Source organism: Gordonia shandongensis DSM 45094, assembly GCF_000423025.1.
Classification (GTDB): Bacteria; Actinomycetota; Actinomycetes; order Mycobacteriales; family Mycobacteriaceae; genus Gordonia; species Gordonia shandongensis.
Genome location: NZ_AUHE01000008.1, coordinates 1 through 57,671, shown reverse-complemented (window position 1 = coordinate 57,671; position 57,671 = coordinate 1). Strand labels below are relative to the sequence as shown.

At 69.2% G+C, this 57,671-nt stretch carries 50 protein-coding genes and 2 tRNA genes (1 of these 52 running past the window's edge); 30 read left to right on the top strand and 22 right to left on the bottom strand.

Going from position 1 to position 57,671, the window contains the following annotated elements:
- Nucleotides 1-459, bottom strand: the 5' portion of a protein-coding gene (gene fadD5, locus G528_RS0108680; RefSeq protein ID WP_026918624.1) for a fatty-acid--CoA ligase FadD5. It extends 1,140 nt beyond the left edge of the window; 459 of the gene's 1,599 nt are visible here — the first part of the coding sequence; it begins with the start codon at nucleotides 457-459; the stop codon falls past the left edge of the window.
- Nucleotides 460-544: 85 nt separating this feature from the next.
- Nucleotides 545-1,342, bottom strand: a complete 798-nt coding sequence (locus tag G528_RS0108675) for an enoyl-CoA hydratase-related protein (RefSeq protein ID WP_026918623.1) — start codon at nucleotides 1,340-1,342, stop codon at nucleotides 545-547.
- Between the two features lie 201 nt (nucleotides 1,343-1,543).
- On the opposite strand from G528_RS0108675, the gene G528_RS0108670 reads away from it, so the two are divergent.
- The gene (locus G528_RS0108670) at nucleotides 1,544-2,803 is read left to right on the top strand and encodes a TetR/AcrR family transcriptional regulator (RefSeq protein WP_026918622.1); all 1,260 of its coding nucleotides are present in this window, start codon (nucleotides 1,544-1,546) and stop codon (nucleotides 2,801-2,803) included.
- Here G528_RS0108670 and G528_RS16965 read toward each other — a convergent pair.
- Entirely contained in the window at nucleotides 2,796-3,536 is a 741-nt protein-coding gene (locus G528_RS16965) for a hypothetical protein (protein WP_245569726.1), read from the bottom strand. The genes G528_RS0108670 and G528_RS16965 overlap by 8 nt on opposite strands.
- 112 nt (nucleotides 3,537-3,648) lie before the next feature.
- On the opposite strand from G528_RS16965, the gene G528_RS0108660 reads away from it, so the two are divergent.
- The 3 genes from G528_RS0108660 (at nucleotide 3,649) to G528_RS0108650 (ending at nucleotide 5,606) form a co-directional block, all read left to right on the top strand.
- A complete protein-coding gene (locus tag G528_RS0108660; RefSeq protein WP_026918621.1) occupies nucleotides 3,649-4,788 on the top strand; it encodes an acyl-CoA dehydrogenase family protein in 1,140 nt (379 codons plus the stop codon).
- A complete protein-coding gene (locus tag G528_RS0108655) occupies nucleotides 4,778-5,467 on the top strand; it encodes a GntR family transcriptional regulator (protein ID WP_026918620.1) in 690 nt (229 codons plus the stop codon). The genes G528_RS0108660 and G528_RS0108655 overlap by 11 nt, the downstream gene beginning before the upstream one ends.
- A gap of 67 nt (nucleotides 5,468-5,534) precedes the next feature.
- Nucleotides 5,535-5,606, top strand: a tRNA-Asn gene (locus G528_RS0108650).
- A gap of 80 nt (nucleotides 5,607-5,686) precedes the next feature.
- On the opposite strand, the gene G528_RS0108645 is transcribed toward G528_RS0108650, so the two are convergent.
- The gene (locus tag G528_RS0108645) at nucleotides 5,687-6,310 is read right to left on the bottom strand and encodes an HdeD family acid-resistance protein (protein WP_035719478.1); all 624 of its coding nucleotides are present in this window, start codon (nucleotides 6,308-6,310) and stop codon (nucleotides 5,687-5,689) included.
- Between the two features lie 135 nt (nucleotides 6,311-6,445).
- On the opposite strand from G528_RS0108645, the gene G528_RS0108640 reads away from it, so the two are divergent.
- Nucleotides 6,446-7,228, top strand: coding sequence for a thioesterase family protein (locus tag G528_RS0108640; protein WP_035719524.1), 783 nt, complete (start codon nucleotides 6,446-6,448; stop codon nucleotides 7,226-7,228).
- Here G528_RS0108640 and G528_RS16960 read toward each other — a convergent pair.
- From G528_RS16960 to G528_RS18885, 10 genes are all read right to left on the bottom strand, one after another.
- Nucleotides 7,197-8,336 (bottom strand): NAD(P)-binding domain-containing protein, encoded by a 1,140-nt coding sequence (locus G528_RS16960; RefSeq protein WP_051198573.1) that lies wholly within the window; start codon nucleotides 8,334-8,336, stop codon nucleotides 7,197-7,199. The genes G528_RS0108640 and G528_RS16960 overlap by 32 nt on opposite strands.
- Before the next feature lie 65 nt (nucleotides 8,337-8,401).
- A complete protein-coding gene (locus tag G528_RS0108630) occupies nucleotides 8,402-9,772 on the bottom strand; it encodes an ABC transporter permease (protein ID WP_026918617.1) in 1,371 nt (456 codons plus the stop codon).
- Nucleotides 9,769-10,521 (bottom strand): ABC transporter ATP-binding protein, encoded by a 753-nt coding sequence (locus tag G528_RS0108625; protein WP_156890404.1) that lies wholly within the window; start codon nucleotides 10,519-10,521, stop codon nucleotides 9,769-9,771. Before G528_RS0108625 ends, G528_RS0108630 begins: the two co-directional genes overlap by 4 nt.
- A 135-nt stretch (nucleotides 10,522-10,656) precedes the next feature.
- Nucleotides 10,657-11,298, bottom strand: a complete 642-nt coding sequence (locus G528_RS0108620) for a response regulator transcription factor (RefSeq protein WP_026918615.1) — start codon at nucleotides 11,296-11,298, stop codon at nucleotides 10,657-10,659.
- Complete coding sequence (locus tag G528_RS0108615; RefSeq protein WP_026918614.1) at nucleotides 11,295-12,467, bottom strand: sensor histidine kinase; 1,173 nt, start codon at nucleotides 12,465-12,467, stop codon at nucleotides 11,295-11,297. The genes G528_RS0108620 and G528_RS0108615 overlap by 4 nt, the downstream gene beginning before the upstream one ends.
- Before the next feature lie 142 nt (nucleotides 12,468-12,609).
- Nucleotides 12,610-12,683: transfer RNA gene (locus tag G528_RS0108610), tRNA-Ile, on the bottom strand.
- A 16-nt stretch (nucleotides 12,684-12,699) separates the two neighbouring features.
- On the bottom strand, nucleotides 12,700-14,718 hold the full coding sequence (locus G528_RS16955; RefSeq protein ID WP_035719476.1) for an OPT family oligopeptide transporter: 2,019 nt from the start codon (nucleotides 14,716-14,718) through the stop codon (nucleotides 12,700-12,702).
- An 86-nt stretch (nucleotides 14,719-14,804) separates the two neighbouring features.
- Nucleotides 14,805-16,718: a DNA primase gene (gene dnaG, locus G528_RS0108600; RefSeq protein ID WP_026918613.1), complete on the bottom strand. Its 1,914-nt coding sequence runs from the start codon at nucleotides 16,716-16,718 to the stop codon at nucleotides 14,805-14,807.
- A 39-nt stretch (nucleotides 16,719-16,757) separates the two neighbouring features.
- Nucleotides 16,758-17,054: a glutaminase gene (locus G528_RS18890; RefSeq protein ID WP_281170346.1), complete on the bottom strand. Its 297-nt coding sequence runs from the start codon at nucleotides 17,052-17,054 to the stop codon at nucleotides 16,758-16,760.
- The gene (locus G528_RS18885) at nucleotides 17,018-17,779 is read right to left on the bottom strand and encodes a glutaminase (protein ID WP_281170345.1); all 762 of its coding nucleotides are present in this window, start codon (nucleotides 17,777-17,779) and stop codon (nucleotides 17,018-17,020) included. The genes G528_RS18890 and G528_RS18885 overlap by 37 nt, the downstream gene beginning before the upstream one ends.
- 146 nt (nucleotides 17,780-17,925) lie before the next feature.
- Here G528_RS18885 and G528_RS16945 point away from each other — a divergent pair, with 146 nt between their 5' ends.
- The 4 genes from G528_RS16945 (at nucleotide 17,926) to G528_RS0108575 (ending at nucleotide 22,204) form a co-directional block, all read left to right on the top strand.
- Nucleotides 17,926-19,677, top strand: a complete 1,752-nt coding sequence (locus G528_RS16945; protein ID WP_245569725.1) for a DUF222 domain-containing protein — start codon at nucleotides 17,926-17,928, stop codon at nucleotides 19,675-19,677.
- A 114-nt stretch (nucleotides 19,678-19,791) separates the two neighbouring features.
- Nucleotides 19,792-20,277: a DUF4262 domain-containing protein gene (locus G528_RS0108585; RefSeq protein WP_035719474.1), complete on the top strand. Its 486-nt coding sequence runs from the start codon at nucleotides 19,792-19,794 to the stop codon at nucleotides 20,275-20,277.
- 74 nt (nucleotides 20,278-20,351) lie between these two features.
- Nucleotides 20,352-21,368 carry a daunorubicin resistance protein DrrA family ABC transporter ATP-binding protein gene (locus G528_RS16940; protein ID WP_035719471.1) on the top strand — a complete coding sequence of 339 codons (1,017 nt, stop codon included), beginning with the start codon at nucleotides 20,352-20,354 and terminating at the stop codon, nucleotides 21,366-21,368.
- Nucleotides 21,365-22,204: an ABC transporter permease gene (locus G528_RS0108575; RefSeq protein WP_026918611.1), complete on the top strand. Its 840-nt coding sequence runs from the start codon at nucleotides 21,365-21,367 to the stop codon at nucleotides 22,202-22,204. Before G528_RS16940 ends, G528_RS0108575 begins: the two co-directional genes overlap by 4 nt.
- A 5-nt stretch (nucleotides 22,205-22,209) precedes the next feature.
- Here the strand turns inward: G528_RS0108575 and G528_RS0108570 are convergent, their stop codons facing one another.
- The 3 genes from G528_RS0108570 to G528_RS0108560 form a co-directional block, all read right to left on the bottom strand.
- Nucleotides 22,210-25,518, bottom strand: a complete 3,309-nt coding sequence (locus tag G528_RS0108570; protein WP_026918610.1) for an ATP-binding protein — start codon at nucleotides 25,516-25,518, stop codon at nucleotides 22,210-22,212.
- Between the two features lie 25 nt (nucleotides 25,519-25,543).
- Nucleotides 25,544-28,648: a hypothetical protein gene (locus tag G528_RS0108565; RefSeq protein ID WP_245569724.1), complete on the bottom strand. Its 3,105-nt coding sequence runs from the start codon at nucleotides 28,646-28,648 to the stop codon at nucleotides 25,544-25,546.
- Between the two features lie 200 nt (nucleotides 28,649-28,848).
- Nucleotides 28,849-30,216, bottom strand: coding sequence for an FAD-binding oxidoreductase (locus G528_RS0108560; RefSeq protein ID WP_026918608.1), 1,368 nt, complete (start codon nucleotides 30,214-30,216; stop codon nucleotides 28,849-28,851).
- 141 nt (nucleotides 30,217-30,357) lie between these two features.
- On the opposite strand from G528_RS0108560, the gene G528_RS0108555 reads away from it, so the two are divergent.
- The 11 genes from G528_RS0108555 to G528_RS0108505 all read left to right on the top strand — a co-directional run bounded on the left by G528_RS0108555 (nucleotide 30,358) and on the right by G528_RS0108505 (nucleotide 43,111).
- Nucleotides 30,358-31,191, top strand: coding sequence for an alpha/beta fold hydrolase (locus G528_RS0108555; RefSeq protein WP_026918607.1), 834 nt, complete (start codon nucleotides 30,358-30,360; stop codon nucleotides 31,189-31,191).
- Between the two features lie 177 nt (nucleotides 31,192-31,368).
- On the top strand, nucleotides 31,369-32,070 hold the full coding sequence (locus G528_RS0108550; RefSeq protein ID WP_026918606.1) for a S1 family peptidase: 702 nt from the start codon (nucleotides 31,369-31,371) through the stop codon (nucleotides 32,068-32,070).
- A gap of 228 nt (nucleotides 32,071-32,298) precedes the next feature.
- Entirely contained in the window at nucleotides 32,299-32,994 is a 696-nt protein-coding gene (locus G528_RS0108545) for a chymotrypsin family serine protease (RefSeq protein WP_026918605.1), read from the top strand.
- Nucleotides 32,995-33,012: 18 nt separating this feature from the next.
- Nucleotides 33,013-34,506 carry a DUF3375 domain-containing protein gene (locus G528_RS0108540; RefSeq protein WP_026918604.1) on the top strand — a complete coding sequence of 498 codons (1,494 nt, stop codon included), beginning with the start codon at nucleotides 33,013-33,015 and terminating at the stop codon, nucleotides 34,504-34,506.
- A complete protein-coding gene (locus G528_RS0108535) occupies nucleotides 34,503-35,102 on the top strand; it encodes a DUF4194 domain-containing protein (protein ID WP_026918603.1) in 600 nt (199 codons plus the stop codon). Before G528_RS0108540 ends, G528_RS0108535 begins: the two co-directional genes overlap by 4 nt.
- Nucleotides 35,099-38,512: an ATP-binding protein gene (locus tag G528_RS0108530; protein ID WP_026918602.1), complete on the top strand. Its 3,414-nt coding sequence runs from the start codon at nucleotides 35,099-35,101 to the stop codon at nucleotides 38,510-38,512. The genes G528_RS0108535 and G528_RS0108530 overlap by 4 nt, the downstream gene beginning before the upstream one ends.
- Nucleotides 38,513-38,620: 108 nt before the next feature.
- Entirely contained in the window at nucleotides 38,621-39,592 is a 972-nt protein-coding gene (locus tag G528_RS0108525; RefSeq protein WP_026918601.1) for an ABC transporter substrate-binding protein, read from the top strand.
- On the top strand, nucleotides 39,589-40,611 hold the full coding sequence (locus G528_RS0108520; protein WP_211220616.1) for a FecCD family ABC transporter permease: 1,023 nt from the start codon (nucleotides 39,589-39,591) through the stop codon (nucleotides 40,609-40,611). The genes G528_RS0108525 and G528_RS0108520 overlap by 4 nt, the downstream gene beginning before the upstream one ends.
- Nucleotides 40,611-41,438 (top strand): ABC transporter ATP-binding protein, encoded by an 828-nt coding sequence (locus G528_RS16935; RefSeq protein ID WP_051198559.1) that lies wholly within the window; start codon nucleotides 40,611-40,613, stop codon nucleotides 41,436-41,438. The genes G528_RS0108520 and G528_RS16935 overlap by 1 nt, the downstream gene beginning before the upstream one ends.
- Nucleotides 41,438-41,995, top strand: coding sequence for a HugZ family pyridoxamine 5'-phosphate oxidase (locus G528_RS16930; RefSeq protein ID WP_051198556.1), 558 nt, complete (start codon nucleotides 41,438-41,440; stop codon nucleotides 41,993-41,995). Before G528_RS16935 ends, G528_RS16930 begins: the two co-directional genes overlap by 1 nt.
- Before the next feature lie 105 nt (nucleotides 41,996-42,100).
- Complete coding sequence (locus G528_RS0108505; protein WP_026918599.1) at nucleotides 42,101-43,111, top strand: NYN domain-containing protein; 1,011 nt, start codon at nucleotides 42,101-42,103, stop codon at nucleotides 43,109-43,111.
- A gap of 75 nt (nucleotides 43,112-43,186) precedes the next feature.
- Here the strand turns inward: G528_RS0108505 and G528_RS0108500 are convergent, their stop codons facing one another.
- Nucleotides 43,187-43,828, bottom strand: a complete 642-nt coding sequence (locus tag G528_RS0108500) for an IMPACT family protein (protein ID WP_026918598.1) — start codon at nucleotides 43,826-43,828, stop codon at nucleotides 43,187-43,189.
- A complete protein-coding gene (locus G528_RS0108495; RefSeq protein ID WP_035719469.1) occupies nucleotides 43,825-45,306 on the bottom strand; it encodes an MFS transporter in 1,482 nt (493 codons plus the stop codon). The genes G528_RS0108500 and G528_RS0108495 overlap by 4 nt, the downstream gene beginning before the upstream one ends.
- 120 nt (nucleotides 45,307-45,426) lie before the next feature.
- Between G528_RS0108495 and G528_RS16925 the strand changes: the two genes are divergently transcribed.
- The 3 genes from G528_RS16925 to G528_RS0108480 all read left to right on the top strand — a co-directional run bounded on the left by G528_RS16925 (nucleotide 45,427) and on the right by G528_RS0108480 (nucleotide 48,226).
- Nucleotides 45,427-45,930 (top strand): MarR family winged helix-turn-helix transcriptional regulator, encoded by a 504-nt coding sequence (locus tag G528_RS16925; RefSeq protein ID WP_051198554.1) that lies wholly within the window; start codon nucleotides 45,427-45,429, stop codon nucleotides 45,928-45,930.
- A gap of 32 nt (nucleotides 45,931-45,962) precedes the next feature.
- On the top strand, nucleotides 45,963-47,630 hold the full coding sequence (locus tag G528_RS16920) for an MFS transporter (RefSeq protein WP_051198552.1): 1,668 nt from the start codon (nucleotides 45,963-45,965) through the stop codon (nucleotides 47,628-47,630).
- 98 nt (nucleotides 47,631-47,728) lie between these two features.
- The gene (locus G528_RS0108480; RefSeq protein ID WP_156890403.1) at nucleotides 47,729-48,226 is read left to right on the top strand and encodes a hypothetical protein; all 498 of its coding nucleotides are present in this window, start codon (nucleotides 47,729-47,731) and stop codon (nucleotides 48,224-48,226) included.
- A 146-nt stretch (nucleotides 48,227-48,372) separates the two neighbouring features.
- On the opposite strand, the gene G528_RS0108475 is transcribed toward G528_RS0108480, so the two are convergent.
- Entirely contained in the window at nucleotides 48,373-48,582 is a 210-nt protein-coding gene (locus G528_RS0108475; RefSeq protein WP_026918595.1) for a CsbD family protein, read from the bottom strand.
- A 234-nt stretch (nucleotides 48,583-48,816) separates the two neighbouring features.
- Here G528_RS0108475 and G528_RS0108470 point away from each other — a divergent pair, with 234 nt between their 5' ends.
- Nucleotides 48,817-49,578, top strand: a complete 762-nt coding sequence (locus G528_RS0108470; protein WP_026918594.1) for a DUF2249 domain-containing protein — start codon at nucleotides 48,817-48,819, stop codon at nucleotides 49,576-49,578.
- Between the two features lie 97 nt (nucleotides 49,579-49,675).
- Entirely contained in the window at nucleotides 49,676-50,356 is a 681-nt protein-coding gene (locus G528_RS0108465) for a hypothetical protein (protein WP_026918593.1), read from the top strand.
- A 47-nt stretch (nucleotides 50,357-50,403) separates the two neighbouring features.
- On the opposite strand, the gene G528_RS0108460 is transcribed toward G528_RS0108465, so the two are convergent.
- Nucleotides 50,404-51,903: a GDSL-type esterase/lipase family protein gene (locus G528_RS0108460; RefSeq protein WP_169515248.1), complete on the bottom strand. Its 1,500-nt coding sequence runs from the start codon at nucleotides 51,901-51,903 to the stop codon at nucleotides 50,404-50,406.
- Nucleotides 51,904-51,992: 89 nt separating this feature from the next.
- On the opposite strand from G528_RS0108460, the gene G528_RS0108455 reads away from it, so the two are divergent.
- Both G528_RS0108455 and G528_RS0108450 read left to right on the top strand, forming a co-directional pair.
- On the top strand, nucleotides 51,993-52,364 hold the full coding sequence (locus G528_RS0108455) for a hypothetical protein (RefSeq protein WP_026918591.1): 372 nt from the start codon (nucleotides 51,993-51,995) through the stop codon (nucleotides 52,362-52,364).
- Between the two features lie 34 nt (nucleotides 52,365-52,398).
- Nucleotides 52,399-53,529 (top strand): pyridoxal-phosphate-dependent aminotransferase family protein, encoded by a 1,131-nt coding sequence (locus tag G528_RS0108450; RefSeq protein WP_026918590.1) that lies wholly within the window; start codon nucleotides 52,399-52,401, stop codon nucleotides 53,527-53,529.
- Between the two features lie 387 nt (nucleotides 53,530-53,916).
- Here G528_RS0108450 and G528_RS18880 read toward each other — a convergent pair whose 3' ends face one another.
- Complete coding sequence (locus G528_RS18880) at nucleotides 53,917-54,039, bottom strand: hypothetical protein (protein WP_281170344.1); 123 nt, start codon at nucleotides 54,037-54,039, stop codon at nucleotides 53,917-53,919.
- A gap of 312 nt (nucleotides 54,040-54,351) precedes the next feature.
- On the opposite strand from G528_RS18880, the gene G528_RS18025 reads away from it, so the two are divergent.
- From G528_RS18025 to G528_RS16910, 3 genes are all read left to right on the top strand, one after another.
- Complete coding sequence (locus tag G528_RS18025; protein WP_051198547.1) at nucleotides 54,352-54,798, top strand: NYN domain-containing protein; 447 nt, start codon at nucleotides 54,352-54,354, stop codon at nucleotides 54,796-54,798.
- Nucleotides 54,795-56,894, top strand: a complete 2,100-nt coding sequence (locus G528_RS0108435) for an N-6 DNA methylase (protein WP_026918589.1) — start codon at nucleotides 54,795-54,797, stop codon at nucleotides 56,892-56,894. The genes G528_RS18025 and G528_RS0108435 overlap by 4 nt, the downstream gene beginning before the upstream one ends.
- A gap of 84 nt (nucleotides 56,895-56,978) precedes the next feature.
- Nucleotides 56,979-57,671 (top strand): type I restriction-modification system subunit M N-terminal domain-containing protein (locus G528_RS16910; protein WP_156890401.1); only part of this gene is annotated, 693 nt, incomplete at its 3' end.

The following is a 57,671-nucleotide window of genomic DNA, read 5'->3' as shown; positions in this document are numbered from 1 at the left end:
CGCATCGTTGGCGGACTCGCCGACATTGATGATCGTCTCAATGGTTCCGGTGATCTGCGCAACGGCGTCCGCCAGTGGCGCGAGCATCGTCTCGGTGACGATCATCTTCGCCCCCGAGTCCGACACGAGAAAGCCGATCTCGGCCGGAGCCATGCGGATGTTGACCGGGACCGGTATGGCGCCGATGAGGTTCGCCGCCATGGTCAGTTCCACATACTCGGTCCGGTTGAGCATGAGCAACAGAATCCGGTCGCCGAACTCGACCCCCCGGTCGAGCAGAGCGGCTCCCAACGCGCGCGTCCGGTCGTCCAGCTCCTTCCAGCTCGTCGATTTGCCCATGAAGCGTAGGGCGTCATGGTCCGGACGCATCGCCGCATGACGCTGGACCTGGTTGTTCCAGTGATTCCGCCGCGACCGCAACGGCTCGGCCGTCAGGTCGAGACCCAAGGGGTTGGTCATCTTGTCTCCTCTGTGTGTTCGTGTCCGTGTGTTCGTGCATAGAAGTTCCGTCGGGCTTGAATTCGCCGGCAGTCGGGCGTCTCGCTCACCCTCGACCGAATGCGGCCAAGGCGGCTTGGAAGTGCGGCGATTGGAGCAGTCGGGTCTGGCCGGCGATCTCACGTTGCAGGGCGGCGTCGAGACCGCCGAGCGCGTGCTCGTCGAGCGCGGACTTGGTCAGTGCGAGGGCGTCGGGCGATGCGGCGACGAGGCGCGACACCGCATGCTCCACGGCGGCGTCGAGCGCGTCCGCATCGTCGACGACCGTGTTGATGAGCCCGTGCGCGGCGGCCTCGTCGGCGGGCAGCTTCTCCCCGAGCAGCGCGAGGGCGTTCGCTCGAGCACGTCCCATCGCCGCCGCGAACACGGCCGACGCGCCACCGTCCGGCATGAGGCCGATGTTGACGAAGGCGAGCAGGAAGTACGAGCGGCGCGTGGCGTACAGCAGGTCTGCCGCAACCGCGAGCGACGCCCCGATCCCGACGGCCGGGCCGTCGATCGAGGCCACCACGGGGACGGCGAGTCCGCGCACGGCACGAACCAGGGTCGAACCGTTCTCGATGATCGCGCGGGACGCGGCCTCGTCGAAGCCGCCCGAGGCGGCGGCGTCGGAGGCCATGCCCGCCACGTCGGCGCCCGCGGAGAACGATCCGCCGCGCCCCCGCAGCACCACGACGCGGATGTCATCGCGCCCGGCCCACTGCTCACAGACTCCGATGATCCGGCGGGAGGCGGGCCCGTCGAGTGCGTTCATCCGGTCGGGACGGTCGATCTCCAGGAGCGCGACGCCGCGATCGTCGATGCCGTCCCACACGCCGTCGTCGAATCGCGCTTCGCTGATCATCGCACTCCTCACTCGACGCACTGATGCGTCGACCATCCCTCGCCGGTCCGGACCGAATGGGCACCACCGTAGCAGCAGAAGTGACCTGCGTCATGAGAATTGCGATTAACTTAGTACGATACATTTTTATTCTGACCAGCGTTGATCAGTCGTCTTAGAAATGACTTCGGTGATTATCCCGATTCGCTATCATCGGTCCCCATGACTTCCGGCGGCCCCGCGGCAGCCGCCGACCGACCGCGTCGACGGCCCCCCGATCGCCGCGACGAGATCCTCTCCGTCGCGGCGCAGTCGTTCAGCGCTCGCGGCTATCACGCGACTCGTCTCACCGAGATCGCCGAAGAGGTCGGCATCTCCGCCCCGGCGCTCTACCGCCACTTCAGCGGCAAGTACGACCTGTTCGCGGCAGCCGCCCTCCGACTCTCCGAACAGCTCACGGCGGCGGCCGACGCCGTCGAAGCGTGCCCCGACCCCCGCGTCGAACTCGACCGGCTCCTGCACGCACTGCTGGCGTTTACGTGGGAGAAGCGCGCAGCCGGGAGCCTCTACCGCTGGGAGGCCCGCCTGTTGGCCCCCGAGGATCGCCGCCCCATCGCCGCGGGCGGATCGGCGGTGCACCGGCGGGTCCGCGATCTGGTGCACGCATGCGACCCCGCCGCAGAGGACCGGGCAACAGGGGAACAGGCAACAGGGGAACGGGCAACAGAGGACCGGGCAACAGGTGGCCGCGCCGATGTGCTGGCGACCGCGATCCTGTCGGTGGTCGCCAGCCCCGTCACCCACCGGGTCCGAACGTCGAGGCGCACGGCGATGGACGTCCTCTGCGATGCGGCCGACCGGCTCGCGACCCTGACCCCGCCGATGCCGGCCGACGCGACCGAAGCGGGGCCGGGACTGGCTCCGGCCGGTCGGCGGGAGGCGATCCTCAGCGAGTCGATCTCCCTGTTCGCACGCCGCGGATACGGCGAGGTCACCCTCGAGGAGATCGGAGCGGCCGTCGACCTGCCGGCCTCCGGCGTCTATCGCCACTTCGAGTCGAAGGCGGCCATTCTGACCGCCGCGTTCTGGCGGGCCTCGGCGCGGACGACGGCGGCGATCTCCGCCGGTCTGGCAGAGGCGGCGACCCCCCGCGAGGCGGTGGTCGCCCTCGCCCGGCAGTACAGCGCACTGTGCGTCGCCGACCCGGACATCATGACGGTGTTCCTCAGCGAACGCGGCGCACTCGCGCCCGACGACCTGCGGGCACTGCGCCGCCAGCAGCGGACGAACATCGACGAGTGGTCCACCTGGTTGCAGCGCGCCCGCCCCGACATCAGCGGCTCGGCGGCCCGCCTCCTGGTGCACGCCGCCCTCACCGTCGCCGGCGATCTGCCCGCTCGGGACGCCGGCGTCGGCGCCGAGACGGTCGGCCACCTGTGCGCCGCCGTGATGCTCGGCGCCGATCCCCGCTCGGTCAGATGACCTCGAGATCCGAGAGCTTCCAGTCGTCACCCTCCCGGACCAACGTGATCTCCACGCGCGACTGATAGTCGATCCCGTCGGGCCCCACCGACGGCGCCAGCGGGGTCTTCACATGCTGGTCGACGGCGACGAGCACTTTCGCCGTCGAGTCGTCTTGCGAGATCACACCCGCCGACGACACCTTGGCGGTGCCGCTGGCCTCCACCGCGTCGTTGCCCTTGCGGGCCTCCTGGGACGAGGAGATGTAGCGGTCGGCGAACTCCGGGGTGGAGATGGCGCGGATCCGCGCGTCGAGGTCGCCGTAATCCCCCGATGAATAGGTCAGGACCGTGGTCGCGTACTTCTCGGCGCGCGCTATCACCGTGTCGTGGTCCGCATTCGATGCCGCCGCGGAGTCGTCGGCCGCGACATAGAGGTACGCGAGCACTCCCACCGCGACGGCGAGCAGCGTCGACAGCACGGCGAGGCCGATCACCACTCGCCGCTGCGGCCTCGACGTCTCGGCCGCGGACTCAGCTGAGCCCGACTCCCCCTCCTCACCGTCCGACCCGTCCTTCTCCGCCTCCTCATCGCGGATCCGGGCGCGCCGGGCACGGTTCTCGGCGAGGAGCGCCTCGCGGTCGGTCGGCATGCCCTCTGGGTTACCGGCGTCGGGGTTACCGGAATCCGGGTCGCCGGGGTCTGGGTTACCGGGGTCTGGGTCGCTGGGATCTGGGGCGCTGGGGTCAGCCATGCTCACCAATCTAGCCACAGCAGTCTGTGACCCCGACCACGGGTACAGATATCAAATATATGTGGTAGGAAGAGAGGGAATCGTCGACATCCATCCAGTCAGGAGACCCACCATGGTCGAGTTCACCACCGAGCAGTCCGCCTTCGCCGAGTCGGTCATCGACTTCTGTCGCCGCGAAGTCGGCACCCGCGAGCAGCGCAATGCGCTCACCGACAACGGTCGCGAGGCCCACTCCGACGCCCTGTACCGCAAGATGGCCGGTTTCGGCTGGGCCGGGATCAACGTGCCCGAGGAGTTCGGCGGCGCCGGCGCGGGCAACGTCGAGATGTGCATCTTCCTCGAGGAGTCCACCCGCGCGATGGCCCCGATCGGTGCCATCGGCCCCACCCTCATCACCGCGGCCGCATACGCGAAGTTCGCCGCCCCCGCGCTCCGCGAGAAGGTGCTCGCCGGGGTGGTCGCCGGCGACTCCCTCTCGGTCTCGATGTCCGAACCCGAAGCGGGTTCCGACGTCGGCGCCCTGACCTGCCGCGCGGAGAAGGTCGACGGAGGCTGGAAGATCAACGGTCAGAAGACGTGGTGCTCCAACGCTCACATCTCCACGTCGATCCTGTTGATCGCCCGCACCGACCGGTCCGGCGGCAAACACGAGGGCCTCACCCAGTTCCACGTTCCCGCCGACACTCCCGGACTCACGATCAAGGGAATCGACACGCTCGGCGGCAAAGAGGTGAACGACCTGTACTTCACCGACTGCTTCATCCCCGACGAGTACGTGGTCGGCGAGGTCGACAACGGGTGGAAGCAGCTGATGTCCGGGCTCAACACGGAGCGTCTGATCCTCGGCGCGATGCAGGTCGGCCTGGCGCGCCGCTCCTTCGACGACACCCTCGCGTTCATCACCGAACGCAAGCAGTTCGGTCGACCGGTCGGCAGCTTCCAGGCCCTGCGGCATCGGATGGCCGACCACGCCACCGAGATCGCGTGTGCGCGTGAGCTCGTCTACAGCCTCGCCCGGCAGGCGGACGCGCACCCCGAGAAGATGATGCCGCGGGAGGCCGCGATGGTGAAGTTGAAGGCCACCGAGGTCAGCAAGGCGATGACCATCGACGGCATGCAGATGATGGGCGGATACGGTTACGCCACGGAGTTCGACGCCGAACGCTTGATGCGCACGGCGATCATCTCCACCGTGTACGGCGGAACCAACGAGATCCAGCGCGACATCATCGGAAAGACGTATGGCCTCTGATCCCTCGCCCGTCGGACGGCTGCGGCATCGGCCGCAGCTGTCCGACGAGGTCGCGTCGATCCTGCGACACCGGATCATGACCGCCGAGTATCTGCCCGGCGATCGGATCCGGATCGACGAGACCGCCACGGGGTTGGGCGTCAGCGTCACGCCCGTCCGCGAGGCACTGCTCACGCTGCGCGGAGAGGGCATGGTCCACCTCGCACCCCATCGCGGGTACGAGGTGGCCGATCTGACGCCGACAGACGTCGAGGACCTGTTCTGGTTGCAGGGCGAAGCCGCCGCGCGGATCGCGCGACGGACCGCCGCCGTCATCACCCCCGAGGAGATCGGCGAACTCGAGTGGGCCAACACCCGCCTGCGCAGTGCGGTCGCCGACGCCGACCCGGCGGGCATCGCGCTCGCGGAGTTCGAGTTCCACCGTGCGCACAATCAGGTGAGCGGGAACGCGAAGCTCGCGTGGATCCTCATGAGCACCACCCGGTACACGCCGCACGAACTGTTCGCGTCCGACCCGGAGTGGGGCGCGGCGACGCTGGCACGCCACGACGCCCTCATCGACGCCTACCGGGCAGGCGACCCGGACGCGGCCGCGGCATCCATCCGCGGAGAGTTCACCGACGGCGCCGCCCGTCTCACCGCACACCTGTCGGGTACCGCGATCTGGCGCGAAAAGTAGCACCGTCAGCGGTTTTGCACGTTGCTGAGATGATGCAGTAGAGTCTGATCTCGTTCGCGACGAGCATTCCCCCATAGCTCAACGGCAGAGCACTCGACTGTTAATCGAGCGGTTACTGGTTCGAATCCAGTTGGGGGAGCATACAAAGAACCCGCTGGTGACAGCGGGTTCTTTTGCTTCTTCGGCCGTATTCTCCGGGCGCACTGTCAGTGCGTATTCTCACTGCGCATTCGCGGCGTACCGTGCGATCGTCGGCAGCTGCGACCGCAAGGCGAGTGCGTTGACGATCTCGGACACGCCGACGGCCACGAGCATCACACCGGAGACCACGACGAGCGTGCCGATGGTGTCGATCGGCGAGGTCACGAGAACGCCGCCGGCGATCAGCGTCAGCGCACCGAGGAAGATCGCCCATCCGCGTCCCGGAGTCCCCTTCGGCATGTCGACGGCGACGGCGAGGTTCGCGCACCCGCGGAACACCCAACCGATGCCGATCCAGATCGCCAGCAGCACCACCGAGGCCGCGATGTTCCGGAAGGCGACGAACCCCAGGCCCACCGAGATCACACCCGAGATGAAGGTCAGCAGACGCCACCAGCCGCTGACCGCCTGCACGCCGAACGTGGCGGCGATCTGGAATACGCCCGACACGAGCAGGTAGGCGCCGAACAGGATCGCGGCGACGAGCAGCGTGGGCGCGGGCCACACGAGGACGATCACCCCGAGGAGCACGGAGACGACGCCGATCCCCAGGAGGGACTGCCAGGTCCGGTGCGCGACCTCGGTCAGCGCCGCCCTCGCCGCGCCCAATGGATCGCGAGCAGTGGAGTCTTCGAATGTCATGGGACGCACGACCTCTCGGTCCGTCGGAGCGCACCGTCGTCGGCGCGGCGGGTACGCATCACACACTAGTCGGCTCCACCCGGCAGCGGCGCCGATCACCCGAACGTCGGCTGGCGCACCGCTACAGTGGCCGTCGTGGACGACACGACCCCCGACCCCTACTTCCACCGCCTCGGTGACGGCCGGTATCGGCCGACCACCCACGTTCAGGGGGCATGGTCGCTCGACGAACAGCACATCGCCCCGTCGATCGGCCTGCTGACGCACGCGGCCGTCGCCGACCACCGGTCACGGGGCGGCGAACTCGTGCCCGGACGCCTGTCGGTCGACATCCTGGGTGTACTGCCCGTCGACGACGTCGAGGTGAGCGTCGACGTGCTGCGGCCGGGCCGCACCATCGAGCTGCTCGAAGCGGTCCTGACGCACGAGGGGCGCCCCGCCGCCCGACTGCGCGCCTGGTTCACAGCGCCCGGCGACACCGCCGACGTCGCCGGAACCACGTTCCCGGCGATTCCACCGGTCGATGCGATGGCGCCCTGGGACCCGACGACGGTGTGGGCGGGCGGATTCATCGCCTCGGCAGAGGTTCGACGCGGGCACGCCGAGCCCGGTCGAGCCGCCTACTGGGTGCGCTCCGACCACCCGTTGCTCGACGAGCCGGTGGCGCCGACGGCGCACGCCGCGCGACTGTTCGACATCGCGAACGGGATGGCGACACGCATCTCCCCCGACCTGCTCGCCTACCCGAACATCGACCTCACCGCCCATCTGTTTCGCGAACCCGCCGGCCGCTGGTTGGGCTTCGACACCGTCGTCTCCTTCGGTCCCGGCGGGGTCGGTCTCACCAGCAGCGTCCTGCACGACGTCGACGGCCCGTTCGGGACGCTCAACCAGTCGCTGACACTGCGTCCTCGGTAGCCGCGCGGGTCGCGGCGATCGCGGCGCGGGCCGCCCGTCGTCCGGCGCGAGTGGCACCGAGGGTCGATGCGCTCCGGCCGTACCCCACCAGGAACAGACCGGGTGCCTTGATCACCGAGACGTCGTCGTCGGCCATCATCACGCCGCCGCCCGGCTCACGGATCCGCAGCGGTCGCAGATGCCCGAGAGACGCCCGAAACCCCGTCGCCCAGATGATCGCGTCCAGCGGCTCGCTGCTTCCGTCGACGAATCGGACGCCGGCGGTCAGCAGACGGTCGATCGGCCCCCTGGACTGCAGGAGACCGCTCGCGACGGCCGCCCGGTAGCGGGGGCCGCTCGGCAGTCCGGTGGTCGCGACCACGCTCAACGGTCGCAGCCCCGCACGGGTGCGCGCCGCCACCGACTCCTCCACGGTCCGCCCCCATGCGGCGTCGAACGGTTCGTCGCGCCAGCGGGGCGGACGGCGGGTCGACCAGATCGGCTCGGCGCCCGCCGCGTCGAGCAACATCACGAATTGCACCGCGGAGATCCCGCCGCCGACCACCAGCACTCGCTGCCCCGTGAAGTCCTCGGGTGCGGTGAAGTCCCGGGTGTGCAGCTGCCGTCCGGCGAACCGGCCCGGATAGTGCGGAACATACGGCCGGTCCCACGTGCCGGTGCCGCTGATCACCGCTCCCGCCCGGTATCGCCGCACGCCGGACGGACCGTGCGCCGTGAGGTCGAAGCACTGCGAATCACCCCACGCGGCGGGCCCGTCGAACGCCTCGATCGACGCCACGCGCCACGGTCTCGAGACGTGCAGACCCATCTCGTCCTCGTAGTCGCCGTAGTACCGGGTGATGACGTCGCGGGCCGGTTCCTGCGGGTCGGCCGGCGGTAGAGACGAACCCGGCAGATCGTGCACTCCGTTGACGAGGTCGAAGGTCAGGGCGTCCCAACGGTGGCTCCACGCGCCGCCGGGCGTCGGGTTGGCGTCGAGGACCTCGAAGTCCGTCCCCGCCCGCAGCCCCTGCCGTTGCAGATGGTGGGCCGCCGACAGACCGGCCTGGCCGGCGCCGACCACGACGACCCGCCGGTCGATCGCAGCGGCGCCGGCCGCATCCGTCATGCCGTCCATACTCCCGGCAACCCGATCCCCCAACAGAACATTCCTGCCGGATCATCCCTGCCGGGTCACGCGATCGCCAGCGCGTCGACCGGCGAGACCGACACGGCGCGTCGACTCGGCGGCAGCGCCGACACCAGGACCAGGACGACGGTGCCCGCGACGATCGCGACGAAGGCGCCCAACGGCAGTCCGATCGGGAATCCCGACGTCATCGACCCGATCAGCGATTGGCTGCCGACCGCGCCGAACAGCACCCCCAGACCGAGTCCACCGACCATCGCGGTGCCCGAGAGCGCCATCGACTCCAGGGTGATGGTGCCGCGCACCTGCTTCGCGGTGAACCCCATCGCCCGCAGCACCCCGATCTCCCTGGTGCGGCCGATCACCGTCAGCGACATCGTCGAGACGAAACCGACGGCGGCGATGACGACCGAGATCACGATCATCCCCACCAGCACCCAGGTCGTCATCTGCATCATCTGCCGTGTGTCCTCGACCTGGTCGGCCGGCATCTCCCAGCTGTCGATCGACTTCTGCAGCGACGACATCCCGGCGACCACCGTGGTGACCAGGGTGACGCCGATGAACAGGCCGATCGTCGAACGGGTGGTGCGCGCCGGATCCGCGACCGAGTTCTTCCGTGCCAGCACGGCCGCCGGCCCGCTCCCCAGCAGGCGCCCGACGGCGGCGACCGCCGACGGCACGACGATGCGCGCACCGATCAGCAGGCCCGTCGAGGTGAACGCCGCACCGAAGAACGCCGCGAAGAAGCCCCCCATCACCCCGAACTCGCCGAGCACACACGCCACGATCATCAGGAAGACGCCGAAGCCGACCAACGCGGTGGCGGCCAGGACGCGAAGCCACCGCAACGATCGACGTCGCGCGCCGAGCGAGGCGCCCGCCAGCGTGGACCGTGCACCGACCAGGGTGGCGAGCACCGCCATACCGACCACCAGGGCCGCCGCGATGACCGTGGTCATCGGGAGCACGGTGTAGTGCATCCGCGGCAGCGTGCCGCGCGACACCATGACGATCCGCGCCGCGTCCGCGGCGCCCACCCCCACGGCCAGTCCGATGACCGATCCGATGGCGGCCACCTTCATCACCCCGCGAACCAGGCTCGCTCGCAACTGGTCGGCTCCGGCACCGATGAGCCGCAACAGTTCCAGCTGCCGAGTGCGACCCGCGATCACGGTGTCGACGCCGTTACTGATCACCAGTCCCGAGACGAAGAGAGCGATCAGGATGAACACGCCCGAGACCACGCCGAGGAGCGCTCCCAGCTCCCCGGCCGTCTCGTCGCCCACGCGTTGCAGAAAGTCACTGGCGGTCAAGACCGCTCCGGCATAAGCGGACGCCAGGCCGCAGACCACGCCGACGGTCGACAGCTCACGCAGCGACCCGACGGTCAGCCGGTAGTCGGTGGCCTTCACGCCGCCACCCCCTGGAGGTTGATGAGGAGGTCGGAGATCTGGCGCGGATTCAGGCCGCGGTACTCGCCGACGATCCGTCCGTCGGCCAGCACCAGAATGCGGTCGGCGTACGAGGCCGCCACCGGATCGTGTGTCACCATCGCGATCCCCTGCCCGTACTCGCGCGCCGACGTGGTCAGCAGGGACAGGACTTCGCGGCCCGTCCGGGTGTCGAGCGCACCGGTCGGCTCGTCGGCCAGGATGATCGTCGGACGCCCGGCCAGGGCCCGGACGATGGCGACGCGCTGCTGTTGCCCGCCGGACAGCTCCGCCGGCCGGTGTCCGAGCCGGTCGCGGAGTCCGAGGGACCCGATGAGGTGCGAGATCCACGCCCGCTGCGCCGCGTCGGGGGTGTGCCCGGCCAGGACGAACGGCAGGTGGATGTTCTCCTCGGCGGTGAGCGTCGGGATCAGGTTGAACGACTGGAAGACGAAGCCGACGTGCGTCCGCCGCAGGATCGTCCGCGCCGTGTCGCCGAGACCGACGATCGGCGTCTGGTCCAACCAGATCTGGCCGGAGTCCGCTTCGTCGAGTCCCGCCATCACGTTCATCAGGGTCGACTTCCCCGACCCCGACGGTCCCATGACGGCGGTGAACTCGCGGCTCCGGATGTCGACCGAGACGTCGCGGAGCGCGTGGACGGGGTTGGCGGGGTCGCCGTAGGTTCGCGACACGTGCCGCATGACGACTGCTGCTCTGGGGTTCTCCATGTGGTTCATGCCCTCGAGATTATGAGCGTGACCTGCATGGACACATCGGCCGCCGGGACCAGTTCGATCAGCCTCGGGGATGGTTCGGCGTCATCCTCGAGATGTATGCGCGGCCGGCGACAGCGCTGTCCGGCGTCACACGAGATCGTGTTCGTAGGCGTAGACGACGAGCTGCACCCGATCGCGCAGAGCGAGCTTCGCCAGAATCCGCGAGATGTGGGTCTTCACGGTGGCCTCCGAGAGGAATTCGGCGGCGGCGATCTCGGCGTTCGACAGGCCGCGCGCCGCCCGCACGAGGATCTCGCGCTCCCGCGCGGTCAGCGACTCGTATTCCGGCCCGGGTGCCGCACCGCGCGTCCCGTGCCGTTCGAAGAGCTGCCGGGTGGCCGACGCCGCGACCACCTGGCTGCCGTCGGCGACGGCGCGCACCGACGCCAACAGGAAGTCGGGCTGGGCGTCCTTGAGGACGAAACCGCTCGCTCCGGCCTCGATGGCGCGGGCGGCGGCCTCGTCGACGTCGAACGTCGTGAGCACCAGGATCTTCGGCGCGGCGTCGCCGAGTTCGGCCAGGAGCGTTCCGGTGGCGGTGATGCCGTCGATGCCGGGCATCCGCACGTCCATGAGGATGACGTCGGGCCGGCTCTCGGCGACCATCTGCGCGAGGTTCATCGCCGACGACTCCTGCGCGACCACCTCCACGTCGGGTTGGCTGGTCAGGATCATGGCGATCCCGCCCCGGAACAGGGGTTGATCGTCCACCAGCGCGACGCGGATCATGGGTGTCCTTCCGGGATGTGGAGGTCGACGAGCCAGCCGTCGGCGACGGCGCCGCTGGTCAGGGTACCGCCGGCGAGTTCGGCGCGTTCGCGCATGCCGGTCACTCCGTGACCGGCTCCGCCGGGCGCGAGCGGCTGCGAGGTGAGCGCGTTGCGGACCGTCATCCGGCATCCGGCGGTCCAGTCGATGTCGATGTGCACGGGCCGGGTCAGGTCACCGTATTTCAGCGCGTTCGTCAGCGCCTCGGTGAGGATCGCGAGCGACACCCGCACCAGATTGGGTGTCGCGGCGTCGCCGTCGCCGCTCTCGGACACCTCGACCTTCATCCCCGCCGCCCGCATGCGGTCGTAGAGCTGGTCGCGGTCCGTGCGCGTGGCCTGCGCGGCGGATTCGGTGCTCCGCAGTTCCTCCAGCACGCTGCGGACGTCGGCGAGGGCCTGGCGGGCGGTGTCGGCGATGACGGCGAGGGCGTCCTTGGCCGCTTCCGGACTGGCGTCCAGCGCGAAGCGCGCGCCCTCGGCCTGGGCGACGACGACCGCCAACGAATGCGCCACCACGTCGTGCATGTCACGGGCGAGGCTGGACCGTCGTGACTGTTCGTCGTACAGATCCACGACGCGACGACGTTCCAGTTCGGCGATCTGTTCGGCGACACGAGCCTCCTCGACGCTGCGCCGCTGGAACACCACGAAACCGATCGCCCAGGCACCGACCAGGAGGGCCGCGATCCCCATGAAGTCGAGGATGTGGGTGCTCAACCCCGGTCCGTCGTCGAACGGCTGCTGGAACGACGCGTACGGGTACACGGCGGCCGCTACCCCCGACCCCACGACGGCCACCGCCAGCGCACCGAAGCGGACACCGCGCATCGGATGCCGTCCGGCCGTGTAGAACAGGACCGTGTACAGCACCGACGGGACGTCGGCGATCTCACGGGTCATCACCTGCAGCACCGCCGAGCCGATCGCGAGGACGATCATCAGCGTCGGCGCCGACCGACGGAACATCAGGGCGGCGCCGACCGCGACCGCGACGGCCCGCTGCACCGGCCCCAGGCCGTCCTGCGTCGCCCACATGAGCAGTCCGACGACGAGACCGAGCGTCGCATCACCGACCGCCGAACGGAGCGGCAGCGTGCTCGACGCGAGCGGATCGCGAAGTCTCATCATCCCTCTACGGTGCCACGCTCTTCCCCGTGCCGACGCTTCCCCCGCCCACCGCGCTTCCCGCGTCACCGCGGCACGTCCGCGGCCGTTCAACCGGCCGCGAACGCGATCGAGTGACGCGGGAACCGGCGGCCCGGGCCTGACGTGGGGCGAGCGGGGCTCGAACCCGCGACCAGCTGATTATGAGTCAGCGGCTCTAACCGACTGAGCTATCGCCCCCTGAGTCGAACCGAGATTACCCTCCCGACCCACCGCCGCCGTGGTCAGGACCGGTCGGGGCCGTCGACACCGCCGACGAGCGCAGATAGCGGTACAGCCCACCGATTCCGACGACGAACACCAGTGCGCCGACGAGCTGGGACCAGTCGCCGTACCCGGTGATCACCGCCAACGGCGACTCCTCACCGGAGCCCGCCACGACGGCGGCGTATACGACGCCCCAGATGCTCTCCCCCACGATGAGGCCCGTCGCGAGGAGGACGCCGAGTCGCTTCCGGCGTTCCGCGTCGTCCGCATCGCGCGACGCCCACCGGTTGTAGAACAGGCCGAGGAAGGCGCCGACCGGAATGATGAGGGTCAACGCCATCGGCAGGTACATGCCCATTCCGACCGCCAACGGCGGCAACGAGAATCGGCTCGTCCGTTTGAGCACCTCGTCGACGAGGATCACGCCGGCGCCGATCGCGACACCCACACCGATGAGAGACCAGTTGAGGTCGCCGCCGAGCACGCCCTTGGCCAACGTCTGCAGGAGTTGAGCCTGCGGTGCGGCGAGCGCCTTGTCCGGGTCGGCGCCGGGGACGCCGTCGAACCCGAACGCGGTGTTCATCAGGCCGAGCACCGGCGGGATGACGGCCGAACCGAACAGCACGCCGACGATGAGCGCCACCTGCTGCTTCCACGGTGTGGCACCCACGAGCTGACCGGTCTTGAGGTCCTGCAGATTGTCGTTCGAGATCGTCGCGACACCGAACACGACGGCAGCGGTGAACAGCGTGTACGCGATGAGCGCCTGAGTCTGGTCGGCGTCCTCGGCACCGCCGTGCGCCACCTTGATGAGCAGCGCGGCACACAACACCACCAGCACTCCGACCCCGGAGATGGGGCTGTTCGACGAACCGATGAGGCCGGCCATGTATCCGCAGACCGCGGCGACGACCAACCCGATCACGGCGATGAAGACGATGCTGACGACGAGTATCCCGCCGGCACTGCCGACCAACGCGGTCCCGTCCAGGAAGTCCCACAGCAGCCATCCGATCGGCACCATCGTCACCGCGACGGTGAGAGCGACGTAGTTGATGGGGATGTCGCGCTCGACGGTGTCGACGTGCGTACCCGACCGCCGGGTCCGAGCACTGGCGGCGGCCTCCACGATGCCGCGGACGATGGGGCCGATGATGGTCACCAGCGTCCAGACGGCGGCGACGGCCATCGCACCGGCACCCACCATGCGGACGTCGGAACTGAACAGTCCCTCCACGGAGTCGAGGAGACCGCCCGAGCCGAGGTCTCCCCAGCTCTGGATCGGCAGGACGATGAAGAACGAGATCACCAATCCCACCAGCATCGCGATGCCGACCGTCACACCGACGAGGTGACCGACCCCGATCAGCGCCATCGACAGGCTCGCGCCGACCATGCTGCCGCCCGACCCGATCCGGAACGCGACGGCCACCTCCGTCGCGAACAGCTTCATGGCGCCGACCGCCGTGAACAGCGCCGAGACCACCGAACCGACGATGATCGCCGCCAGACCCCCGCGGTTCGCGGCGGCGGCCGCCTCGACTTCGGCGTCGGTCCCCGACGTGTCCCCGACTTTGAGGACCTCGGCGGCGGCGACCCCCTCCGGGTACGGAAGGTCCGAGCCGGTGACGAGGGCGCGGCGCAGCGGGATGGAGTACATGACGCCCAGGACGCCGCCGAACGCGCACACGGCGGCCGTGACCCAGTACGGGAAGCCCGTCCACCAGCCGATCATGATGAGTCCCGGCAGGACGAAGATGATCGCCGACAGGGTGCCTGCCGCCGAGGCGATGGTCTGGACGATGTTGTTCTCGATGATCGAGTGATCGCGGAAGTACCGGAGCACCGACATCGAGATCACGGCCGCGGGGATCGCCGTCGCGAACGTGAGACCCACTTTGAGACCCAGGTACACGTTGGCGGCGGTGAACACCAGGGTGATAAGACCGCCCAGGATCACACTTCGAACGGTCAGCTCACGGACCGAGGTCCTCACCGGTGTCGACATCGTCTCCCTTCCCGTCCCGGGCACACCGGCCAGGACGAGTGAAACCTTACGACCCCGCGGTGCGGGCCGTTCGGCGGACGGGGTTTCTAGAGGGCGTCGGCGCCGGCGTCGACGGCCTGCTCCAGCAGACTGCGCCGGTACGCCTCGAGTGCGACGAGGTCGCCGAACAGCGCGTTGTAACCGTCGGGGTCGGCGCCCGGCGACATGCGCCGCAGCCGCGATTTGATGTCGGCGATCTGCGAGCCGACCCACACCTCCTGCAGCCGCGCGAGCACGCTGGTGATGTATTGCGGGACCCGATCCTCCTCCACCGGCATCGGTTCCACCGCCAGCTCGGTGACCAGTGGCGAAAGCGTCGGCTCGTCGATCACCCGGTGGTGGACGGCGTCGACCCACGACGCGCCGCCCAGACCGCTCGCCGCACCGCCCGCCTGCGCGACGGCTTCGCGGATGGCGCCGTAACTGCTGTCGGTGAAGCACTCCCCCGGCAGGGAGTCGAAGACCGTGCCCGCGATCGCCGGGTACTGCAGTGCGGCTTTGAGTGCTTCACGCTGCGGCCACAGTCGCGGATCGTTCGGCAGCGGTCGGGCCGTCGGCGGCGCCGACATCGCTTCGGGTCGCATCCGCGAAGCCCCGGGACCGGGGCGTCCCGCGGAACGTCCGCGACCACCGCGTTTGGCTTCCCCGCGGACCCGCGAGAGCACCTGGGCGACGTCGTCCCAGCCGACCCAGCCGGCGAGTTGGCGAGCGTATTCGTCGCGGAGCGCGACGTCGCGGATCCGCGCCACCACCGGGACGGTCTGCCGCAGTGCGCCGACCCGCCCCTCCGCGGTGTCGAGGTCGTGTCCGCCGATGAGCGCCCGGATCGCGAACTCGAACATGGGGATCCGCCGCGCGATCAGGTCGCGGAGCGCCGCGTCTCCGGAGGCTTGACGCAGATCGCACGGATCCATACCGTCCGGGGCCACCGCGACGAACGTCTGCCCGGCCACCGACTGCTCGCCTTCGAAGGCCTTGAGTGCGGCGGCCTGCCCGGCCTCATCACCGTCGAAGGTGTAGATCACCTCACCGCGGAAGTAGGAGTCGTCCATCATGAGCCGGCGGATGAGGGCGAGATGGTCCTCGCCGAACGCGGTCCCGCAGGAGGCGACCGCGGTGGTGACGCCGGCCTCGTGCATCGCCATCACGTCGGTGTAGCCCTCGACGACCACCACCTGGTGGCCGCGCGCGATGTCGCGTTTCGCCAGGTCGAGACCGAACAGCACCTGCGACTTCTTGTAGAGCATCGTCTCGGGCGTGTTCATGTACTTGCCGAGGTTGTCGTCGTCGAAGAGTTTGCGGGCGCCGAACCCGATGACGTCGCCCGCGAGGTTGCGGATGGGCCACAGGAGGCGTCGGTGGAATCGGTCGATGGGCCCCTTGCGTCCCTGCTTCGACAGTCCGGCGGCTTCGAGCTCGGAGAATACGAATCCCTGCTTGAGCAGCGACGTCGTCATCGTGTCCCAGCCTGCGGGCGCGTATCCGCAGCCGAACCGTTGGGCGGCGTGACCGTCGAAACCGCGGTCGGTGAGGAAGTCGCGGGCCTTCTGCGCTTCGGGCGTCCGCAGTTGCTCGGCGTAGAACTGCTGGGCCGCGGCGTTCGCGGCGACGAGCCGCGCACGGGTGCCGCGGTCACGTCGGATCGCGGCACCGCCGCCCTCGTAGGAGATGCCGTAGCCGATCTTGCCCGCCAGCTGTTCGACGGCTTCGACGAAGCTGATGTGCTCCTGCTTCTGCAGGAACGTGTAGACGTCGCCGCCCTCACCGCATCCGAAGCAGTGGAAGTGTCCGTGGTTGGGTCGGACGTGGAACGACGGCGTCTTCTCGTCGTGGAACGGGCACAGCCCCTTCATGCTGTCGGCGCCGGCGCGGCGCAGCGCCACGTACTCGCCGACGATGTCCTCGATACGCGTCTGCTCGCGGATGGCGGCGATGTCGCGATCGGGAATTCGGCCTGGCACGGAACCGAGTCTATGCGCCGAGTCGAGAAGTCGGGGACATCAGCAGTTCACGACCTCTTCGAGGACCTCCGCGTGGACGCTCGAGGCGAAGAGGTTGAGGCCGAGGGCGCGCGACAGGTAGGCGCATGCCCGCTGCCCGCGGACGCTGGTCCCGGCCTTGTCGAGGAGGGGCGAGTACGCGCCGACCGCGCCCTTGCCGGGTGCGATCGACACGATGCCGCCGGAGACGCCCGACTTGGCGGGAAGCCCGATCTCGAACATCCACTCCCCCGAACGCTCGTACATCCCGCACGATGCCATCACCGCGAGGACGTACCTGCACACGTCGGCCGACACGACGCGTTCCCGCGTGATGGGGTTGATGCCGCCGTCGGCGAGGGTCGCCCCCCCATCACCGCGATGTCCGCCGCCGTCACCTGCAGGGAGCACTGCCTCGTGTAGGCGTCGACGATGTAGTTGGGGTCCACGTCGAGGCGGCCGTAGCTGGTCAGCAGGTGGGCGATGGCGCGGTTGCGTTCGTTGTTCGCCATCTCCGACCGGTAGACGTCTTCGTCGACGTCGAGTTCCCGTCCGGCGAAGGCCGAGAGGCCCTCGTGGATGTGCGCCCACTTCTCCCCGATGTCGGTGCCCGGGACGAGTCCGGAGGTGACGATCGCTCCGGGATTCACCATGGGGTTCATCGGGCTGCCGTCGTTCATCTCGACGGCCACCACCGAGTTGAAGCCCATGCCGGTGTTGTTGACCCCCACCCGGTAGCGCGCCTCCTCGTGGCCGATGGCTTCGACGGCGAGTGCGAAGACGAACGCTTTGGAGATCGATTGGATGGAGAACACGGTGTCGGAATCACCCGTGGCGAAGCACTGCCCGGTCACTCCGGCCATGACGAGCCCGAAGGAGTCGGGATCGGCGTCGGCGAGGACCGGGATGTAGTCGGCGACGAACCCTTCGTGCACTTCCGCGTACCGTCGGTGCGCTGATTCCACGAGTCGCTGCACCTGATCCTCGGTCGGCAGCGAACCGGTGTACGCGCGCTGTGCGACGTTCTGAACATCGTCGAACACGAACTCTCCCCTCCGGCGTCCCGGGCGACGCCTCCGTCGAATGTATCGGTCGACCCGTCGACGGGCCGAAAGTGTCGGACCGTCGGAGTATCATCGAACATGAGTTCGATATAGTTCGAGTTCGAGATGGTTTCAGGGGGGACGCTATGACCGCGACGATGATCTTTCCGCCCGGACCGGGCAATCCCGGGCCCGGTCCTGCGTTGCGGGGGCCCGGCGAGTTGGCGGAGCCGTCGGTGACGATCACCGATGAGGAGTTGGTGATCCGACTCCCCCGGCCCGCCGGAGCGGCCGGCCGGGCAGCGGACCCCGCGGGCGGTGCGGACGTCGGGGCCGGTCAGGGTGCCGAGGGCGCCGGGGATGCTGGGCGTGATGATGCGGCGATGATGCTCTTCGCCGCCCGCGCCGACTCCTTCCACGGCCTGGTCTTGTGGCACCGGTATCGGGCCATCTACGACCTCGCGAGCGACCGGATCGCCGAGGCGAATGCTGCCGCCGACGCCAACACCACCGCCGATGCTGCCGGGGGCGGTGATGTGTTCACGCGGCTTTATGATCCGCTGTGTCAGATCGCCGCCTCCTACGCCGTGGCGGCCGGGGTGCGGCAATGCACCGCCGAACGCTTCGTCGATGAGGCCCTCGCCTGCTTCGACCGCATCCCGGCCATCGGCCGCCTCCTGCGCGACGGAGTCCTGACACCGTTCTGGTTCCGCCGCGCCATCGAACAAACCGCCCTCATCGAGGACCCCGACCTCTTGGCGTTCATCGATGCCGAGGCCGCTCACCGTCTCACGGTCATCGGTGGGCTCACCGCACGCCGGGTGGAGAACACCATCGCCCACATCGTGGCCGCACACGACCCCGATGCGGTCACCACCACCCGCGAGGACACCCGCGCCCAGAAGAAGGTCCTCGTCGCGCCGGTGACCGACACGGTCTCCGAACTGCTCATCACCACCTCCACCGAAGACGCAGCCCTGTGCAAGGACACCATCGATGCGGTCATCGCCGGCGTGTGCAGGCACGATCCGCGCACCAAAGGAGAACGACGTGCTGATGCGGCCGTCGCCCGCCTGACCGGCACCCCGTTCGCCTGCGCGTGCGAACGAGCCGATTGTTCCGCTGAGCTCTCCGATCACGATGTGGCGGCCCGGTGTGCGAGCATCGTCCTGCACGTCGTGGTCCGCCAAGAAACCCTCGACGGCACCGCCCACACACCGGCACTCCTGGACGGCTACGGACCCATCTCGGCGGCTCACGTCCGAGACCTGGCGAAACGCCCCGACGCGACGACTCGGGACCTGGACCTCAGTCGGCTCCTGGACCGGACGGCGCAGCGCGGTAATCCGTACCGACCGACCGCCGTCTTAGACACTGCGGTGCGGGGCCTGTTTGGGACGTGCTCGTGGGTCGGGTGTGATCGGCCTGCGTGGCGGTGCGATCTGGATCATGTCACCGAATACAACCACCGAGATCCGGGGTCGGGTGGGCCGACGTGTGCGTGCAACCTCAATCCCAAGTGCCGCTTCCACCACGGCCTGAAAACCCACACCCGCGGCTGGCTCGACGATCAGGTCATCGACGCCCACGGCACCGTGTGGACCGAGCTCACCACCCCGGAAGGCATCACCGTGCGGCGGCAGGCCGCCAACATCTGGCTGCTCCCCGAGCTTGGGCTCCTGCCCTGCGACCACAACACCCCGACAGTCGGCGAGCCCACCAACGCGACACGCCGAACAACCAGACACGCCGAGAATGCACCGAAACGCACACGGACCCGTCTCGAGGCCAAACACCGATACCGGATGCAACAACGCGCGATCAACCGCCGCCACCGCCAAGCAGAACAAGCACTCGCCGCACTCGACTCCACCGACGACGGCCTGCCGCCCTTCTGACGCCGAACACTGCGGCCAGCTCAGGACGACCGTCACCACTGGCGACCGTGACTGTCAGACCGTCGCCGTACGCTACAAACATCGAACATACGATCGAATCATTCAGGAGGGGCTATGTGCGAATTCGATCCCCGGTGCACCGGGCACGACGATCTGATCGACGATGCGGCCGCGCAGATCGCCGCAGGACGGTGGGCCGTGACCGCCGTCCTCGGCGATGCCGCGCATTCACCGGTCGCATATACGACGGGACTCACCGAACACGGCCTGCCCGAGCTGGTCGTCACCGGACTACCGACACGGCTCGCGGCGTGCGTCCTCAGCGAGGCCGCCGAGACGTCGGTGTCGAAGTACTGCCGCGGGACCCCGTACCGCTCTCCGCACGTGTCGGAGAGCCTGAACCGCCGCGTCCGGTTTCAGCTCGTCACCGCGATCGACACCGACGTCCTCCGGTTGACGCGCCTGTTCTACGGCGACCGGTTCCGCGCCGATCAAATGGTCTGGCCCGATCAAAACGGCCTCTATCCGTGGCAGTTCGGGTACTCGGTGCCGTCACACATCCAACCGCTGCTCGGAGTTCCCACCGAGGACGCCGCCTGACCGATCACAGCGACGAGAGGCGCATGTAAGACGACGCAAGGCCGACGACAGACGCCGGGTGCAGGGTCGTCGGCATGACAACAACACTCGCGGCGCACACAGCCGCAACGATTCCACGCACCGATCTCGCGATCGACGCCCGCGGCTTGGTGAAGCACTTCGGAGAGACGAAGGCCGTCAACGGCGTCGACTTGGCCGTTCCCGCCGGAACGGTCTACGGCGTCCTCGGCCCGAACGGCGCAGGCAAGACGACGACGGTCAGCATGCTCGCGACGCTTCTGCGTCCGGACGCCGGCACGGCCGAGATCTTCGGATACGACGTCGTCGACGACGACGTCGCCGTCCGATCCCTGATCGGCGTCACCGGTCAATACGCATCGGTCGACGAGGATCTGTCCGCAGTGCAGAACCTCGTCCTGTTCGGTCGGCTCCTCGGCAAATCCCGGTCCGCCGCCAAAACGCGGGCCGAAGAGCTGCTCGCCGACTTCGCCTTGGAGGAAGCGGCCACGCGGCCGCTGAGTGAGTTCTCCGGCGGCATGCGCCGGCGCCTCGACCTGGCGGCATCGCTCATCGACACCCCGCCCCTGCTGTTCCTCGACGAACCGACGACCGGCTTGGACCCGCGGACTCGATCGCAGATGTGGGAGACCATTCGCACGCTCGTGGCGCAGGGCTCCACCGTTCTGCTGACCACCCAGTACCTGGACGAAGCCGACCAGCTGGCCGACCGTATCGCCGTGATCGACCGCGGCCGGGTGATCGCCGACGGGACCTCCGACCAGCTCAAAGAGTCCATCGGGACGAGCACTCTGGTCCTCACACCGGTGACCAGGGCCGACGCACACGAGACGGCGCGGATCGCGGAGAACGTGCTCGGCGACGCCGCGGCGTTCAGCCCCGAAGCGGGTCGCGTCACCGTCGCCCTGCATCACCCCGACCGCGTCCCCGACGTCCTCATCGCGCTCCGCGACGCCGACATCGCCATCGAGGAGATCACCGTGTCGAAACCGACGCTCGACGAGGTGTTCCTGACCATCACCGGCCAGGACGACCCGAACGAACACCCGTCCGATCAGGAGGTCGACCGATGACCGACATCCTCGCCACCCCGGCCGCCCGCGCGGCCATCGGCATCGAGGGCGCCCGCACCCAGGCCCGCACGTCCATCGGGCTCGCAGACGCAGTCCGACAGTCCTTCTCGCTCGCTCACCGGGGCGTCGTCAAGATGCTGCGCAACCCCGAGCAGTTCTTCGACGTGATCCTGCAGCCGATCATCTTCACGCTGATGTTCACCTACATCTTCGGCGGCGCGATCAGCGGGGACACGGCGAGTTACCTACCGGTGATCGTGCCGGGAATCCTCGTGCAGACCGTCATCGTGACCTCCATCGTCACCGGCACCCAGCTGCGGGAAGACATGAACAAGGGCGTCTTCGACCGATTCCGGTCGCTGCCGATCGCGAGGATCAGCCCGCTGGCCGGTGCACTCCTGGCCGACGTCATCCGCTACCTGCTCGCCACCGGGATCACGTTCGCCGTCGGAATCGCGATGGGGTGGCGTCCCGACCCGCTCGGTGTCATCGGATCCGCCCTGTTGGTACTGGTGTGCAGTTTCGCGGTCAGTTGGATCTTCGCCCTCATGGGCTGCCTGGTGACGAAGGCCTCGGCGGTCCAGGGCGTCTCGATGATGATCATGTTCCCGTTGACGTTCATGTCGAACGCCTTCGTTCCCGTCGAGACGATGCCCGGCTGGCTCCAGGGTTTCGTGAACGCCAATCCGGTGAGCCATCTGGTCTCGGCCGTCCGTGAACTGTGCAACGACGGTCACGTGGGAATGCACGTGGTGTGGAGTCTCATCGGCGCCGCCGTCATCGTCGCGGTCTTCGCACCGCTGGCCGTCCGCGCCTACATCCGCACCGCCAGATAGCCGACTCAGCCGTACAGGATGTGCTCGCCGAGAATCCGCTGGGTCTCGGCGAGCGCACCCTTCCGGTGAAGGCGTCCGTACTCGGCGACCGCGGTCGCCCACGTCGCGTCGTCGGCACCGGACAGTTCGCGACGCCGCACGATCAGCTCGTGCATGGACGGGTAGTCGTGTCGGGCCCGCAGACGTTCGGCCAACACCACCAGCGCCACCCCGTCGGGATCGCCGGGTGTCCGCAGACATCGCGCCACCCCCGCCACCAGGGCCAGGTTCCCGGTCTGCGGGATGTCGATCCAGCCCGACGCGGACGTGGGGCGCGATCGGGTCATCGCGTCGATGAGGTCCTCGGCATCCGACGTCGCACGCAGGCACAGCAGTCCGGCGGCGACGGCGGCGAGGGTCATCACCGCGCCCGGATCCCGAGCCGCCATCGGGTGACCGTCCAGCAACGCCCGACCGGACTGCCGGTACACGGCCGCCAGATCCGAACCCCGTAAATCCGAGTCGTCCAGACCCGAGTCGTCCACATCCATGCCGTCACCCGGGTCGACCGGCCTGCTTCCCCGCCCCGTGGGCGCTGTCTGCGGTGTCGGCGCTGTCTGCGGTGTCGGCGCTGTTTGCGGTGTCGGCGCGGTCCTCAAGTATTCGGCGACCACCAGGATCATCACCGCGACCGTCTCGGGGTTTCCCTGCGGCACCGGGTCTCCGGGACGCCACCCGTGCCGGATCTCGTCGAGTTGAGTGCGTGCGGAAGCACGGTCGCCGAGTTGCAGGCGGTTGGCGACGATGTACCCGCCTACCTGCTGCAGATCGTCCGTCGCCCCGAGGTCGCGGAACCGCTCCAGACTCGCCTCGTAATACGGCAGCGCGGTCCGCCACCGCCCCTGTTGGCTGTACACGCTCGCCGTGGCCATGTCCGCGACCGCCGAGACGAACGAGTCCGGGCGGTAAGGCAGGTCGGCCAGTTCGGCGCTGTCGCGCGTGGCGCCGATCAGGTTGCCGAAGTTCTCCTTGATGTTGAGGCGGACTGCGAGTCCCAGGGCGCGGATCCGCGTCGGGCGTTGCACCGCCGTCGCCTCGACCACCAGGCGGTAGAACGCGAACATCCCGCGGCTGAGCAGCATTGCGCTGAGCAGTTCCACCGGATCGTCGTACACGGCGCCCGGGACCTGCAGCCTACGCAGCAGGAATCGTCCCCTCGCGATCGACCGCAACGTGCCCATCGGGACCATGTGCATCACAGCGATGACGACTGCGGCCTGCCATTCCCTGCGGGCCGCATCGTCGAGGTCGACGGGAGCAGGCAGGGCGTCGATGACCCGGACGCCCCAGGTGTGGACTTCCGGGTGCAGACCGCGGGTGGCCCAGTAGGCGCCGACCACCGGGAACACCGCGACAGTCGTGTCGACGTCGATCTCGCCGTCGTCACCCGGCGTCAAGGCACTGCGCAACGCCCAGATCACGGTGTCGATCTCGCGTTCGACATCCGTGAACAGCTCGCGGTCCGACGCAGCCTCGTACCGAGCGTGGAGACCGCGGGCGAAGTCGGTCGCCCATCGGCGCATGGCGACGATCGTCGACGCCTCGTCGCCGGCGGCCCGCAACCGCTGCTCGCCGTATTCGCGGACGGTCTCCAGCATGCGGAACCGACTCTGTCCGGAGACGTCGTGCACCGCGAGCAACGACTGGTCGGCCAATGCGGTGAGGGCGTCGTCGAGCCGGACCCCGGACAGGCCGCTCACCGCCGCGGCCGCCGCCCGGGAGAATCCGCCCGGAAACAGGCACAGCGCGGTCAGCAGGTCACGCGGCGCCTCATCGAGCAGGTCCCAGCTCCAGTCGATGACCGCGTGCAGGGTCCGATGCCGATCGGGGGCGGTGCGGTCGGCCGAGCGGAGGAGCTCGAAACGTTCGGCGAGGCGCATACTGATCTCCGGCACCGTCATCGTTCGCACCCGCGCCGCGGCGAGCTCGATGGCGAGCGGCAGGCCGTCGAGGTGCGCACACAGGTCGGCGACGGCGCCGCGATCCAGCTCGACGTCCGGGCGTACCGACCGGGCTCGCTGCTCGAAGAGTTCGACCGCCGCCGGACTCTTCCCGGCCACCGTCAGGACCGGGAGCTGGTAGACCTGTTCGGCCGGGATGAGCAGCGGCGATCGGCTGGTGACCAGCACACTCAGTCCGGAGCCGGCCGCGAGTGCAGAGCTCACGAAGTCCGCGCAGGCGTCGATGACCTGCTCGCAGTTGTCGAGGACGAGGAGTGCGGACGACCCGCGCAGCGCATCATTCAGCCGTTGTGCGAGTCCGGCGCTGACCTTTCGCGGGCCGGCGTTGCTCAGTTCCGATTCGCCGACGCCGAGGACTCCCGCGATCGTCGCGAGGAGGTCGTCGCCGTTGCGCACGGCCGCCAACGGGACGCAGTAGACGGTCCGTCCCCGGTCGGCGGTCCGGCGTCCCGACTCGACGGCGACGCGGGTCTTTCCGACGCCCCCGGGGCCCTGCACGGTGACGACACGGTGACGGGCCAGGAGGTCGCCGATCCGGTCGAGGTCAGCGGCCCGTCCGATGAGGTCGCCGTCGGGGGCGGGAAGGCCGACCGCCGGTGTGCGCGGCGGCGCGGTCCACGGCGCCGCGGGGGCGGCGTCGGTGAGGAGTCGGGCGTTCAGGGCCGTCGCCTCCGGCCCCGGATCGGTGCCGAGCCGATCGGCCAGGGTCTGCCGGAGACGTGAGTAGACGGCGAGCGCCTCGTTGCGTCGGCCGGCGTCGCCGAGCGCCGTCATCAGCAGGACGGCGGCCGATTCGTCGATCGTATCGCTGTGCAGTCGATCGCGCGCGATGCCGATGGCCGCGGCGAGATCACCGCGGGCGAGAGAGTCTCGGGCGACGGCGTCATCGACGGCGGACCGCAGCCGCGCGGCCCGGTCTGCGAGTTCGGCGGCGATCGCGCCGTCGCCGACGTCGTCACCGGGAGCTCCCCGCCACAGTCGGGCCGCTCCCGAAGCGTCTCCGGCGGCCAGTCGTTCGGCGGCGAGATCCAGGTCCGTGACCGTCCCGGTGAGCCGGTAGCGCCCGTCGACACCATCGATGCCCGCGGGTGTCAGCAGCGATCGGAGGCGGGAGATCTGCGTGTGCAACGCCGCCGCCGGTGACCGCGGTGGATCCTCCTGCCACACGTCATCGATCAGCCGGGCGGCCGAGACCGGTCGGCCGTCGGCGAGCGCCAGGGCCACCAGGAGCCGTTTGGCCCGAACACCGGGGACGTCGCGACCGTCGAGCGTGATCGGTCCGAGCACGCCGACGACGGCCCTCGGAGTTCCCATCCTGTGCTCGACCACTCACGCCAGCCTACCGACTCCGTACCTTCTCCAGGGCGTCGGCGCGCACGACGACCGCGTTGGCGATCAGGAGGTCCGCAGACACCATCCGCGGACAGTAGTCGGCCAGTCGCGCCCACATGGCGCGGCCGGCGTCGTCGAGCCCCCGTCCCTTCAGTCGGCCGTAGGCCTGCAGCCGTCCGACGGCGGCGAACGCCAACGACTGCATCGACAGGAGCATCCAGGGGTGGCTGATGGTGTCGACCCCGTCGAGGGCCTCGTTGCGCGCGGCGATGAGGTCGTACAGCTCCGGGGAGGCTCGCCGGACGTCGCGGAGCATCCCGTTCACATAGCGCGGGGCCTCGATGCTGACCGGATCGGTCATCCACTCCGCACGACGGTGGAACGCCTCGATGGTCGCGGCCGTCCGCATGTCCAGATCGAGCACCGGTCCCGGAACGATGCGGAATCGCGCGAAGAGGGAGTCGACGAGGTCGTGGCTCATGGCGTCGACGGCGAGGACGTTGCGGTCGAAGACGCCGGTGCGGGGGTCGCTCATCCGTCCCGTCGCGATGAGCCGCAGCAGGTCGTCGCCGCCGCGGGTCGCCAAGTAGGCCTGGACCTCGTCGCGGCCGGCCGCGGCGGGATCGACGATCGCGCCGGTGGCGAGCGTGCATCCGATGTACGGATTGGGGTGCGCCCCGCGGGTGCTGTCGTCGGGAACCCCGAACGGACTTTCGGCGAGACCGGATCGAATCACCAGTCCCGGGATCCGTGCCTGCGCGACGGGACTGTCTCCCAGCGCCAGCAGCGACGCCGTCGGGTCCGCGCCGAGGAGGTCGATCCCGTCCGCGTCAGCCGCATCGGGATCGGTGTGTGCCGCGTCGAGGGCGAGCCAGGCGGCGGTGAGCGGGTCGGCGGCCGTGGGGCCCTCGAGGCGTGGCGCTCCCCCGCGCACCACGACGGCCACGTCGGCCTCGCCTGTCTGCCCGTTTTCACCTGTCTGACCGTCGTCATACTCGATCAACGCGACGAGACTGCCGCCGGACAGCCGGCGGGACGCCTCCGCGACGTGCGCGGTGCCCAGACTGAACTCGGTGCCCGCCACCTCGTCGGGTTCCCACTCGCGGACGATGTCGCCCGCACCGTCGAGCAGGGCGAACGTCACGCCGACGGCCCACGGGACGCGAACGGTGAGACGCCCGGGTCCGGCGTCCGATTCGACGTCGACGGTCGCGGCGGCGATCCGCCACACCGCGGGCGCCCCCGGATGTTCGTGGCGGATCTCTGCGTGCGGCGGCCGGAGCATGAGTTCGAGCGGAGGCCCGTCGTCGTGCACCGAGGGCTGCAGGACGATCGCCCGGTCGGTCGTCGCCGCATCGAAGGCGACGGTGGTAGCGGTGTCGCAGACGCCAGGGGTCACGGTGTCGCAGACGCCAGGAGTCACGGTGTCGCAGACGATCCCTTCGGGGACGGCGATGTCCACCGCCGCGGGGGTGAGACCGTCGGCGTCCGGGAGCCGAAGGCTCGGCGTGTGCACGAACCGAGCGTCTTCGGCGAGAACCACCTCGGCGCGCAGGTCGAGTCCGGGGGCGTCGCCGACCACGATCTCGAAGCGACCGACGAGCGGACCCTCGATGCCGTCGAAGGGGTCGGCCGAGGTCACATAGTCCGCGGAAGCCCACGGGCAGTCGATCAGCCAGTCGTCGCGGCCGGCCCGCCGCACGCGGACCCGCCACAGTGACGGCTCGGAACCGTCGGTCGACTCGGAACCGTCAGGAGGATCGGCGGGCAGATCGACCAACGGACGCTCGGCGTACACCGGTTCGCCGTCGCGGGTCGTGACACCGACGATCGGCTCGGGCAGTTCGATGCTCGGCGATGCGACCGGCGCGACGGCGCGGGTCCGCCCACGCCGCCCGTCGCGCACCACCACCATCTCGCGGTGCCCGGCCGGGTCGACGGTCCGCAACTCCCAGCCGTCCCAGCCGGCGACCTCGACGTGCTCGGCGACGAGCGGACCGGACTCCGTGTGAACCTCCGCGTCGCCGGGGACCAGGAGGGTCACCGGGCGGGCGGGGGTCGGCGCGAACCGCGACACGGGCAGGCCGGCGCCGTCGAACACGATGAGCGGATCGAGGTGATCCATCACCGACACCGAGCGTCGGACGCCGGAGGCCTGGTCGATCAGGATGCAGTCGCCGATCGCCGCCTCGACGGGGACGGCCCGTCCGATCCCGGCGTCCACCGCGATCTCCTCGGGGGCCGCGCCCGCCCACACGCGCCAGACCGTCGGGGTCGACGCCCCCGGGATCATCACCCGCACCTCGCCCGTCGCGGCGTCGAGCCGCAACTGCGGGGCCGGTGACGCGCACAGCTCGCGGGCGAGGTCGGCGCCGTCGAGGAACGGTGATCGACGCAGCCGGTCGGCGACAGCGTCGCGGATCGGCCCGGGCAGATCGGCGGTGTCCGCGACGCCGGCTCCGGTCGCGACGCCCGGCCGGACGGTGGCGGTCAGTGCGTCGAAGATCCGGCAGACCAGCGACCGAGCGACGGGGGTCGCGTACTCGAGCAGGCGGCGCAGATCGGCGGGCAGCCGCGACCGCCGATGGTCGAAGCCGGGTGCGGTGTGCCAGTTCAGCAGCTCGTCGCCGGCGGGGTGGCGCCCGGCGGCGAGGTGCTGTTCGACGAGGTCGATCACGTCGCAGACGGCGTCCACGGACAGCCCCGCGTGCAGGCGCAGCAGCGGGACGATGCTCGATCGGCGCAGTGCCGGCACATCGCGCAGGCCGCAGGCGAGCAGAACGTCGCCGAGCAGTTGCCCCGCCACGTCCTCGAAGGCGCGGTCGGGTTCGCGGTCGATCGCCCGCCAGAACGTCTCCCAATAGTCGGCGGCCGCCGAGCCGCCGCGGTGGAGCGCCGCGTGACCGGTCAATCCGACGATCGTCGTGGCGGGGAAACGGGTCAGCAGCGCGATGTGGGCGCCCGCCGGCACCTCGTCCATGAGGTGTCCGAGCGTGTCGCGCGCCGCCCGGTAGCGGTCGGTGCCGTCGATCGCCTCTACCAGGAGGCCGGCGGTGGTGCTCTGCAGGTCGTGTCGAAGATGATCCTCGAACTCAGTCGTTCGATCGGTCACCGAGGCGGTCATTCGGGCTGTCTCACCACACCTATTCCAGTCGGGTCCGCAGCCTGCGTGTCAGGGCGGAAGGCGGGTGCCGCCGACCCAAGCGGCATCCGGGGACGAGGGAACGGTACCCGGTGCCCGACGGTTTCCCGACACCGGCGCGGACGGGGTGTGGTGATGTTCACGCGCGGCCGGTCGAATCGCCTCGGCCGCTAGAACATGACTCCCGGATTGAGGAGTCCGGTCGGGTCGAGAGCGGACTTCACCGTGCCCATAAGGTCCATGGCGTCGTCGCCGATCTGGTCGCGCAGCCAGCCCTTCTTGAGCCGGCCCACGCCGTGCTCGCCGGTGATGGTTCCGTCGAGGGAGATCGCCAGGTCCATGATCTGACCGAAGGCCCGCCCCGCGCGTGCCGTCTCATCGGGGTCGGCCGGGTCGTGGACGATCAGCGGGTGGGTGTTTCCGTCGCCGGCGTGCGCGATCACGGAGATCGTGACCCGGTTGTCGGCAGCGATCGCCGCGACGCCGTCGATGAGGTCGGGCAGGGCGGGCAGCGGGACTCCGACGTCCTCGAGCAGCAGGGCGCCGAGCCGTTCGACGGCGGGGATCGCGGCCCGGCGGGCGGCGGTGAACCCCTCGGACTCCTGCGGGTCGGACGTCGCGAACACCTCGGTGGCACCGCAAGCGGTGAACGCCTCCTCGATGAGGGCGGTCTCGGCGACACCGGCTGGACCGGGCGCGTCCGACTGCGCGACGAGCAGTGCGCCGGCGTCTCGGTCGAGGTCCATCGACAGCATGTCCTCGACGGCGTTGATCGCCACCGAGTCCATGAACTCCAGCATCGCGGGACGGATCTGCGCCGTCACCGCGAGGACGGCTTCGCCGGCGGCGCGGACCGAGGGGAACGAGCCGACGACGGTGCACGGCGGGGTCTGTGCCGGGAGCAGCCGCAGTGTCACCTCGGTGACGATGCCGAGGACGCCCTCGCTGCCGACGAACAGTTTGGTGAGCGCCAGTCCGGCGGAGTCCTTGAGCTGTCTGCCGCCGAGCCGGACGGCGCGCCCGTCGGCGAGGACGACCTGCATGCCGAGGACGTAGTCGGCGGTGACTCCGTATTTGACGCAGCACAGTCCGCCGGCGTTGGTCGCGACGTTGCCGCCGATGCTGCAGATCTCGAACGACGACGGGTCGGGCGGGTACCAGAGCCCCCGGTCGGCGGCGGCCTGTTTCACTTCGGCGTTGAGCATCCCGGGCTGGCTGACGGCCGTGCGGGTGGCGACATCGACGGTGAGTTGCCGCATCCGTTCGGTGGAGATCATGAGCGCGCCGTCGACGGCGGTGGAACCGCCCGACAGGCTGGTGCCCGCGCCGCGGGTGACGACGGGGATTCCGGCCCGGGCGCTCCAGCGGACGGCGACCTGCACGTGTTCGGTGGTGAGCGGCCGGATCAGGGCGAGGGGTGTGCCCGCGTCGGGGTCGTTGGCGCGGTCGTATCGGTAGGCGCCCAGAATGTCGGGGTCGGTCACCACCATGCCGGCGGGGAGTGCGTCGAGCAGCAGCGTCAGGTCGGGTGCGGTCATGGGTCAACGATAGGCGGCGGCCGGCGCCGGACGGGGCCGGCGACGGAGGGAGGCTCTTGACCCGGTGCGGGACTGGCTCTAGGTTCGACAACAGATCTTTCTGTGACTCGTGGTACCGAGAAAACTTGGGTGGGAGCCTCCATGGACACGTTCGACCGTGACGGACTGACCTTCGACGTCGTCGACTCCGGTCGCCCCGAGCGCGGGACGGCGGTCCTCCTGCACGGCTTTCCGCAGACCTCCCAGAGTTGGACGGCGGTGTCGTCGATCCTGACCGCGGCCGGGTTGCGGACGATCGCCCCGGACCAGCGCGGGTACTCCCCGGGCGCCCGGCCGCGCGGCCGGTACGCCTACCGGGCCGCCGAACTGGTCTCCGACATCGAGTCGCTCATCATCCAGGGCGACGACGGACCGGTGCACCTCGTGGGACACGACTGGGGAGCCCTGGTCGCCTGGCGCCTGGCGGCGGTGCGGCCCGATCTGGTGCGTTCGCTGGTCACGGTCTCGGTTCCGCATCCCGCCGCGTTCGTCTCGTCGCTGCTGTCGAGCGATCAGTTGCGCCGCAGCTGGTACATGGGCGCGTTCCAGATCCCGCTGCTTCCGGAGACGATCGTGACCCGCTATCCCGGCGCCTTCGACGCGATGCTCGCGGCGACGGGGATGGATGAGGCGATGATCGCCGACACCCGCGTCCGGATCGTCGAGTCCGGCGCGCTCACCGGCGGCATGAACTGGTATCGGGCGATGCCGTTCAGCGCCCCGGGCGATCTGCGGGCCCGGGTGAGTGTTCCGACGACCCACGTCTGGAGTCCGGGCGACACCGCTTTGGCCCGACGCGGGGCGGACCTGACGAGCCGGTACGTCGACGCCGATTACGAGCTGCGCGTTCTCGAGGACGCCACCCATTGGATTCCCGATCAGAATCCCGCCGAGCTGGCGGAGATCATCCTGGAGCGTGCCGGCTTGACGGTCTGATCACCGGGACCCGGCAGCCCCACCCGTCACACCTGCATCACCGCGGGGTGGCGCGTTCAAACCCCAGGTCACCCCTGTGATTCACTCACAGTGTCCGGCACCGCCCGGGCACGTGGGGGGAGGATCGTCGGCCTCCGCGAAGCATCCTGTCGATCCGACGACACCTGGGGAGAACGCATGAAGAGAATCCGCACCGCGGTGCTCGCGCTGAGCGCGGCCGCCCTCGCGATGGCACCGGCCGTCGCATCGGCCCCCGCCGAGGCGGCACCGAAGGCCGCCGTCGGCGGCGGCTCGGGAATCATCGTCAACGGCAAGTCGGCGTGCACCATGACCGCCGTGGGCCGCGACCGCGCCGGCCGCCTCGTCGGGCTCACCGCCGCACACTGCGGCAAGCTCGGCTCGCGCGTCGGACTCGAACGCAATCGCCGCGCCGGCCAGGTCGGCCGGATCGTGACCGCCAATCCCAAGCTCGACTACGCCGTCGTCCTCCTCGACGGCAGCCGTGTCCGCCCGGTCCGGACGGTCGGCAAGGCCCGCATCACCCGCGTCGGCACCTACCCCAAGCCGTTTTCGAACGTCTGCAAATCGGGCCGCACCACCGGCTTCAGCTGCGGTCCCACCCTGACGACCGGCGGCCGGTTCGTCTACAACTACGTGTGCTCGGCGCCGGGCGACTCGGGCGGCCCGATCATGGTCGGCAGCCGCCTCGTCGGCATGCTCAACGGCATCCGCCGCATCGCCGGCCCCAACACGCCGCCGGTGTTCTGCGTCGATCCGGCGTTCCCGGTCTACACGCCGATGGCGGCCACGCCCATCAGGGACGTCCTGCGCAACCTCAACGGGGTCCCCGCGATCGGTGCGGGCTTCCGCGTCATCTGACGACAGACGCGATTCGGGCGATCCGTGCGACACGCCGACACGTGCCGCATGGATCGCCCGAATCGTCTTGACCTGCGGAGAAGACGGGATCCTCAAGTCCCATGAGTCTCTCGTGCCACAGGTGACTCAGCAGTTCTTCGATGATTGAAGGCGACCCCCGCCTCTGCTTGACTCCTCACGGTATTTCTCCCCTCGCGGGAGCCGACATCCATTCTGGGGGTTTCACGCATGCGATCGATCCGACGAGCCGCGCTCGCACTGGGTGCCACGGCACTCATGCTGACCACGGCGGGACCGGCCGTCGCCGACGCGGCGCCGAAAGCCGCCGTGGGCGGCGGCACCGGCATCCTCCTCGACGGCCGCGCAGGCTGCACGATGACCGCGGTCGGACGCGACCGCGCCGGCCGTCTCGTCGGACTCACCGCCGGGCACTGCGGCGGCATCGGATCCCGCGTCGCCCTCCAGCGCAACCCGCGTTTCGGCACCATCGGCCGCGTCGTCACGCGCAGCGCGAACTACGACGTCGACGTCATCTCCCTGGACGCCTCCCGCGTCCGCGGCGTCCGATCGGTCGGCAAGGCCCGCATCGCGCGCATCGGCACCTATCCGCAGCCGTTCTCGACCGTCTGCAAATCGGGTCGCACCACCGGCTTCACCTGCGGTCCGACACTCACCCTCAAGGGTCGGTACGCATACAACTACGTGTGCTCGGCACCGGGCGACTCCGGCGGCCCGATCCTCGTCGGCAACCGCGTGGTCGGGATGCTCAACGGCGGCATGCGGCTCGCCGGCCCCGGCACGTCGATCGCGTGCGTCGACCCGGCGCTCCCGCTGCACACCCCGATGATCGCCACCAAGATGAGCGACATCCTTCGCGTCCTGAACCGCACCTCCGCCGTCGGTGCGGGATTCCGTCCGGTGTGAGACCGATACCCTGACCCGGTGCAGTACGACGAGATCGCGGCGGTCCGCAGAGCGAACGCGGCATGGCGGTTGCTGCGTGCCGACAGCGCGCCGCTGGTGCTGTCGTTCCTCGGTCGGGTGTTCGTCGACGACAACGTCCGTGAGATCTCCGAGTCGGCGCTGGTGAGCCTGCTCGACGAGGAGCTCCACCGGCTCAATGAACGGCTCGGCCCCGACGCCGACTCGGGTGCGCCCGCCTATCCGCGGACGCCGAAGGCCTACCTCGACGAGTGGGCGGCCCCGACCACTGGCTGGCTGCGCAAGTACTACGTGATCTCCAGCGACGAACCGCACTACGACGCGACACCCGCGGTCGAACGCGCAGTCGCCTGGGTGCGCTCGCTGGGCGAACGCGGGTTCGTCGGCACCGAGTCGCGGTTGAACACCGTCTTCGACCTGCTCCGCCAGATCGTCTACGGCGGGGCCACCGATCCCGAGGTCCGGCTCACCGAACTGCGTCGGCGCCGCGCCGAACTCGACGCCGAGATCGACGCCGTCGAACGCGGCGACTTCCGCGTCCTGGACGCACCGGCCCGCCGCGACCGCTATCAGCAGTTCGCCGACGTCTCCCGCGCACTGCTGGGCGACTTCCGCGAAGTGGAGGCGAACTTCCGTGCACTCGACCGGAGCATGCGCGAGCGGATCGCGACGTGGCGCGGCACCAAAGGCGAACTGCTCGACGAGATCGTCGGCAGCCGCAGCATGATCGCCGAATCCGACCAGGGGCGCAGCTTCCAGGCGTTCTACGATCTGTTGCTGTCGACCGACCGCCTCGACGAACTCGACGAGCTGATCCGGTCGGCGCAGACCCTCGACGAGGTCGCCGACGTCGACGAGCGGCTCACCAACATCCACCACGACTGGCTCGACGCGGGCACCCGCACACAGACGACGGTGCGGCGGCTCTCCGAACAGCTCCGTCGCTTCCTCGACGATCAGGCGTGGCTGGAGAACCGCCGCGTGATGGATCTCCTCCGCAGCATCGAGACGTCCGCCTACGCGCTGCGCGATCACCGCGTCGACGCGTTCGTCCACGAGGTCGACTCCCCCGCCCCGAGCGTCCACCTGCCGCTCGAGCGCCCCCTGTACCGGCGGCCGTCGACCGTCGAGGTCAGCAGCGAGGGCATCACCGAGGGCGCGGCGGACGGCGCATCGACCGCGCTGTTCGAGCAGGTCCACATCGACCCCGCGCCGCTGGCCGACGCGGTGCGCGCGGCACTGCGCCGACGCGATCAGGTGACGCTCGCCGATGTGGTGGCCGCCGAACCGCTGCGGCAGGGCCTCGCCGAACTCGTCACCTACCTGTCGTTGGCCGACGACGGTTTCGGCAAGGTCTTCGACGAGTCGAGCGATGAGCGGATCACCTGGCGTGACGACGGTGTCGAGCGCACGGCCGTCGTCCCGCGCGTCATCTACACCCGCGGTGCGTCCGCACCGCCGGACCCGATCCCCGTCGAACAGGAGCAGCCGTGAGCCGCACCGTGCCCCGCGACGAGCTCAACCTGGCGCTCGCCGTCACCTCGCTGATGAAGGGCGTCGTCTACCGGGACACCGCCGAGACCGCATGGCAGCACGTCCTCGGGCTGGCCTCGCAGGTCGGCGATCACGTGGCCGTCCTCGGTCTCACCGTCGTCGTCGACGAGGCCGAGGGGTACGCATTCCTTCGCTCTAAGAGCGACGACGAGCTGGCCGAGCTCGGGATCCCGCGGTTGGTCGCACGCCACCAGTTGCCGCTGCACACGTCGCTGCTGCTCGCCCTCCTGCGCAAGAAGCTGGCCGAACACGACACCACCGACGCCGGTAACCGGCTCATCCTCACCGGCGACCAGTTGCGCGATCTGGTGAGCCCGTTCTTCCCCGCCACCACCAACGAGGCGCGGGCCGTCGACCAGGCGGACGCCACGGTCCGGCGGGTCACCGACCTCGGCTTCCTGCGCCGCATGCCCGGACAGGACGGCGAATACGAGGTCCGCCGCGTCCTGCGGGCGTTCGTCGACGCCCAGTGGCTCGCCGACCTCGACGCCCGTCTGGCCGAGTACACCGAGATCCTCGCCGAGGAGCGCCGATGACCGGACTGTTCGCCCCCACCGAGTTGGAGAGCGAGGCCTCGGCCCGTTCCGGGTTCCGCCTGCAGCGTTTCCAGGTGCTCAACTGGGGCACCTTCGACCAGCGGGTCTGGACACTGCGCCTCGACGGGCGCAACGGCCTGCTGACCGGCGACATCGGGTCGGGCAAGTCGACACTCGTCGACGCCCTGACCACCCTCCTGCTCCCCGCGCATCGGGTGGCCTACAACAGGGCCGCGGGCGGTGATGCGCGCGAACGCGATCTGCGGTCGTACGTGCTCGGCTACTACAAGTCCGAGCGCAACGAGGTGACCGGAGCCTCGCGTCCGGTGGCACTGCGCGGGATGAGCAACTACTCGGTGATCCTCGGGGTGTTCGCCAACGAGGGCTACGACGAGACCGTGACGCTGGCGCAGGTGTTCTCGATGCGCCACGACAGCGGGCAGCCCGAGCGGTTCTACACCGTCACCGACGGGGCCCTCGACATCGCGACGGACTTCGCCGACTTCGGCTCGGATCTGCGGGCCCTGCGCACCCGGTTGAAGGACGGCGGCACCCGGATCCACGAACACTTCCCGGAGTACGGCCGCGACTACCGACGTTCGCTGGCCATCCGTTCCGAGCAGGCGATGGAGTTGTTCCACCAGACGGTGTCGATGAAGGCCGTCGGCAACCTCAACGACTTCGTCCGCGATCACATGCTCGAGCCGTTCGACTCCAGCGGCTGGGTCGACACGATGGTCGGGCACTTCGAGGATCTGACGGCGGCCCACGACGCGGTGGTGCTGGCTCGCCGACAGCTCGAGGAGTTGGGGCCGCTGCTGGCCGACCACGACCGGTATCGCTCGCATGTCGCGATGGCCGCCGACTTCCGTGGCAGGCGCGGCGCGTTGCGACACTATTTCGCCCGCCGGCGCTTCGATCTCCTCTCGGTGACCCTCGACGGTCAGAATCACGAGTTGGCGACGGCCCGGCGCGCGTTGGAGTCCGTCGACCGCGAGTTGGCCGACCTGCGGCTGGCGGTCCGCGAACTGGAGTTGCGGCAGGCCGGTCTCGGCGGCACCGACATCGCGAGCCTGGAACACCAGATCGCCGATGCGGGCCGTCGGCGCGATGAGCTGCGTTCCGCCCACGATCGGTATTCGCAGCTGCTGGTGCGGGCGGGGCTCGCCGCGGTGGCCGACCGCGCGCAGTTCGACGCCCGGCGCACCGAAGCGCTCGGCGCCGTCGACGTCGTCGAGGCCGATGCCGAACAGATCGACGCCGCGATCACCGACGCCCGGTATCGGCGCCGCGAACTCGACGCCGACGCCGCCCGGGTGGCCGGGGAGATCGCCAGTCTGCGCGACCGGACGAGCAACATTCCGGGGCGCAATCTGCGGATCCGGGAGGCGATCTGTGCGGGGACCGACATCTCTTGCGATGAGCTCCCGTTCGTCGGTGAGTTGATCGGCGTCCGCGGCGACGAGAGCCGTTGGGAGCCTGCGGCCGAACGCGTTCTGCGCGGCTTCGGGCTGTCGCTGCTGGTTCCCGCCGCCCTGTACGACACGGTCTCGGCGTGGATCGACGCGAACCACCTCGGTGGCCGCGTGGTGTACTTCCGGGTGCCCGAACGGATCTCGGCGGCCGGCGGCCGGGCCCTCGAGCCGACGGCGTTGGCCCACAAGCTCGACGTCAAGGAGGGGCCGTTCGCCGCGTGGCTGCAGCATCGTCTGGCCGACCGCGCCCGCCACGTGTGCGCCGAGACGATGGACGAGTTCCGGGCCGCCGAGTACGCGGTCACGGTGAACGGCCAGGTCCGGTCGGGCGGCGGCCGCCATGAGAAGGACGATTCGCGGCGCGTCGACGACCGCCGCGATTTCGTCCTCGGGTGGAGCAACGAGCAGAAGATCACCGCGCTGTTCGCCGCCGGGCAGCGGGTGCAGGACGAGCTCACCCGCGTCGACGGCGAGATCGACGGTCTCACCGAGCGGCGCCGCGACCTCGTCGACCGGCGGGCGGCGCTCACCGGGCTCGACGCCTACCCCGGTTTCGAGGCGATCGACTGGGAGGCCGCGGCGGCCCGCGTCGCCGAGCTCGGCGCCCGCAAGGCCGAGCTGGAGCAGTCGTCGTCCGAGCTCGCCGAGATCACCGAGGCGCTCAACGCGACGCGCGAGGAGCTCGCCGTCGCCGAGACCACCCGGGACGGGTTGCGCGACAAGGTGTCCCGATTGGAGGTCACGCGAGCACAGAGTGAGAAGATCCGCGAGTCGGCGCGCGCGGTCCTCGACGAGGACGGTGTGGCCGAGTCCGAGGAGCACTTCGCGGCGATCGACGCATCGGTCGACGACTACCGTTCGTCGGTGGGCGGCGGGGCATCCGAGCCCCTGACCGTCGACGAGTACGCCGAGGTGGAGAGCGCGTTGGCCGAGCGGCTCACGGACGCCGCCGATCAGCACGCGTCGCGGGCCGGCACGTTCGAGACCCGCGTGGTGAACCGCATGTCGGAGTTCACCCGGAACCATCCGGTGCTGACCACCGAGGTCGACGCCGACATCGCGTCCGCCGACGAGTACCGCGACCTGCACCGGCGACTCTCCGAGGACGATCTGCCGCGGTTCGAGGAGGAGTTCAAGAACTATCTGAACACCAATGCGATCCGCGACATCGCGATCTTCACGGCCAAGCTCAACAAGGAGGTCCACCTCATCGGCTCGAAGGTCGACACGATCAACGAGTCGCTGGCCGGCATCGAGTACAACCCGGGTCGGTACATCCGCCTCGAGGTGACGCCCACGCACGCCCACGACATCCAGGAGTTCCGCGCCGATCTGCGCGCCTGCAGCGTCGACGCCCCCGACGGGGACTCCCGCGATGCGGACGATCGGTACGCCGAGGAGCGGTTCCTTCGGGTCAAGGCGCTCGTCGAGCGCTTCCGCGGCCGCGAGGGGTACACGGAGATCGACCGGCGGTGGACCGAGCAGGTCACGGACGTGCGGAACTGGGTCACGTTCGCCGCGTCGGAACGGTACGTCGACGGCGACGCCGAGTACGAGAACTACACCGACTCCGACGGGAAGTCGGGCGGTCAGAAGGAGAAGCTCGCCTACACGATCCTCGCCGCGTCGCTGGCCTACCAGTTCGACCTGAAGTGGGGTGCCACGATGTCGCGCGACTTCCGTTTCGTGGTGATCGACGAGGCCTTCGGGCGGGGATCGGATGATTCGGCCCGGTATGCGTTGCGTCTCTTCGCGCGGCTCGGACTGCAGTTGCTGATCGTGACGCCGCTGACGAAGATCTACACGATCGAGCCGTTCGTCTCGGCGGTCGGGTATGTCGAGAACCGCGGCGGCAGCTATTCGCAGCTGCAGTGTCTCTCGATCGACGAGTACCGCGAGCAGCGGTCCTCGCACGAGGCGCCGTCGTCGACTTGACACCTGTCGCGCAGATCACGATCATTGCCCAAGGCTCACCTCACTGAGGTTCGCCTTGCCTGCCTCCTCCCCGGCAGTGCGTCCCGACCCACCTGAGGAGACCCCTCCGTGCGCCTGCGTTCCACTGCCCTCGCGCTCCTGCTCGGCCTCACCCTCGTCGGCGGCACGGTCGCCTGCGGCTCCGACGCGTCCGACCCGTCGGCCTCCGCCGTCTCCGCCGACCCGTCCGACACCCCCGGCACCGCCGAGTACCGCGCCAAACGCGACAAGGCCCTCGCGCAGTTCCCCGACGCGCCCGCCGACACGGTCGTGTCCGCATCGATCCCGATGGCCGAGATCCTCGCCCTCCTCGACGTCCCCGTGGCCGGAGTGCCGTCGAGCACCACCCAGAAGCTGCCCGCGGCACTCGACTCCGTGCCGCGCATCGGCACCCACATGGCGCTCGACGTCGAGAAGATCGTCAGCCTCTCCCCCGACCTCGTCGTCGCCGCCGAAGGCGCCCGCAGCATGGTCGAGTCGAGCCTGCGGGCCACCTCGACCCCCGCGGCCTTCCTGACGACCGACTCCATCGGCGACCTCCGCTTCGCCGCCGACGTGCTGGCGACCGCCTTCGACCGCGAGGAGAAGGGGCGCGCCGTCCTCGCCGACATCGACACGCAGATCGACAAGCTCGCCTCGGCCCGCGGCTCCGCGGACGCACCCCGGGTCCTGGCCCTGATCGGGGCCTCCGACTCGTTCATGGTCATGAACGGCGACTCGTTCCTCGGCAGCCTCCTGCGCCGGGCCGGCGCCGAGAACATCGCCGACACCCGGCTGCGGACCGCCGAGACCTACAGTGCGGTCAACATGGAGGACATCATCGCCGCCCAGCCCGACGTGATCCTCGTCCTGCAGTCCGGCGACGTCGCCGAGGCCCAGTCCGCCTTCGACGAGGAGGTCGAGCGCAACGCCGCGTGGAAGAGCCTGCCCGCCTACACCGACGAGCGCATCCACGTCCTGGACTACAACGACTTCGGCTACACCACCGTCTCCACCCTGCCGACCGCGGTCCCGACCCTCACCGGATACCTGTACCCGTGAGCGCCCCGCCGCAGACCCGGGAATCAGCGGCCTCGCCGACCCTGCAGCGCGCGGCGTGGGCCCTGCCGACGGCCTACGCGGCCCTCGTCGTCGTCGCGGTCGTCAGCCTCGGACTCGGCAGCGTCTACTACTCGGTCGGCGACATCCTGACCTCCTCCCCCGCCGACGCCGCCGACAACGCGCTGCGCACCGTCGTGTGGGACGTCCGACTGCCGCGGGTGCTGCTGGCGATCCTGGTCGGCGCCGCGATCGCCGTGTCCGGCGCACTGCTGCAGACCGTCATGGGCAATCCGCTCGCCGACCCGGGCCTCACCGGCGTCACCAGCGGCGCCGCCTCGCTCGTCCTGGTGATCCTGCTGGCGTTCCCGTCGCTGCACTCGCTGATCCCGCTCGCCGCCTTCGTCGGCGGCACCGTCGCCGCCGGCGTCGTGTACACGCTCGCCTGGCGCAAGGACGGGATCAAACCGATCAGCATCATCCTCGCCGGCGTGGCCGTCAACGCCCTGGCCGGCGCGTTCATCGCCTTCCTGTCGCTGCGGTACAGCGACCGCCTGCCCGCCGCGATCCAGTGGATGAACGGCAGCATGGCCACCAAGGGGATGGACTCGGTGTGGATGGTGCTGCCCTACACCGTGATCGGGCTCGTGTTGGCCCTGCTCTGCATTCCATCGGCCAACGTGATGCGGCTCGGCGACGACGTGGCCCGCAACCTCGGCGAGGGCGTCAACCGGACCCGCATCCTGCTGTCGGTGGTCGCGGTGTTCCTCGCCGCGGCCGCCGTCGCCGCCGTCGGCATCATCGGCTTCGTCGGCCTCGTGGTCCCGCACATCGCCCGCATGATCGTCGGCTCCAACCACGCCGTGGTGATCCCGATGAGCACGGCGATGGGCGCACTGCTCGTGCTGCTGTCCGACACCCTGGGACGGACCGCCTTCAGCACCGAGATCCCGGCAGGCATCATCATGGCCGCGATCGGGGCGCCCTACTTCCTGTTCCTCATGCGCAGACAGGGGATCTGATGCTGCTCGAAGGTCGCGAACTGAACCTGGCGTACGGCGCCACCACCGTCGTCGACGACGTGTCGATCACTGTCGGTGCCGGCGAGGTCGTCACCCTCATCGGACCCAACGGGTCGGGAAAGTCGACCGTCCTCAAGGGCCTCAGCGGCCGCCTCTCGCCGCGATCCGGTTCGGTCCTCGTCGACGGCGCCGACACGGCCTCGTGGTCGGCGCGACGCCGCGCGAAGTCGTTGGGGATGCTCAACCAGGTCAACACCGCCCCGCCGGACATGACGGTCCGCGAGCTGGTGGGTTACGGCCGTCACCCGCATCGCCGGTGGTTCCAGCTGCCGTCGGCCGACGATGCGCGGGCCGTCGGGTGGGCGATCGACCACACCGGTCTCGACGCGCTCGCCGACCGGCCCGTCGCCGAACTGTCCGGCGGCGAGGCGCAGCGGGCGTGGTTGGCGATGGTCCTGGCTCAGCGCCCGCGCGTGCTGCTCCTCGACGAGCCGACCACCTACCTCGACATCGCGCACCAGCACGAGGTGCTCGAGGTGGTGACGGCCCTCAACCGCACCCTCGGGATCGCGGTGCTGATGGTGCTGCACGACCTCAACCAGGCGGCCACGTTCAGCGACCGCGTGGTCGCGCTCTCGGGCGGCCGCGTGGTCGCCGACGGCACACCCGACGACGTGCTCACTCCGGCGTCGATCCGCGACGTGTACGGCATGGAGGCCGACGTGGATCCCGACCCGCGCACGGGTCGGCCGCGCATCCATCTCATCCGCCGCGACTGGTCGCCGGCGGTGCGACAGCCCACTGACGCAACTGCGACAGCCCACTGATGAAGGAGAACGAAGTGATCACCGACGCCGAACTCGAGAAGTCCCTCGCCGGATACCGGGAGTTTCTGGACGGACGCACCACCGTCGTCATCGCGACCAAGGACGAGGACGGCGAGCCCTTCCAGTCGATCGCCCCGTTCGTGGTGCACGACGGCGGTCTGTACGTGTATGTCAGCGAGGTCGCCGAGCATCATCGCCATCTGAGCCGGGCGGCGACCGCCGGCGTGATGCTGCACGGTGACGAGTCGTCGGCGAAGAACATCTTCGGCGTGGAGCGGGCGACGTTCACCTGCGATGTGGAGCAGGTGCCCGAGGAGGGCCACGACGCGGTCTTCGAGGGTTTCGCGGCGCTCACCAATGCGAACATGGTCGACCTGCTGCGCGGCCTCGACTTCCACCTGTTCCGGCTCACTCCGCGCGACGGCCGGTATGTGGTGGGCTTCGGGAAGGCCTTCGACGTCAGCTTCGACGGGGCGCGGTTCGACCATGTCGTGATCGACAAGAAGGCCGACGCGGCACAATCATCGTCCCCCTCGGGTAGCGCCTCGGACACATAGTCCGCGGCGGCCCCTCAGGGGGACGTTCGGGCGAATTGTCGTATGTGACATGCCCACTTGCCACATACCGTGATGCCCGCCCGACGCCCGTGACATAGTGGCCGCATGCGCGCCACCTGCAGTCTGTACATCGACACCGGGTACCTGCTCGCATCGGCGGCGACCCGCGTCACGGGCACCTCGCTGCGCAGCAGCATCAACGTCCACTACCCGGGTCTGATCGACACGCTCGTCACCACCGCGGAGACGCTGTCCGGACTGCCGGTGCTGCGGGCCCACTGGTACGACTCGGCGCGCAACGGCGTCCCCGACGCGCAGCAGGAACGGATCGGCGAACTGGCCAAGGTGAAGCTCCGCCTCGGCAGATTCGGCGTGAACGGCGAGCAGAAGGGCGTCGACCTGCGCATCGGGCTCGACCTGGTGACCCATGCGCGCAATCGGATCTCCGACGTGTTCTTCCTGGTCTCCGGCGACGACGACCTCACCGAGGCCGTCGAGGAGGCGCAGGCACACGGCGTGCAGGTGGTCGTGCTGTCGGTGCCCGCGGCCGACGGTCGCCCGCACGGCGTGAACCGTCACCTCCTGCGAGCCGCCGACGATCTGCATCCCATCGACGGACCCGCCCTCGACGAGTCGGTGCTCAAAGTGGACCGGCGGCCCCTACCCGGACCTGCTGTGCCCGATCCCCCAGCACCGGTCACGGCGAAGCCCGGTCCCCGCCGCACCGGGCAGGCCGCACCGCGCACACCGCTCGACCTCGCTCAGTCCAGGCCGAGTCCCGCAGACCGGCCGGCCTCGCCGCGCACCGCGGCGACGCCCAGCGGTGTGCTCGCCTACAGCTCCACGACGGGTTCGGTGAGCCACGTGATGCCGGAGTACGACGACGTCGCCGACGAGGCGATCGAGGACATCGTGGGCCGCGTGCTGGTCGCCTTCCAGGAGACGGCCGATCCCGAGCAGATCGCCGAACTCGAGGGCGCGCGGCCGTCGATCCCGCGGGACATCGATCGCGCGCTGCTGCTCGACGCGTCCGAGGCGCTCGACCGCTACACCGTCGACGAGGACGTGCGCTTCCGGCTGCGCGCCTCGTTCTGGGAGCAGTACGACCGGGCTTGACACGAGACTGGGCCTGACACGAGACTGGGCCTGACACGAGACCGGGCCTGACACGCGGATGCCGGCTGTTCTGGATCAGCGGACGGGCGTCTCGACCCAGCGGGTCCCCGCGGGTTCCAGTCGGCCGGCGCCGGCGGTGGCGGCGGCGACCGCGGCGTCGACGCTCGCGGGGTCGCTCGTCGCCAGCAGCAGGGTGGCCTCGGCGGCGTATTCGGTGTCGAGCACGTGGACGCCCCGGCCACGCAGGTCGGCTTCCACGCGTCCGGCGTCGGCGTGCGGCAACGCCAGCCGAACCAGGTCGAGGGGTTCGCGGCGCACCACCGGCGCATCCGCCAGCGCCAGGGACACCGCGTCGCCGTACGCGCGCGCCAGGCCGCCGGCGCCCAGGAGGGTGCCGCCGAACCAGCGGACCACGACGGCGACCACATCGCTGAGGTCCGCGCCGCGCAGGACGTCGAGCATCGGGGCGCCCGCGGTGCCGGACGGTTCGCCGTCGTCGTTGGTGCGGGCGATCTCCGCGTGCGGACCGATGACGAACGCCGAGCAGTGGTGGCGGGCGTCGCGGTGGGCGCGGCGCAGTTCGGCGACGGTGTCGCGGGCGGCGTCCTCGGAGTCGGCGGACCGCACGACCGCCAGGAATCGGGACCGCTTCACCTCGAGCACGCCGGTGGTCTCGGCGCCGCGCGGCAGGCTGAGGTAGGGCGAGCGATCGATCACGCCACCATGATCTCAGGTCCGGACCTGGTGCGGTCACGCTGATCCTTGACGGCGACGAGCAGGGCCAGGGCGAGGACGGCGGCGATGGCGGCGAAACCGATCGGGATCGCGACGCCCCACGACGTGACGCCGAGGAGTCCGAAGACGATGGCGGTGATGACGGCGATCCCGACGGAGGTGCCGATGCGCTGCCCGGTCTGCATCACGGCGCCGGAGCTGCCCGCGTATTCGAGGGGCACTTCGGCGAGCGTGAGGGTCTGGTTGGGGCTGATGACCGAGCCCTGGGCCGTCCCGACGAAGGCGAGAGTCAGCACGAGCCACCATTCGCTGGCGTGCCCCGACTCGTGGAGGACGACGACCCCGATGCTGGTGAGCAGGCCGAAGAGCCCGCACACCAGCCCGCCGATGACCACCTTGCGGCCGTAGTCGCTCACCCGGCGGCCGGCCCAGGTGGACGCCAGCGACGCCATGACGGCCGACGGGATGCCGACCGATCCGGCGGCCAGCGCCGAGTGTCCGGCACCGTCTTGCAGGTAGAGGGCCACGAGCACCCAGACGCTGGTCATGCCGAGGAAGTAGAGACCGACGATGATGGTCCCGTTGGTGAAGCTGCGGGTGCGGAAGATCCCGAGGTCGACCATGGGGCTGCCGCCGGTGCGCCGGTAGCGGCGTTCCCAGAGCACCCAGAGGTAGACCAGTCCCGCGCCGAGCGGCAGGGACGCCCAGATCACCGGGTGGGCGCCGGATTCGACGAACGGCAGGAGGATGGCGAGGACCGCGACGCCGAGGAGGACGGCGCCCACCGGGTCGAGCCGCCGCAGGGTCTCTCGGAGTCCGACGGGCGTCCCGGTGCGGGGGTCGCGGATGCGGCTGAACAGGGGCCGCGGGAACCACAGCAGCGCGAGGACGACGCAGATGACGCCGATGGGCAGGTTGACCAGGAACGTGAGCCGCCACCCCCAGTCGGTGCCGCCGATGCGGATCAGGAAGCCGCCGAGGACCGGGCCGATGCCGACGGCCACGCCGACGGCGCTGCCGAAGTAGCCGAAGGCGCGGCCGCGTTCGCGGCCTCGGAAGTACTGCTGGATCATGCCGACGCCCTGCGGGCTGATCAGTCCCGATCCGACGCCCTGGATAAAGCGCGAACCGTTGAGGGACGCGGCATCGGGCGCGAAGCCGGCGGCCACCGACGATGCGGTGAAGATGACGACGCCGAGGATGAAGAAGCCGCCGCGCCCCATGATGTCGCCGGCGCGCCCGGCGGCGACGAGGAAGACGCCGAAGGTCAGGGCGTATCCCGAGAGGACCCACTGGACGTCGGATTCGTCGGCGCCGAGCCCGGATTCGATGGTCGGCAGCGCCACGTTGACGATGCTCACGCCGACGAGGGACATGAAGATCGCGGCCAGGAGCACCCACAGCACGCGCCACCGCGCGGGATCGGGTGCCGTCTCGGGTCCCGATGCGGTGTCCGACATCGGCGTCACCTCCTCAATCGTCGACTCCGGCCCCGACAAACGGTGATCACCATCTCACAATGTTGCATCGGGTAAGTAATCGGATTTATTGTTACTTGTCGCAACTAAGGAGACGATGACGTGATCGACGAGGACCAGGCACGCAGCCTACTCGCGGAAGCGGTCGAACTGGCCCGCGCCTTCCAGGTGGCCCGCAATCGCAGCCACGCCCGCGGCCTCACCGGCACGCGGATCGGCGTCCTCAAACTGCTGCGCGTCGACGACTCGCGGATGACCGACCTCGCCGAGACCCTGATGGTCTCGCTGCCGGTCACCTCCCGCGCCGTCGCCTCACTCGAGGCCGACGGATACGTCGTCCGACGCCAGGACCCCGACGACGCCCGCGCGTCGCTGCTGTCGTTGAGCCAGGCGGGCCGCGATTACGTCAGCGCGCGCGAAGCGCAGTTCCTCGCGCACTTCTCCGAGTCCCTCGGCGACTGGACCGCCGACGACGCCGCGACCGCGGAGGCCGCCCTGAGCCGCCTGCGGGCATCGGTGATCGACGCCGTCAACCGGCAGCAGGACACCCAACCGTCGACAACCCCTGCGTCGACACCCACTGCGTCGACACCCACTGCGACCTGACGATCTCTTCCCACGATTCTGCTAGGACTTTCATGACATCCACCACCAGCCGAACTCGCATCGCACCGAAGGAGTACTCGCACAGCGAGGTCCTCGGCGTGATGACCGGTCTGCTGGCCGCACTGTTCACCGCCCTGATCTCGACGACCATCGTCTCGACGGCCCTGCCGACGATCATGGCGTCGCTGGGCGGAACGCAGCGACAGTACACCTGGGTCATCACCGCGAGCCTGCTCATGATGACCGTGAGCACCCCCATCTGGGGCAAGCTCTCCGACCTGTTCAACAAGAAGACCCTCACCCAGCTCTCGATCGTCCTGTTCGTCGCGGGTTCGGTCCTCGCCGGCTTCTCGCACGCCGTCTGGCTGATGATGCTCGCGCGCGCCATCCAGGGCGTCGCGATGGGCGGCCTCATCGCGACCGCACAGTCGGTGATGGGATCCATCGTGTCCCCGCGCGACCGCGGCAAGTACACCGGCTACATGGGTGCGGTGATGGCAGTCGCGACCGTGTCGGGCCCGCTGCTGGGCGGCATCATCACCGACCACATGGGATGGCGTTGGACGTTCTTCGTCTGCGTCCCCCTGGCCGTGATCGCCCTCGGCCTCATCCAGTGGAAGCTGCACATCCCCCACTACCGACGCGATGACGTGACGATCGACTACCTGGGCGCAGTCCTGCTGTCGATCGCGGCGGCGCTGCCGATGCTCTGGGTGACGTTCGCGGGCAGCTCGTACGAGTGGCTGTCGTGGCAGTCCGCGGCGTTCATCGTCGGCTTCCTCGTGGCCGCCGCCCTCACGGTGGTCGTGGAACTGCGGGCCCCCGAGCCGATGCTCCCGCTGCGGGTGCTCCACAACCGGACGACCGTCCTGATGATCCTCGGCAGCCTCGCCGTCGGCGTCGCGATGTTCGGCCCCGGCGTCTTCCTGACCCAGTACTTCCAGCTCGGTGACGGCTTCTCGCCGACCAAGGCCGGCTTGATGACGATCCCGATGATCCTCGCGCAGATGATCAGCGCCACCACCTGCGGTCAGATCGTCAGCCGGACGGGCCGGTGGAAGCCGGTCATGGTGGTCGGCGGTGTCGCGATGCTCATCGGCCTCGGCGGCCTGGGTCTCATCGACCACACCACGTCGTACCTGGACGTCGCGATCTTCATGGCCGTCGCCGGGATCGGTGTCGGCGCGTTGACCCAGAACATCGTGCTGGTGGTCCAGAACACCGTCGATGTGACGGAGGTGGGCGCGGCGTCGGCGTCGATCGCCTTCTTCCGTTCGCTGGGCGGCGCCGTGGGCGTCTCGGTGCTCGGCGCGGTGCTGACCACCCTGGTGGCCGACAACATGAAGGACGGTCTGCGGGCCATCGGCATCACGGCCCCGCCGTCGACGTCGGGTGACACGAACCTTGACATCAGCTCGCTGCCGCCGGCGGTTCAGGAGATCTTCCACCACGCCTACGCCGACGCGTTCGGGCCGGTGTTCATGATCGCCGCGTGCGTCGCGATCGTCACCTTCATCTGCATTCTCCTGGTCAAGGAGACTCCGCTGCGGCTGACGATCGCCAAGGAGACCGCCCCCGAGTCCGACGGAGCATCGTCTGACCCAGCATCGTCTGACTCCGCATCGTCCGACACCGCACCGGGCGCCGAGCAGTCCGACGGCGAGCAGGACGTGACGGTCAGCGGTCCCGCGAACCGCTGATCGTCTGCGGCCCCGGACGGTGTCGGTTCCCGGACTGTTCCCTACACTGATCTCGACGAGACGTTTTCAGACTATTGGGACAGTCCGGGGAACAGGCCATGACTCTGCGCTTCACACGACGCGTGTCGACGCTGGCGATCAACGGGTTGCTGGTGGTGTTGACGCTCGCCGCTGCGGCGATCCTCGTGGTGCAGATCGTCGGTCGCGGTGATGCGCCCGCGGCGGCCGACGAGTCGACTCCGACGCCGTCGGCCGACGCCCGTCGCATCCCCCTGAACCAGGTGGTCGGCATGACGGTGGGCGATCTGGCCGATCGGATCGACTACGACAAGCGGCGTCGCGAATTCCAGATCATCGTCGTCCCGTTCGACGCGACGAGCACCGACCGGTCGCGTGACGGGCAGCGCATCGTGGCGGTCTGCGCCGACCGCGACGCGGTCTCGCGGAAGACGACCGTGTGGTTGGGGATCCGCGACGACGACGGGCTCTCGGCGCGGGAACGTCGCCGCGTCTCCGCGCGCCCCGGAGCCCTGACCGGCGACCTGCGCACCCGGGTCACCGAGTGTCGCGACTCGGCCGACGCGATCGCCTACTGACACCGCGATCCCAGACCCGAGACATCACAGACACGAGACATCACTGACACGAGACATCCCAGACACGGCAGATAGGCGGCCCGCCTCGGATCTCCCGGGACGGGCCGCCTGCTGCTGTGTTCGTTCTGACTGCTGGGTTCGGGCCGTCAGCGACCGGTCAGCTTGTCCTTGACCGAGTCGACCGCGTCCTTGGCCTTGTCGGCCACCTCCGCGACCTTCTCCTTGGCGCCGGCCTCGGCCTGATCGGCCTGACCCTCGGCCTTCAGATCGTCGTTCTGGGTGGCTGCGCCGGCAGCCTCCTTGGCGCGCCCCTTGAGGTCGTCGGCCTTGTTCTGTGCATCGTCGGAAAAGCTCATGCAGTCCTCCTCTGCTGTGGGGTCCGCCCTGACGGCGGGCCCGTCCCGTCCGACGTTCGGACGATGGTTCCGACCCTACCGATCCGGCGCGATGCTCGCAGACCGCCGCGGTCCGGTGGCCTCGACGCCCACCTCTCACCCTATTATTAACGGGGATTACCGTATTAAATGGAATCGATGGTCCGGGACAGCCGCGAGCACCGGGATCGCCCACCAACGGAAGGACTCTGCACGATGACAAGCAACGACGTGGTCATGGCGTCGAACGCCGCCGATGCCGATGCGCTGGAGCAGCAGCGGCAGGCCGTCGCCGAACTGATGGGCCGCGCCGCCCAGGTGGAGGCCGCCACCCTCGCGGCCGCCGGCGGGAGCGGATTCGCCGACGCGCACGCCGCGGCGGCGTCGTTCGCCACCGACGTGGTCCGCCCGTGGATCACGGCCGCCCAGGACCGTCTGCTGCCGGGCGCCGCGAGCGTCGATCGGGCGCGTCTGCTCACCGAGGGGCTCGTCGGTGAGGCGCGCGTGGTCGGCCAGGTGGTGACCCGCATCGAACGCGGCGGCGCCGCCGAGCAGTATCGGGCCGTCGCCGACGTGACCGCCCTGCGCGTGCTGCTCGAAGTGTTCTTCGGCAAGGTGACCGACATGCTGATGCCGGCCCTCGCCGAGGACGCCTCGGTGCCGCTGGCGACGCTCGTGGCCGATCTCCCCGTCGCGGACGCCGCGCCCGCGGCGGCCGGTGGCGGCGGCTGCTCGTGCGGCGAGCACGATCACGGCGAGCCGGAGCTCGACGTCCGCCAGATCCCGCACGCGATCCGCCACGCGACGGTGTTCGGTGCGTTCGACGCCGTCGCACCGGGAGATTCGATGATCCTCGTCGCCCACCACGATCCGGTGCCGCTGCTGCACCAGCTCGCCGACCGCAGCGGCGGCCGCCTGCAGGTGGAGTACCAGGAGCGCGGCCCCGAGGAGTGGCGTCTGCGTCTCACGCGCGCCTGATCTCCCCTCGACCGCCCATCCCCCGACCGACCCCATCGCCTCGACCGCCCGGTGAGCACCGATCTCGCCGGGCGGTCGCCGTCGGTACCATCCAGGCGTGAGCACCGAGTCCCCTGCCGCGGAATCCGATTCCCGCGGCGCCGGCGCCCGAACCTCCTTCGTGTGGACGGCCGCGCCGATCACCGCGTGGTCGATCGCATTCGTCCTCCTGCGGATCCTCGCCGTGTCGGGGTACCGCTGGGACACCGCGTTCAGCGTCTCGACGACGTTGAGCGTCAGCGACGCGATCCCCCTCGTCTTCGGTTCGCTGATGGGCGGTCACGTCCTGGTGGAGGTGCTGCTGGTGCTGTTGCTGCCGCTGTTCCTCGCCGATCTGCTGTGGGCGCAGCGCGGGCACCGGCCGACGGTGGTGCTGATCCTCGTCGTCGCCGTCGCGATCCTCGTCTCACTGCTCGTGAGTTTCGGCAACTGGTGGCTGCTGGGGGCGTCGGCTGCGGTGTTCGCCCTGTTCGCGGCCGTCCATGCGATGCCCGCCGGGTCGGCGGTGCGGCGCACGATGGCCGGGGCGCTCGCCCGCACCGGGCTCATCTCCGGGGCCGGGGTGCTGATCGCGGCGATCTTCGTGCAGACCCCGTGGGTGCCGCACGAGGTGATCTCGACACGCCACGGCGAGGTGTCGGGGTATGTCCTCAACGTCGACTCGGGTTATCTCGACGTGCTGACCGACGACCACGAGTTCCGCATCCTCATCAGTTCGGATGTGATCAGCCGCCGCTGACGGCGACCCGCGGGGCGGGTCAGCGGCAGGGCTCGCGGCAGGGCCCGTCAGCGGACGCCGGCGTCGAGGAGGGCCTTCTGGTCGGCGAGGGCGATCGCGAGTCCGCCGGCCGTCGTCGGATGCAGCGGCGCCTTCCCGTCGAGCGGTTGGACGAAGGGGTCCGGCGAGCACAGGCCGTGGCCGTCGAACGACGGGCGGGCGACGGGGAACGACGCCGCCTCGGCGCCCTCGGCGAGGACCGTGTTCATCTCGCCGAGCCATCCGTGGAGGATGTCGGCCTTCTCCTCGGTGATCCCGAGGTCGCGGACGCACGACGCGTCGTCGGGCAGCGGATCGTAGTAGGTGTTGATCACGACGGTCGGCGGGTCGGCCAGCGACCGGAGTCTGGTGAGGAGCACCAGGTAGTCGCGGGTGAACGATTCGAGCTGCTGGTGGAAGTAGGCGTCGGAGGCGTTGCCGCCGCAGTCCGGGAGGGTGGCGCACAGGCCGACCAGGTGCGACCAGCCGACGTCGTTGGCGCCGACGCTCACCACGAGGGCGGCCGGTGCCGAGGCGAGGGCGGCCGGCAGTTGGGGCGGCAGGACTCTGTCGCCGCGATGCTGTTCGCCGAGCAGCCCGTCGCGGATGGTGGCGCTGCTGCAGGCCACGCTGGTGACGTCCCAGTCGCTCGCGCGGCCCAGGGCGACGGCGAACGAGCCGCTGGTGCGTTCGCAGGCGGTGTCGTCGGGACTCGGGTTCGGCAGTGGCGGGTTGCCGATGCCCGCGGCCGTCGAATCGCCGATCACCACGACCGATCCGGTGGTCGGCGGGGCCGCTGCGGGCGGCGCCATCGGCACGCTCGGGGCGCCGACGAGCGCTTCGACGGAGGTGATGTCACGGAGGTGGCCGGCGGCGGCGACGGCGGTCGCGACCACCGCGCCCACGTTCGCGGCGGCGGCCACCAGCACACCGACGATCACCATCGTGATAGATGCGCGCGCCGACCGGCGCTGCCAACCGGCGACGGCACCGATCAGCAGCAGGGAGAAGGCCGCGACGATGAGGACCTGCACGATCAGGTAGTCGCGCCAGCCGTCGACGAGGGCGTCCTGGAACTCGTCCTGTGCCGCGCGGCGGGCGTCGGCGTCGGCGCCGGGGCCGACGAGGTCGGCGAGGTTCTCGGACAGTTGCAGGTCGGTGAGTTCGAAGCGGGGCCGGATGGGGCCCGGGAAGTCGATCGTGGTGTCGAGCTTCTGGCCGAACAGGTCGACTTCGCCCGGGCCGCTCCACGACGCCGTCGGTGCCGCCGCACCGACGCGGACCGTCTGGCCGACGGCCTGCACCGTCTGCATCGGGGTGAGCCACAGCGAGATCGTGATCGCGATGGCCGCCACCGCGACCACCGCGACGACGTCGACGATCCGCTTCACCATGGCATCGAGCATGACACGGCGCGCCGGAGCCGCGCAGTGCCCGCCGCAGCCGATCGCGGCGTCACCGCCGGTGATGGATTGGGCCGCCGGTGATGGATTGGGCGGCCGGTGATGGATTAGGCTGAATTCGGTCATCGGGGACACAGCACCGAGGACACAGCATCGGGGGCACAGCATCGGCAACACTGGGGTCGCCCGACGGGTTGCGGGGAGGCGACACCGGAATGACGGTACGGACGGCGGGCTGGGTCCGCGTGGTCTCGACGGGCTGTTTCGCGTTCGCGACGGCGATTCTCGCCGCACTGTGGGTGGTCGCGGTCGTCGAGATGTGGCCCGGGACGAGTCGACAGTGGTTCGTACTGTCGGCGTTGATCTCGGCGATCGTGCACGCGTTCTTCGGTCTGGTTCTCGCGGTCCTCGTGCCGCTCGGCCGGTACGCGATCGTCGGGGCGCTCGGCTACATCATGCTCGCGTGGGCGTTCACCACGCCGGCGTTTCTGCTCGTCACGTGTGTACTGGCTCTTGTCGTCGCCGTGGGCGCCACGCTCCGGAGTCTGGCGCGCGACGCACTGGCCGTCGGACCGCCCGGCCGCTGACCGGACGCGGCGGCCGTTGTGTCACAGTAGTGTCGTGGCTCTTCCTCATGACGACATCGATCCCGACGGCCTGCTCGAGTACTCGGTGGTGTTCACCGACCGCTCGCTCAATCACATGTCGCAGCGCTTCGTGGGGGTCATGCAGGAACTTCTCGGCATCCTCCGCGACACCTACCGTGCCGGCAGTGCCGCGGTGGTGCCCGGCGGCGGAACCTACGCGATGGAGTCCGTGGCCCGGCAGTTGGCGACGGGACGTCGTGCGCTCGTCGTCCGCAACGGCTTGTTCTCGTTCCGGTGGTCGCAGATCCTCGCGTCGGGCGGCATCACCGATCAGGTGACGGTCTGCCAGGCGCGTCCGGTCAGCGATGCGCATCAGGCGCCGTGGTCGCCGGCACCGATCGACGATGTGGTGGCCGCGATCCGCGAGGAGCGCCCCGAGATCGTGTTCGCTCCGCATGTCGAGACGGCGTCGGGCATCGTCCTGCCCGACGGTTATCTCACCGCGCTGGCCGAGGCGGTGCACGAGGTCGGCGGACTGTTCGTCCTCGACTGCGTGGCGTCCGGTGCACTGTGGGTCGACATGGAGGACATCGACGTCGACGTGCTGTTGACCGCCCCGCAGAAGGGGTGGAGCGGGTCGCCGTGCGCCGGGTACGTGATGCTCCGCGACCGCGGCCGCAAGGCCGTCCTGGAGTCGACGACGACGAGTTTCGCGCTCGATCTGGCGAAGTGGCTGTCGATCAGCGACGCCTACGTCGACGGTAAGGCGCCGTACCACGCGACGATGCCGACCGACGGTCTGGCCCACAACACCGCGCTGATGCGCGAAACCGTCGACCTCGGCCTCGACGATCTGCGGGCCCGCCAGGCCGACCTCGGTGCCCGCGTGCGCACGCTGCTCGCCGAGTACGGCATGCCGTCGGTCGCCGCCGAAGGCTTCGACGCCGCAACCGTCGTCGTCGCATTCACCGACGACCCGAACCGCCAGAACGGATCGGCGTTCAAGGAGGCCGGCCTGCAGATCGCGGCCGGCGTCCCCCTGCAGTGCGGGGAAGGCGACGACTACTCCAGCCTGCGCATCGGCCTCTTCGGCCTCGACAAACTCACCGACGTCGACGGCACCGTCGACCGGCTCCGCGAAGCACTCGACAAGCTCGCCAAGTAGGCATCGTTGACGAACAGCTCCGAGCTTCAGCTCGGGCACTGTTCGTTCGCTCGGACACTGTTCGTGTTGGGGCGGTGTCACACTAAGACGCCGAAATCGACCGGCGCCGAACCACTCCAACAAGGGTAGCGTCACCCGCGAAAAACCGGCGGCGTTGGTGTACCCGAGCTCTGCCACCGCCCCGACCCCATGCCGAACAATCACCTCGACTTGGCCATCGCGGCGGCCTCCGTCATCACTGTTGTCGGTGTGAGCGCACTGCGGTTCGGTCAAGAGATCGGGGACCTTGAAGTGGCGTTCACGCCGACCAACATCGTCGATCACCGCCTGCTCCAGCACGCCGGAAGCCTCGCCGACGCATGCATGAACACCCGCACCCGACACCTACTACGAGGCATCCATCTCCACGGCCGTGTCCGGGATGAAGTCGTCCGAACCGAGGCCCGACCTTCGCGCCGCCACCGCGGTGGCGGCGTCGAGCAGGTTCGCGTATTCGTAGCACTCGCTCATGCTGAAAGAAGGCAGAGCCGGTGACGACAGCTGCCGCTTGCACTTCGTGGCGACCACCACGGCCCGGCTTCCAGCATTCCGGACCAGGCTCGGCTGCATTGTTCGCCCCACTGTAAACACGGTTAACTCAGTTACCCCTTGATATGCTGGTCAGTAGATGATTTAGTTAATGCAGTTTCCCCGCCCCGAAAAGGAACGCCATGTCATCCCCAGTCAGCAGCCCTCCTTCGCCACCCGGTCAAGACCATCCCCACTCGCCACCTCGAAGCCGCCCTCACGCTGCGTCCAGCTCGTGAAGCCGGCTCACGCACCGTGCACTTCATCGACATCGAAAACATCTGCGGCACACCGGACCTCACAATCCCTCACGCCCGAAGCACAATGCTCACCTACCACCGGGAGGTCGGCATCGCAGAAGGCGACCACGTGATCATCGGTTCGTCCCACCACAATGCGATCGCAGCCGGAAACGCCTGGCGCGGCGCACGGCTGCTCCCTCCGCGCTCAGGCGCCGACGGCGCCGACCGGGCGATCCGCGAAGCGATCCGGACTGAGGGCATCGATGCGAGGTTCGCTACCGCGTACCTCGCTTCTGGGGACGGAGGCTTTGCACCCGAGCTCGCACTTCTTGCGGCCCACGGCATGACCACCCACGTGGTCTCACGTCCGGAATCGATCTCACGCAAGCTCCGCTTCGCCGCCCACTTCACCACCATCTTGGACACCGTCTCGGTGCTTCACCGAAGGAACCTTTCATGACGAACCCTCTGGTCCGCGCCGCGGACATCGCCGAGCTCGCGGGCGTGAGTCGCGCAGCCGTTACTCAGTGGCGCAAGCGACACGATGACTTCCCCTCACCCATTAAGGATTCATCGACGCGAAGCCCCCTGTTCAACCGCACCGACGTGACGGGATGGCTCACCGCTCACGGCAAGCTTGAAGGAAACTCTTCGCCGGTGAAATCGAAGCAGGATATCGCCGACGGCATCGAAGCACTCCTGCGCGGCCGCGACTCTAACTGGGCCCTCGAGTTCGCGGGCGCCACACTCGTCGCCGAGTATCTTCTACGCGCCCCCGCCGAGGCGACCCCGGTCAACGCGGTGCCCGGGAATGCGCTCGGCAGGCCGGCGTCAACGCTGCAGGGCATGTCCGCGAACGAAGCCCGCGAAACCATCTCAGCCCTCGCCGAAGATTCACGGTATGACGACGCCTTCAGATTGTTCACCACCGTGCCCGATCCTCACGGCTTCTGTGAGATCGCCGTCGCAATCGCAAATCTCACCGCCGACGTCGCGGCCGATGAGCTTCGTGATGTCTACGACCTCATCCTCACTGCCGACCGGCGACACCTTCCGTCCGACCCCGAGCCTGTCGCTGACTTGATCAATGGTCTCGTCGATGTCGTGCCACCGACTCGAGGGGCGGCTGTGATCGACCCGGCCGTCGGAATCGGCAAGACCCTGCTCGAGGTCGGACAACGGCATCCCGAAGTGAACCTCATCGGTATCGACGCCAACCCCGGTGCATTGAGCATTCTGCGGACCAGGTCGATTTTGGCCCAGCGCAGCGTCGACACGCGTGTAGGGAACTCGCTTGGCGCGAACCCCGTTGACGACGTACTCGCAGCCACCGTCGTCCTGACCCCGCCGTGGGGTCTCCGCGATCTCGGCGAAGACTTTGACCCGAACGACCCGAGATGGACCTTCGGCCGGCCTGTTCCACGCTCTGATGGAGTGTGGTTGCAGCAAGCCATCGCGCACCTCGACGACGACGGACGCGCGTTCGTCGTCACTCCGAGCAACGAACTCTTCCGCGGCGGCCCGACCGAAGCACTACGTCACGAGCTGGTTCGTCAAGGAGCGCTCGAAGCCATCGTCGCGCTTCCCTCTGGAGCCTTCGCTCCGTACACAGCAATAGATACGGCGCTCTGGGTCTTGGCCCGGCCGGGGAAGACCGTCGATCCAGACCGAGTCCTGCTAGCCCGAGCGTCACAGGACCCTATGCGTCTGAACGACACCGTCCACTCGTTCGGTGATGTTGTCGAGACGTATCGGCAATGGCGCACAACAGGAAGCATTCCTGACGATCCGCACAGCGTGGTTGTCTCAGCGCGAGAACTCCTCGATCCCCAGTCCACGCTGATGCCCACCACCTGGATTGAGCGTCGTGATGCGGCAAGCCCCTACGAACTGATCACAGAGATCACCGAGCTATCGCGGCAGGTACTCTCAGACACCGACGTCGACAACTATCACCTGTCTACGGTCCGAGCTCGTCGCCAACGGATCACAGACTTCCCTGGCGTAACGGTCCATCGCGGACGGCCGTCGCGTGGAGATGCCGACGATGTCGGCTATCCGACAGACATACCAACGCTCACGCCGCGCGCAGTGGTGGGCTTGTTGGAAACTGGCAAGCTTGTTCCGGAAAAGTTTGTGCCCCGAGCAGACGCGACCTTTCTTACCAAGAGTGACGACATAGTCGTGATGACACACGTCACCAAAGGCCAACCCGCTGCGATCCGGATCGACGTCGAGGGCTGGGCCGTTCCGCAGTCATGTTTCGTCGTTCGTGTCGATCAGTCGGTACCCGGTGCACCAAACCCCGCCTATCTGACCGCATGCATCAACGCAGCGGCAAGCCAACAGCCATCGTCTCGCGGCCTCGTCCGCGTGGTGCCGGCACGTCTCGATGCCCCGGTCATGCCTCGTGGCGACCAAGATGCGATCGTTCGTTCACTCCGCGACGCGGAGGAGGCACGGCGCGACGCCGCCAAGAGGTTTGCGGAGCTCACCCGCCTGACCACGCTGATCGAGACCGCAATCGGGACAGGCGGGATCACCGTCGATCACTGACACGGCCAGCCGACAGTCCTTATGTCGGATCCGAGCACTACCGTCTCAGCCATACCCCTCATCCACAGAGAGAACAGACGCCACATGGCCACCACCAACGCCAGCCTCATCTGGAACATCGCGAACTTGCTTCGCGGCCCCTACCAGCCCAATCAGTACGGCGACGTCATTCTGCCGTTCACCATCTTGCGCCGCCTCGACGCGATCCTGACCCCCGATAAGGACGCCGTACTCAAGGAGTACAGCAAGACCGAGGGCCTTGGGATCGACCCGTTCACGTATCTGCGCGCCCAGTTCCCCCACCTGCCGTTCTTCAATACCTCCGTGTGGGACTTCGACAAGCTCGCCGCCGATCCCGCCGGGCTCGCGGACAACCTCCAGGACTACTTGGAAGGATTCTCCGCGAATATCCGCGACGTGTTCGACGGGTACGGGCTCCCGGCACTGATCGCTGAGCTATACAAGACGGACCGCCTGTTCCTGATCGTCAAGGAGTTCGCGGGCGTCGACCTGCATCCGAATCGCGTGTCGGGGCACGACATGGGCTACATCTTCGAGGAGCTCATCCGCAAGTTCGCCGAGTCGAACAACGCACAGGCTGGCGACCATTTCACTCCGCGTGAGGTGATCGCACTCATGGTCGATCTCCTCTACGCCGACAAGGGCCTCGAGCTCACCAAACCGAGCTATTGTCAAGACCTGTGGATGAGGTTGTTTCAGGCAGCCTCCTGCTGGTCGGGTGAGACGGTGCCGGGTTCGACGAGTTCGCCGTTTTTG

Coding starts and splice junctions, on each gene's coding strand:
- G528_RS0108675 (WP_026918623.1), bottom strand. CDS start 1,342: ATGATCAGCGAAGCGCGATTCGACGACGGCGTGTGGGACGGCATCGAC.
- G528_RS0108670 (WP_026918622.1), top strand. CDS start 1,544: ATGACTTCCGGCGGCCCCGCGGCAGCCGCCGACCGACCGCGTCGACGG.
- G528_RS16965 (WP_245569726.1), bottom strand. CDS start 3,536: ATGGCTGACCCCAGCGCCCCAGATCCCAGCGACCCAGACCCCGGTAAC.
- G528_RS0108660 (WP_026918621.1), top strand. CDS start 3,649: ATGGTCGAGTTCACCACCGAGCAGTCCGCCTTCGCCGAGTCGGTCATC.
- G528_RS0108655 (WP_026918620.1), top strand. CDS start 4,778: ATGGCCTCTGATCCCTCGCCCGTCGGACGGCTGCGGCATCGGCCGCAG.
- G528_RS0108645 (WP_035719478.1), bottom strand. CDS start 6,310: ATGACATTCGAAGACTCCACTGCTCGCGATCCATTGGGCGCGGCGAGG.
- G528_RS16960 (WP_051198573.1), bottom strand. CDS start 8,336: ATGACGGATGCGGCCGGCGCCGCTGCGATCGACCGGCGGGTCGTCGTG.
- G528_RS0108625 (WP_156890404.1), bottom strand. CDS start 10,521: ATGGAGAACCCCAGAGCAGCAGTCGTCATGCGGCACGTGTCGCGAACC.
- G528_RS0108620 (WP_026918615.1), bottom strand. CDS start 11,298: ATGATCCGCGTCGCGCTGGTGGACGATCAACCCCTGTTCCGGGGCGGG.
- G528_RS0108615 (WP_026918614.1), bottom strand. CDS start 12,467: ATGATGAGACTTCGCGATCCGCTCGCGTCGAGCACGCTGCCGCTCCGT.
- G528_RS16955 (WP_035719476.1), bottom strand. CDS start 14,718: ATGTCGACACCGGTGAGGACCTCGGTCCGTGAGCTGACCGTTCGAAGT.
- G528_RS16945 (WP_245569725.1), top strand. CDS start 17,926: ATGACCGCGACGATGATCTTTCCGCCCGGACCGGGCAATCCCGGGCCC.
- G528_RS0108585 (WP_035719474.1), top strand. CDS start 19,792: ATGTGCGAATTCGATCCCCGGTGCACCGGGCACGACGATCTGATCGAC.
- G528_RS16940 (WP_035719471.1), top strand. CDS start 20,352: ATGACAACAACACTCGCGGCGCACACAGCCGCAACGATTCCACGCACC.
- G528_RS0108575 (WP_026918611.1), top strand. CDS start 21,365: ATGACCGACATCCTCGCCACCCCGGCCGCCCGCGCGGCCATCGGCATC.
- G528_RS0108570 (WP_026918610.1), bottom strand. CDS start 25,518: ATGGGAACTCCGAGGGCCGTCGTCGGCGTGCTCGGACCGATCACGCTC.
- G528_RS0108560 (WP_026918608.1), bottom strand. CDS start 30,216: ATGACCGCACCCGACCTGACGCTGCTGCTCGACGCACTCCCCGCCGGC.
- G528_RS0108555 (WP_026918607.1), top strand. CDS start 30,358: ATGGACACGTTCGACCGTGACGGACTGACCTTCGACGTCGTCGACTCC.
- G528_RS0108550 (WP_026918606.1), top strand. CDS start 31,369: ATGAAGAGAATCCGCACCGCGGTGCTCGCGCTGAGCGCGGCCGCCCTC.
- G528_RS0108545 (WP_026918605.1), top strand. CDS start 32,299: ATGCGATCGATCCGACGAGCCGCGCTCGCACTGGGTGCCACGGCACTC.
- G528_RS0108530 (WP_026918602.1), top strand. CDS start 35,099: ATGACCGGACTGTTCGCCCCCACCGAGTTGGAGAGCGAGGCCTCGGCC.
- G528_RS16935 (WP_051198559.1), top strand. CDS start 40,611: ATGCTGCTCGAAGGTCGCGAACTGAACCTGGCGTACGGCGCCACCACC.
- G528_RS16930 (WP_051198556.1), top strand. CDS start 41,438: ATGAAGGAGAACGAAGTGATCACCGACGCCGAACTCGAGAAGTCCCTC.
- G528_RS0108505 (WP_026918599.1), top strand. CDS start 42,101: ATGCGCGCCACCTGCAGTCTGTACATCGACACCGGGTACCTGCTCGCA.
- G528_RS0108495 (WP_035719469.1), bottom strand. CDS start 45,306: ATGTCGGACACCGCATCGGGACCCGAGACGGCACCCGATCCCGCGCGG.
- G528_RS16920 (WP_051198552.1), top strand. CDS start 45,963: ATGACATCCACCACCAGCCGAACTCGCATCGCACCGAAGGAGTACTCG.
- G528_RS0108480 (WP_156890403.1), top strand. CDS start 47,729: ATGACTCTGCGCTTCACACGACGCGTGTCGACGCTGGCGATCAACGGG.
- G528_RS0108475 (WP_026918595.1), bottom strand. CDS start 48,582: ATGAGCTTTTCCGACGATGCACAGAACAAGGCCGACGACCTCAAGGGG.
- G528_RS0108470 (WP_026918594.1), top strand. CDS start 48,817: ATGACAAGCAACGACGTGGTCATGGCGTCGAACGCCGCCGATGCCGAT.
- G528_RS0108460 (WP_169515248.1), bottom strand. CDS start 51,903: ATGACCGAATTCAGCCTAATCCATCACCGGCCGCCCAATCCATCACCG.
- G528_RS0108455 (WP_026918591.1), top strand. CDS start 51,993: ATGACGGTACGGACGGCGGGCTGGGTCCGCGTGGTCTCGACGGGCTGT.
- G528_RS18880 (WP_281170344.1), bottom strand. CDS start 54,039: ATGAGCGAGTGCTACGAATACGCGAACCTGCTCGACGCCGCCACCGCG.
- G528_RS0108435 (WP_026918589.1), top strand. CDS start 54,795: ATGACGAACCCTCTGGTCCGCGCCGCGGACATCGCCGAGCTCGCGGGC.